Raw genomic sequence first — 57,671 nt, 5'->3', positions numbered from 1 at the left:
GAGAAATTAAGGTTACTTTTGCACTCATTTTTTAATAAACTATTTTTATGAATCATTACGAAACTGTTTTCATCTTGAATCCCGTTTTATCTGATGACCAGGTAAAGGAAACAGTAAAGAAATTTGAAGATTTTCTTGTTTCAAACGGTGCCAAGATGATTTCTAAAGAAGATTGGGGGCTAAAAAAATTAGCTTACGCGATCCAGAACAAAAAGAGTGGTTTTTATCACTTATTTGAATTTACGGTACCAGGAGAGGTTATCGCAAACTTTGAACTTGAGTTTAGACGTGACGAGCGTGTAATGCGTTTCTTAACAGTAAAGCTTGACAAATATGCGATCGAGTGGGCTGAAAAACGTAGAAAAAGAAACAAAGAAAAAGCGTAATTATGGCATCATCTATAGAGCAACAAGCAAAAGCTAAAAAAGATGGGGAAATCAGATATTTAACTCCGTTAAATATTGAGACCTCTAAGACAAAAAAATACTGTCGTTTTAAGCGTTCAGGTATTAAGTATGTAGATTATAAAGATGCAGATTGGTTAGCGTCTTTTGTAAACGAGCAAGGTAAATTGTTACCACGTCGTCTTACCGGTACTTCTTTAAAATACCAGCGTAAGGTAAGTGTGGCTGTTAAACGTGCGCGTCACTTAGCACTTATGCCATACGTAACAGATTTATATAAATAAAAACTAGATAAGAGATGGAAGTTATACTTAAGAAAGACGTCGATAATCTAGGATTTGTTGACGATTTAGTAACTGTTAAGAATGGTTACGGAAGAAATTATTTAATTCCTCAAGGGTATGCAGTGCTTGCAACTCCTTCTGCTAAAAAAGTTTTAGCTGAAAACTTAAAGCAGCGCGCATACAAAGAGAAGAAAATTGTTGATGCTGCTCAGGCACAAGCTGCTAAACTAGAAGGTTTAGAAGTTAAACTTACTGCAAAAGCAGGTGAGGCTGATAAACTTTTTGGTTCTATCACTGATGCAGATCTTTCTGAAGCTTTAGCTAAAGAAGGTGTGGAGATCGACAAAAAATACATCACTATCGCTGGTGGTAACATCAAGCGTTTAGGTCAGTACGAGGCAAGTCTTCGTTTTCACCGTGATGTAGTGAAGAATTTCACTTTTGACGTTGTTGCAGAGGCTTAAGCCTTTCTCAATAAAATTTAAAGCTTCCGTAATTTTGCGGAAGCTTTTTTTATTGGCATTGCCAAGGGTTCAATCCTTTTTTGGCCTGCCTTGAAACTGAAAAATTCGTTTCTAAATAATACCTTTTCGGGTTTGCCCAGAGGTAGTTTACTTCTAAAAACTCAAAATATGAAGTACATAAGACTTTCAAAAGAGCAATTAGATGAAATGCACCAGGAATTTATAAACTTTCTGGCGTCACAGTCGATCACTGCTGAAGAGTGGGATACGATCAAGAAAAATCAGCCGGAAACCGCTGAGCAAGAGCTTGATGTATTTAGCGATTTGATCTGGGAAGGTGTTTTGAGCAAGGTGGAATATCTTGAGCACTTTTCGCCACAGCACATGTTTTTGTTTAAAGTAGGAGCACTTAAAATAAGTATGATCTCTATTGAAGTTGAAAACAAAAGCATAGATATCACAACGCCTCAAGGGTATAAATGGCTGCAGGATAACTTTATGAAAGATGAAGTGAATCTATACAGCTCTAGTAAACTCTTATCAGATGATCGAAACAACGATATTTTTGTGCTCATTAGACAAGGAGCAAATATCACTAAAGGAGAATTATACCGCTGGTTTGAGAAATTTGTCGAAGTAGAGTAGTTATTCCAGAGACGACCTTAAATGGCATTTTGTAAAAAAAACTGAAGCTAAAACTTCAGGTTTTTTTATGGTTTACAGTTACTCGTATCTCAAGGATTCAACCGGATCAAGTTTTGCTGCTTTTAATGCAGGGAAAAGTCCGGCGATAACTGCGACGAGCAGGGTTACTGCGGTTGCTGCCAGCATCGCCATCCACGGTGTGGTAAAATTAAAATTAGCCACAGTTGAAATTAAGATTCCTATACCAATACCGAGAATTATACCCAGAATTCCTCCAAATTGACCTATCATAATAGTTTCCATTAAAAATTGACCGGCAATGATTGATTTTTTGGCGCCTAGTGCTTTTCGTACTCCAATTTCGCGCGTGCGTTCAGTTACCGAAACTAGCATAATATTCATCAGAGCAATAGACGAACCTAAGATCGTGATCAAACTGATGACCCAGGCGGCAAGCGAGAGATATCCGCTGATTTCAGCGATTTGATTCAGTAAATCATCGCTCCGGCTGATACCAAAGTTGTTTTCTTCTACAGGAGCAAGTTTTCTCAGGTTTCTAAAGGTAATGATCGCTTCATCAAGAGCGCCTTCAAACATTTCTTTATCATCTACTTTTACACTTAAAGCGTAGTTAATATTAGCTTGTGTAAATAGCGATCGCGCGACCTGAATTGGGATGATCACGCGTAAATCCTGATTATTACCAAAGGTTGAACCTTTTTCTTCCAGAACACCGATCACCTTAAATTTAGCGCCGCGAATACTTATCGTTTGACCTATAGGATTTACATTTTTAAGCAGACCGTTTTTAAAATCACTTCCAAGAACACACACATTATTGTTATTCTTAATGTCAAAAAGTGTAAAGTTTCGGCCTAGATCCAGTTCGAGTCCGGCATTGTCCAAAAAGTTTTCATTAGCACCTAAAACGGTAACTTCAGGATCTGTATCCAAATTTTCATATTTAACTTCCGCAGAAGAAGTTCCGGTAAAAGAAACCGAAACTTGCGTGAACGGGTAGGTGTAGCGGTCTTCAAAATCACGCACTTCCGTATAGCGTATCACCGGATTTACTTTCTGTTTTTCACCACTACCTTGACTACGCGTGGTACGGTCGTAGCGTTGAATGTTAAAAGTATTGGCTCCCATCGAAGAAAAATCACTACTAATTGTGTTTTCAAGAGCTTTTACGAGACTTAAAATGGCTACAAGGGCAGTAATACCAATTGCTATAATTACTACTGTAAGAATCGTTCTTAGTAATTGGCTGCGAATAGAATCGTATGCGATACGAATATTTTCTCTAAAGAGTGAGAACATAAATTTACCGGTTTGAACCAATAGGTCTACTATTGTTTAAAATTGTTACTGTTTTATAAAATTAAGCCGTACAAACCCTCAATTTTTAAGATATTTGCAGGCGCTGAAACGCGTTCAGCAATTTAATTTTACAAGCGTATACAATAATACACACAATGGCTCAAAAACCCAGTATCCCTAAAGGAACCCGCGATTTTTCACCTGAAGAAGTTTTAAGACGCAATTATATCATCAATACGTTGCGTACCAATTTTGAGCTTTTTGGTTTTCAACCTATTGAAACGCCATCCTTTGAAAATAGCAGTACGCTGATGGGGAAGTATGGTGATGAAGGAGATCGCCTTATTTTTAAGATTTTGAATAGTGGGGATTATTTGAACAAGGTAGATGATGCCGTGTATACAGCAAAAGATAGTACAAAATTAACCGCTGAAATTTCAGAAAAAGCCTTACGCTACGATCTTACCGTGCCTTTTGCGCGTTATGTGGTACAGCATCAAAACGAGATCGAATTTCCTTTCAAGCGTTATCAGATTCAACCGGTCTGGCGTGCAGATCGTCCTCAAAAGGGAAGGTTTAGAGAGTTTTTTCAGTGTGATGCTGATGCTGTGGGATCTGATTCGCTATTGCAGGAAGTGGCTTTTGTACAGTTGTATGATGCGGTTTTCACCGATTTAGGACTGAAGGGAACCACGGTTAAAATGAATAACCGCAAAATTCTTTCGGGGCTCGCTGAAGCGATAGGTGCAGCTGATAAGCTGATCGATTTTACGGTGGCGCTAGATAAACTCGACAAAATAGGTGAGGAGGGCGTTGTCAAAGAGATGTTGGCTAAAGGAATTTCTGAAGAAGCCATTACTCGGGTTAAACCCATTTTTAACGTAAGCGGAAATTTTGCTGAAAAACTCAATCTGCTAAAAGATTTGCTAGCAGATTCTGAAGTTGGTAAAGAAGGTATCGAAGAGTTGGCGTACATTAATGAGAAGATCGCAGCGCTCGGACTTGCAACAGTAACTCTCGATCTCGATGTGACTTTAGCACGCGGACTCAATTATTACACGGGAGCGATTTTTGAAGTTGCTGCACCCGAAGGTGTAAAAATGGGAAGCATTGGAGGCGGTGGCCGTTATGACGATCTCACCGGAATTTTTGGACTGAAAAATATGAGCGGAGTTGGGATCTCTTTTGGTTTGGATCGTATTTATTTGGTGCTTGAAGAACTTGGTCTTTTTCCGGAGCAAGCGATTAAAGGAACCAAATTACTGTTCATCAACTTTGGAGAAGCAGAATCGTTGTATTGTCTAAAAGCGGTTAAATCTTTGCGTGAAGCGGGAATTACTTCAGAATTATATCCTGATGCTGCTAAGATGAAAAAGCAAATGTCGCACGCAGACAAACGCAATATTCAATTTGTGGTTTTAGCAGGAACACAAGAAATGGAAGAAGGAGTTTATACTCTTAAAAATATGAAAACAGGCGATCAGACCCGAGTAGATCTCAACGAATTGATCAAAGCGCTTGCTTAAATATAAAGGCTAACCATAAAAAAATCCCGAAGACTTTCGGGATTTTTTTATGGACTTTCCAAAAGGTCTAATGTCTTATGGTTGTTTATTTTTAATCAGTTTGTTTGTTAAGACTGCTCGATGGTCTTTGATTTGTAATCAAACAAGCCTTGTTCTTTAATCTGTTGCGCAATACCTTTTGGAAGCATTGCTTCCCAGCCTTCTTCATTATTTGCGATCATTTTAAGAACCTGACGCGAAAATACATTCAGAATATCAGGATTATAATCTTCGATATCTACAACACGACCATTGTACTTAAAGAATTTGTACAACTCTTTCATTCGCGGATGTACTTTTAGATTTTCGCTTGTAAAGAATTCACCTGTTTCCGGATCGCGCATCGGATACAGATACACACGCAAATCTTTAAAGAAAAGTTTACCAAAGGCTTCTAGAATACCTCCACTCAAATGGCGGTAGTATGACTCGTCAAAAATATCAATCAAGTTGTTTACACCCATCGCAAGACCCATACGCTCTTTAGTATAGCGTGAGAAGTACTCCACTAAACGATAATATTCTTGGAAATTTGAAATCATTACCGTGTGGCCCAGATTACATAATAATCGGGCTCTTGCCATAAAATCTTCTTCATCGATCTCACCTTCCGCCCGAAGGTTAGAAAGGGTGATTTCAAAAATCACTTCAGTATTGTCTTCTTTTACGCGATTTTCGTTTAAAAAGATTTCAAGCGATTTGCGATACATGTCGGTATTGACCTTGGTCACAGGTCTAAAACTTCCGCGAAGCGCAAGAATGTTTTTCTTGTAAAGAATTTTTGCAGCAAGAATATTGTTTCCGTCAGCACCAAACATTACAGCGTCTGTAAAACCGTTTTTAACCAACTGCAAACTCATAAGACGGTTATCTACTTTAGAGAAAACCGGTCCTGAGAAGTTGATCATATCAATCTCGATCTGATCTTTATCAATATGGTCATATAAGTAGCGCAGGAGTTTTTTAGGTGAATCGTATTTGTAATAAGCGCCATAAATTAAGTTTACGCCTAGCGTACCTAAGGTAAGCTGCTGTAAACGTGCGTCAGTTTCGTGAAAACGTACGTGTAGAATAATCTCGTTAAATTCTGCCTGAGGTTCTACCTGATATTTTATACCTACCCAACCATGACCTTTATATTTTTTTGCAAAATCAATAGTCGCTACAGTGTTGGCATACGTAAAATAGATTTTATTAGGATGCTTCTCGCGAGAGATTCTGTTTTCTAACAGGTTGGTTTCATGCGCAAGCATCTTTTTTAGTCGGGCCTCAGTTACATAGCGATGATCTTGCTCTACACCATATACTGCATCACTAAAATCTTTGTCATAAGCAGACATCGCCTTCGCAATGGTACCGCTCGCGCCACCGGCTCTAAAAAAATGTCTTACGGTTTCTTGTCCTGCACCAATCTCGGCAAATGTACCGTAGATGTTTTCGTTGAGATTTATTCGCAGGGCTTTATTGGTTATCGACGGGATATTTTCAAACTCTTTATCACCTTGAATCGTGATCGGCATAGCGCTTATTTTTAGGGTGAGTATTGGTGGTTTCCTTTGCGGGTTAAAGGTAACAAAATGGTAGGGCTTACAAAAAATTAAGTGTAGTTTTGTGCTAAATTTCACAGGTTTGAGAATCACCTTTTTAGGCACAGGCACATCACAAGGAATCCCCATTATTGGGAGCACACACCCGGTTTGTAAGAGCAAAGACCCCCGAGACAAACGTTTGCGTGTGTCACTTTTAATAGAATTTGAAGGCGCAAATTATGTGATAGATTGCGGTCCAGATTTTAGACAACAAATGTTGACCCATAATGTAAATCATCTTGAAGCATTGCTGTTTACTCATGAGCACGCAGATCATACTGCGGGCCTTGATGATATCAGACCCTTTTTTTTCAGACAAGGAGATATACCGGTTTATGCGCATCAGCGGGTAATTGGCGAACTCAAAAAGCGATTTGAATATATTTTTAAGACCGAGAACAGATATCCCGGTGCACCTGCTGTAGCACTATTTGAGGTTATCAACAATCAGCCATTCATCATAAATAATTTACAGGTTGAGCCTATTAATGTGATGCACGGTAAACTTCAGGTTTTTGGCTATCGTTTTGGCTCTTTTGCGTATCTCACTGATGTCAAAACCATTGCAGCTGAAGAAAAACAAAAACTACGTGATCTTGATGTTTTGGTGGTAAATGCTTTGCGAGAGGAACCGCATTATTCGCATTTTAATCTAGAGGAAGCGCTTGCTTTTGTAGCCGAGATCAAACCAAAACAAACTTATTTTACACATATTAGTCATTTGCTGGGCTTTCACGCAGAGGTTGAAAAACAACTGCCTGACAATGTACATCTGGCTTATGACGGACTTCAATTAGAACTATAAGCTATGCGCAGAAACATTTTTATGTATTTGTTTTTATTTACTGCTCTTTGGGTGGTATTTCAATACGTGAATTCTACTAAAGTGTATGAGTCTCAAGAAAAGCATATCGCCAAATTAGAACAACAACTGGCTGAGGCTGATTCTTTGCAAGCGGTACGTGAGGATGGTGGTGAGCGTTATTTTAAATTGAAAGGAAACGAGCAAGCTTATGATTATTTTGAACGCTTTGGTGTTGCCGTGGATGATCTCGAAGCCAAGATCGAAAGCGCAATCATCAGCAAAAATACCACCGAAGGAAACGCGTTAATTCCGTATGAGAATGCCACTGGAATTTTTCAGATTAATAAGGTAGAGGTGCTTAACCACAAATGGGTGATCGCCGATTTCAGCGATGGAAAACGCTGGGGCGAACTCATTCTTCTTTATTCCATTGATAAAGAAGGTAACATAACTTTTGAAACACTGCAGAGCGTAATTTATCCTTAGTGTTGCAATAACCAATCTTTAAGGTCAAAAAAGTTTTGCGGAGCGACACCATGTCCTACAGGATATTCTTTCAAGTTAGATTCAATACCTAAAGTTGCTAAGTAAGGAGCGATCTTGCGCGCAGCTTCAACCGGAATAACCTGATCTACTGTACCGTGTGAACTGAATACAGAAAGGTGCTTATAGGCGCTTAAATCTGATTTTGGCGATATAATCGCTTCGTTGACATATCCGCTCAAGCCAATTACATTTTTGATCTTTTCAGGATAAGTAAGTGCTACAGCATAACTCAAAATACAACCCTGGCTGAAGCCCAAAAGCGTCACATTTTCAGCATCAAGGTTATAAGCATCGATAGTTTCGTCAATAAAAGTTTTGATCAATTCGCGCGAAGAAATAGCCTCTTCATCGTCAGACCATTTTCCGTCTGTAGCATCCCAGTAAATGGTGTACCACGCATTACCAAAAGGTTGCATTGCCATCGGTGCTTTTGCAGAGATCACAAAATATTCTTCAGGCAATTCTGGAGCAAAAGAAAATAGATCTTGCTCATTGCTTCCGTAGCCGTGTAACAGCAATAATAACGGAGGTTTTTCCGAAGTTTTTTTAGGTCTTTGTATAAGATGTTCTAATGAAAGTTGCGCCATATTATTCTATAAATCTAAACCACTTTTGATAGTATTTGCCCAGCAGTGGTACCGGTACGATATTTCCTTGTATAGCATTTACAAAGCCATAACCCCAGAGGATAAATATGAAAATATAAAAACCGAAGGATGCCGGCCAGCTATTCAAGAACGAAACTAAAAAGCCTAAAGCAAAGAAGGTTAGGAAAATCCCAAATGCTTGACGTATATGAAATCGCGCAAACGGATTTTTAGGTTCCATGTTCATAAAAATAGCGATGATCGCGCCTAGCATGGTCAAGTATGCGACTATCGCTGAAGTTTTACCGTTTTTAATGTCTTCTGTTGTCATTTAAGAAGCTATAAATTGGTTATTTGATATAATTCCGTAAACTTTTCCTTTTAATTTAGCTCCTAAGAATGCTGTGTTTTTAGACTTAGAAAGAATATGCTCTTTAACAAACACCGTAGTTCCTTTAGTCGTAAATAAACTGAGATTTGCCGGTTGACCAATTTCAATTTTTGATTTTACTTGGGTAAAGCGTTCTTGAGCCGCGGTAAGTAATTTTACCGCTCTTTTTTCAGAAACTAATGTGAGTAAAGCGCCCCAGGTAGCTTCTTGAGCAATGGTGCCAAATTTAGCGTGATCAAACTCCAGTTTTTTCAATTCAATATCAAGCGGGTTATGATCACTGGTGACCATATCAATCGTACCGTCCTTAATTCCGGCAATGAGTGCTTGCCGATCAGTTTCTGTACGTAATGGCGGAAGCACTTTATAGCGGGTGTCAAATTCATTAAGCATTGCTTCCGTATAAAATAAATTTACAATAGCAACGCTACAGGTTACGTCAAGGCCTTTTGCTTTAGCTTCTTTAATCAGAGCAACACTTTGAGCGGTAGAAATGGTTGGGATGTGCAATTTACCGCCGGTGTATTCTAAAATATATAAGTCACGCGCCACCTGTATGTGTTCGGCTAAAGAAGGAATACCTTTTAAACCAAGGCTAATAGCTGTTTCTCCTTCATTAGCAACACCTTTTATAATCAAATCATCTTCTTGCGGAAAAGACAAAACTAATCCATCAAATCCCTGAGCATATTGCAGCGCGATCTTGATAAGATTAGGATTGCTTATCGCGTGCTGGTAATCACCAAACGCCACGGCTCCTGCTTGTTGCATGTCATAGAGTTCGGCGAGATCAACCCCGGCAGCATTTTTTGTGAGTGCGCCAATAGGATGCAAATTAACTGCATTGCCGGCTGCCTTATTTTTTAGGAACGCCACCGAAGCATTGTTGTCAATGACTGGTGCGCTGTTGGCGTTTACGGCTATAGCAGTAAAGCCGCTCTTTCCGGCAACTTTTAATGCATTGATTATAGTTTCTCGTTCTTCAAAGCCCGGCTCACCAACGCTAACGCTGCTGTCAAACCAACCGGGAGAAACGCTTAAATTTTCAAACTGAAGCTCTTCTTCGTTATTTTTTGGGGTTAGATCGGTACCTATTTCAGTGATGATCCCGTTTTCAATTCTTAGATCTACTTGTTTTCCGTGATGTTCATTACTCTCATCCAGGAGGGTTGCCTTGGTGATACGTGCGTTCATTTAAACTTTTTTAGAAGAAGCATTTCGGCTAGAAATGCGAGCAGTGCAAAAATAACAAACCATTTGTAAAGTAAATTAAGATTTGTGTCTTGTTCTAGCTTATTAAATAGGTCTGGGATGTTGGTTTCAAAATCTATATTTTCAGCAGTTATGGCTTCAAGCGGCCTTAAATTGCTTTCTGCTCTATCAAAATTATACGCGACCATTGCCAGCGTATCTTGCTTGTATTTTACTGCGTAGAGTCCGTCGTTTTTAATTCCTTCTTGGGTGTCTATACTTACTTTGTCGCCTCGTTTTTGCTGAAGCGGAATAAACGCCTGCTCTTGCTGTTCTAGGGTGAGCACTACATCATCAGGCAAGGGTGTGGTTATGTCAAAAGTGGTTTTACTGCCAATGGAATAATAAATCTGAGGAAGCTTTAAAGCTTCGGTAGCAATTTTATCAAAAGTAGGAACGATAAGTTGACCATTGATGAAGTTGCTATTGGTACTCGATAAACTCCCTGTAAAGAGATACAGCCGATTGTTTTCAGCCAAAAACGGGGCATTATTTTCTAAACTTAAAATCGCGTCTGTGGTAGCTATTGGGAAATAGGCTTCTACCTGATGGGTCTGTAAATTAGAAGACCTTTTTGTAAAAACATTTTGGTATAAAGGATGGTCATAATTGATCGTTGTGATGCGTTGTGGAGCTTCAATTTTTGATTGAAAACCAGCGAACCCGTAAGCGTTTAGGAGGTTGTTGTAGTTCGTCGCAGCGGCATTCATGTTAGGGATAAGCAACAGGGTTCCGCCGTTTTGGGTATGTTTTTTTAAAGCATTGATCAGTGCTGTCGTAATGCGTTGCGGTTCATTTAGGATAATTAAATCCTGATCGTCGAGTATGCTGTATTCTAGTTGATCTTCGGCAACATTGGTATAGGAAAACTGTGGTTCTTGATACAACCTACTCAGAAAAGTATCTTCCGCATTTGAAACGGCGAGCACCTTTAGCGGTTCTGTCGTGTTAATGCTGAAATAAAAATCATTATCAAACTTTAAATCCGGAGTTGTAATACTCAGCCTTCCTTGAATAGCAGCCCCGGAAGTCAATTGAAACTCAATTTTTGAATGCTTTGAACTTTCAAAATTTGCAGAACCTTTGGCGATCAGTTTTTCTTTATCAAATAATGAAACCGGTACGTCTTGGTCGATCGGGGTGGTGCTTGCTAAAAAAACATCTAGCGAATACGCTGCGCTAACGCTATTGAGGTGCAGACTGTCTATACTTATATTTTCTAGACTAGTAGGCTCTAACAGTATGCGATGCTCTGTTTTGTTCAAAGAATCTAATTGAGAACTCCATCCTGTATCTTGAAAATCAGAAATAAGAATGCGTTGTCTAGAGCTTTCATCTTTGGTTGAAAACACGTTATTCAGCCGCATTCGCAGGCTTTGAACATCAATGGTTTTCTGAGTAAAATCTAAGTCTAAGAGTTCGTTACGATCGGTCACAGGATCAAAATCACGCAATACGTCATCCCAAGTGACCAGTGTATAGCGCTCATCTTTATGCAGAGCAGCAAGAAGTTCTTGTTTAGCCTCGGTAAGTAAGTTGCCTTTTTTACCAGTAGCTTGCATACTGAAAGAATTATCAATAAAAATTACTGTTTCTTGAGGTTGTAACGCGCGCTGAGAATTTGGAATAAAGGGTTCGGCGAAAGCAAAGATTAAAAAAGTAAGCGCGAGTAAACGCGTGCAGAGCACCAACCATTTCTTTAAGGTACTGCTTTTACGGGTGTTTTGAATTACGGTTTCAAGAAAAGCGACGTTAGAAAAAGGTGTTTTTTTGTAACGTCTAAGCTGGAATAAATGAATGAGAATAGGAATAAGTAGCAGAAAAAGCGCGTAAAGAATTTCAGGATTTTTAAACTGCATACAAGTTTACATTTCTCAGTAAACGAAAATACTGGTTTTAGAAATTATTACACCTTATTGAAGCGTTTTATTCTCTTAATTTTTTAATGCGGAAGTGTCATTCTCAGGACCTGCGATTTGTGTTGGGATATCTTGTTTTCTAGCAGAAAAGCTAAACGTACTTCCTTCACCTTCCACCGAAGCTACACTGATGCGCCCGCCTAAGTTGGCGACTAGTTTCTTTACGGTAGATAAGCCAATCCCATTGCCACGGTTTCCGTTTTTGTCTTTAGAAGCTACGATGGAAAAGAGTTCAAAAATTTTATCGATTTTATCCTGCGGAATTCCAATCCCATTATCAATAACTTCAAATCGATAAAAATCACTGTCTTCGGTAAATGTGACTGTGATCTCAGGTTCTTCTTTATCATTGTATTTGATGCTGTTGCCTAAAAGATTTATAAAAATCTGATGCAAAGCAGCACGATTACAGGAGATGATATGATTGGCTTCCGGGAGATGAATAACGGTTTTATAATCGTGGTTGAGCATATCTTCAACTTCCTCAAGAAGATCGTGAATGTCAAACGAGTCTCGCTGATCTATAGTTAAATTATCACTCTCATAATGTTGCAAAATTCCGCTAATATATTCGCTTAGCGAAAAGGAAGAACTTTTAAGGTAGTTAAGATAATCGAGCCCTTTTTCATCTAAAAGCTCTTTGTATTTTGCCTTAAGAATATCTGTAGTGGTGATAATATTCGCTAGCGGCATTTTCATATCGTGAGAAACTACTCCGGCAAATTCTTTAAGAAGACTATTTTTTTTGAGAAGGTTTTTTTGAAGCGCCTTATTCTCAATATTCTGGCGGCGGAGTTCAAAAAGATTGACGACTTGACTGGCCAAAGCGATCAATGTACTCACCTGATGCTCGTTGAGCGTACGGGGCTCGTGATCAAATACACAAAGAGTTCCTAAAGCGTGCCCGCCTTTATCCACTAGCGGAACGCCCGCATAAAAAATGGCTTTCATGGGGCCAGTAACCAGCGGATTGTCTTTAAATCGGTCATCTTCGCGCGCGTCAGGAATGATAAAAATGGGATCGTGCGTTTGAATTGCGTGCGTACAAAATGAAATTTCACGAGGAGACTCGTTAAACGGAACTCCGTAATGCGATTTTAAAAAATTACGATTGTAATCAAGCATAGTGATCAATGCAATGGGAGTGCCGCAGATATAGGAGGCGATCTGTGTGATATTGTCGTAACTCTTCTCAGGCAGCGTACCCACCAGTTTGTAAGAGTCTACAGCCTTTTGTCGTTTCTTTTCGTCTATTTTCACTATACTCATTGCTTATAAATATAAGCATTTAACTTAATTGAAAGTCCGTGTTAGGCACTTACTTTTTGAATCGTAAAGTCAAATGTAGCTCCTTCCCCTTCGGTACTGCTCACACTTATAATTCCACCTAAAGAATGCACAAGATTACGCACCGTAGAAAGGCCAATTCCGTTACCTTTTTTTCCTTTATTATCAGTTTCTGAAGCAATACTGAATAAGTCAAAAATAGAATCTAACTTATCTGCTGCAATGCCCTTACCGTTGTCACTTATTTGTATGTAATAATAAGCGTGATCCTCAACACTGTTGATGGTTATGATACCGGTTTCTTTGTCGTTGTACTTTAAACTGTTAGTGATGAGATTCAGAAGAATTTGTTGTACTGCAGATTTGCTGCTGTTCAGTTCAATTCCAGATTCGGGTAAATTGATAATGTAGTCTTCACTTATTTTAAGCAAATCGATAATCTCTTCCAGCAGATGATGTAGATCAAATTTTTCTAAGTTTTTAACCTGAAGCTCTTCACTCTCATAATACGATAGCAAATTGTCAATATAATCACTAAGCGAAAATGAGGACTGTTTTAAATAGGACAAGTAATCTATGCCTTGCGCATCAAGTTTAGGAGCGTATTTAGCCCGAAGAATATCAGTCGTGACGATCATATTAGCTAAAGGCATTTTCATGTCGTGCGAAACCGTTCCGGCAAACTTTTTTAATTGCTCATTTTTCTTTGTCAATAATTGTTCAACCTCTTGCAGTTGCAAATTGCTACGTCTAAGCTCAAAAAGGTTTTCAACTTGCAAGGCGAGATCTTTAAGAGCGCTTATTTGTGCTTCGGAAAGATTTCTAGGCTTATGATCAATAATGCATAACGTACCTATAGGATTTCCTGTTTTTGATAAGAGCGGTACACCGGCGTAAAAGATCACGGGATAATCTGAGGTTAATAAAGGGTTTCCTTTAAAACGCTCGTCTAAGCGAGAATCAGGAATAATGGTGATCTCGCGAGGCTGAAGAATTGCGTGAGCACAAAATGAAATATCTCTAGCGGTGTCACAAAGATCCCAACCTATTTTTGCTTTAAACCATTGTTTGTCCGCATCAATTAACGAAACCAAAGCAATAGGCACTTCACAGATCGCAGCAGCCAAACGCGTTATCGTGTCGTAATTAGGATCAGGTTCGGTATGTAACAACGCCAACTGCCTCAACTCTGAAAGGCGAATTTGTTCATTAGCGGGTAGTGCTGGTTTCTGCATAAGTTGGTGGGTATTGTGCTCTTTAGCAACGGTCTAAAATACACTATTCTGATGAAAAAATCCAATCAGGAATATTGTTTATAAAAATAATTATAGTGTTCTAAAATAAATCTTTTTCAAAAGCGCTAAGTCCGAATAAGGCGAAATCATATTTTACAGGATCAATAGGGTCTAAGCGTCTTAATTGTTTGTCGAGTTCTGCCAAAGCGATCGCGTCGTTTTGCTTTCGTTTTAATAATCCTAATTGGCGCGCAACCCGCCCGGAATGTACATCTAAGGGGCACGAAAGAAATGCAGGAGACAAACTTGACCAAATGCCAAAATCTACACCTGCGGTGTTAGGCCTTACCATCCAGCGCAGAAACATATTGATGCGTTTTGCGGCAGATTTTTTTAATGGATCGCTCACGTGCTTTAGCGTACGGGGCTCGTGTTCAATTTCAAAAAAATGTTTTTTAAAGTGATGAATTGCAGTTTGCAGTTCGTTATTCATAACATAACCACTAAAAATAGCTTCAAGACCCAAATGATTGGTGTAAATATGTTGTAGACCTTTAATAAAAGTAATCAAGTCGTTTCCATTAAAGGTGCGGTGTACAAAGTGCTGTAAACGCTCAAGATCCTGCTCGGTATGGTTCAATACAAAATCATACGGACTGTTGTCTAACAATTCAACAAGGCTATTACCATTTTTAATTATGCTTTTACGGTTACCCCAGGCAATCGTCGCCACAAGAAAGCCTATGATCTCTATATCTTCTTTTTTACTGAATTGATGCGGAATCTGTATTGGGTCTGTACCAATAAATTTGGGACTCTCGTAGAGTGCAGCTTTTTCGTCTAAAAATTCTTTGAGTTCGCTTTTCTTGAGTCTAAGAGATGATTTTGCCATCTACCATAGTAAGTTTGCGATCAGCCATTGCGGCAAGATCTTCGTTATGCGTTACGATTACAAAAGTTTGATTATAAGTGTCGCGCAGCTTAAAAAAGAGTTGGTGCAAATTTTCAGCAGATTCACTATCTAAATTACCAGAAGGTTCATCGGCGAGAATGAGTGCAGGCTCGTTTATTAAAGAACGCGCAACAGCCACTCGTTGTTGTTCACCTCCGGAGAGTGCTCCGGGCTTATGATGAATGCGATGGCTGAGACCTAGAAAACTTAGTAATTCTTTTGCTTTAGCTTCTGCCTCCTCTTTACTTTTCTTTGCGATAAAAGCCGGAATACACACGTTTTCTAAAGCAGTGAATTCAGGTAGTAATTGATGAAACTGAAAAATAAACCCAATATTTAGATTACGGAATTTACTCAGCTCTTTTTCGTTAAGGTTAGCAATTTGCGTATCATTAATTTGGAGTGAAGTGTTTGCCTTTTTATCTGCACGGTCTAAGGTTCCTAAAATTTGAAGCAAGGTGGTTTTTCCGGCACCACTGGCACCAACTACTGAGACTACCTCACCATTTTCAATTAAAAGATCTACGCCTTTTAAGACCTGAACATCACCGTAAGATTTGTATATATTTTCAGCTTTTATCATAATGTGTGAACTTGTGAGCTACGTAAGCCGGTGTTGAGGTTTACGACTACTTGCTTGCTTAAAATTATATCTCGTTTTTGACTTTAAGCAACAAGATTCAAAGATACTACAGTATAAAAGATCTGCATCTTTGCACTTAAAATTAGTTTTTGTTTAATGATTTGAGCAAATGTATTAACAAAAGGTTAAACAGGGCTTGAGTTAAAAAGGAGATTCTAAATTTGTTATGCTATGAAAGAAAATTTGATGAAAGCTACTTTCGCTAACGGTTGCTTTTGGTGCACCGAAGCGGTTTTTCAACGCTTTAAAGGAATTTATAATGTAAAAAGTGGTTATACCGGTGGGACGATTAAAAATCCGCCGTATCGTGAAGTATGTCAGGGCAGAACCGGCCACGCTGAAGGAATTCAGTTTGATTATGATCCAGAGATCATCAGCTATCAAGAATTGCTAGAAGTGTTTTTTACCACACACGACCCTACCACTTTAAATAGACAAGGTAATGACGTAGGAACACAGTACCGAAGCGCGATTTTCTATCATAATGAAGAACAGCGTCAACAAGCAGAGGATTATATTGCGTATCTTGACGAGCAAGCTGTTTTTGATGCAAAAATTGTAACCGAAGTTACCCCGGCAAAACCTTTTTATATCGCAGAAGAAGAGCATCACTCTTTTTACAACAAGCATACAGAACAAGGGTATTGTCAATTTATAATCAATCCTAAAGTCAATAAAATAAAGAAGCTATACCAAGATAAATTACAAGAGGTGTATCTTTAAATAAAACAAGCATTTATGGCTCCCTATAGAAAATTTGAAGAATATAATATCAGTGTGCAAGATGATGTCAAAGATAGATACAAAGCGATCATTTCAGATCTTGGAGAAGACGTAAACCGAGAGGGCATTGTTAAAACTCCTGAACGTGCGGCCAAAGCCATGATGTATTTAACCAGCGGTTATGATATGGACGCTAGTGAAATTTTAAAAGGAGCTATGTTTAAGGAGGATTATAACGAAATGGTCATCGTAAAAAACATTGAGTTGTATTCCCTTTGTGAGCACCATTTGTTACCCTTCTTTGGAAAAGCTCATATAGCTTATATTCCTAACGGTCATATTGTGGGCCTGAGTAAATTACCACGCGTAGTAGATGTATTCTCAAGAAGGTTGCAAGTTCAGGAGCGTCTTACGCACGATATTTTAGAATGTATAAATACCACCTTGAAGCCTCAGGGTGTTGCCGTGGTTATCGAAGCTTCGCACATGTGTATGATGATGCGCGGGGTGCAGAAGCAAAATTCAACCACGACAACATCAGGATTTAGAGGTCAATTTGAGCATAATGAAACACGCAATGAGTTTTTAAAACTCATAGGTTCAGATCTTAGTTAGTTTGGCAGGTTATTTGCTCTATTGAAATTGATTACCAGAGATTTGACAACTGCGTTTAGGGTCAAATATTTTAACCCAATTTAAAATTGATACTATGAGAACTTTAAATTATAATTTGCTTTTCAAGGGTTTGTTTTTTGATGCGATAGGAATGCTTACCATGGCAATACCGGTAGTTGGGCCTTTTTTAGATTTAGCTTGGGCTCCGGTTGCTGCAAAACAAATGACTAAAATGTATCCCGGTAGAAACGGGAAATTCGCATCCATTTTAGTATTTATTGAGGAGCTATTACCTTTTACAGATATAATTCCATCATTTACATTGATGTGGATTTACACGTATCTTTTAAGTTCAGAACCTAAAAGAAATTTAAAAACGATACCTATTAAAGTGAATCGATAAATAAAAAGAGCGACGTAACAACGTCGCTTTTTTTTATGCGGATGAGTTGCACTAAGATGCTTCCTCAATTTTTTCTTCCATCCATTTCACAGCTTCCTCCAGGTCGTCAAAAATTCCAAACGGATTGTGATAAAATTTACCTTCGATCTTGGCTATATCTTTACTTAGTTTTGAAAAAGGTACGATTGCAAAAGCTTTCAGAGATTCAACGGTGTTTAGCTGCGTATATATTAAAGGATTGATGCTGTAACTATGTTTCCTTACCGAAATATAACCAAAAGGCTTCCCGTCAAAGTGCTTTAAGCAAGCTTCTAGAAATGCTTTACGCTCTTTATCATCAAAATTTACACTAGGGTTTACATAACCCATAGCGATGTTCTTAGTGAATTCAATTACACCAATACCTAAATCAAGACGTTTTTCGATTTTCAAAATATATTCTCCTAATATTCAATAACTAAGCTATAAAAAAAGCCGCGTATGAGCGGCTTTTGAGAGTTAATGTTTCGACAATTTTTAGGACTGCGCAGAATTTTCAGTTTTTTCTATTGAAATGCTCAGTTCTTCTTTGCCATCTTCAAGATCCATAAAAATGCGATCTCCTTCACTAATATTTGAAGTGATGATTTCTTCAGCTAAAGCATCCTCAATGTACTTCTGAATTGCACGCTTTAAAGGTCGGGCACCATACTCCTTGTCAAAACCTTTATCGCTAATGAAGTCTTTAGCTTTGTCACTTAATTTTAAGTGATAGCCAAGCGTTTCAATTCGCGCATACAGTTTCTTCAATTCGATATCAATGATCTGGTGAATTTCTTTACGATCAAGAGCATTGAAAACAATTACGTCATCCACACGATTTAAAAATTCTGGAGCAAAAGCCTTCTTTAATGCTTGTTGTATAATGCCTTTTGCATTTTCTTCGGCTTGTTCCTTACGGGCAGCGGTACCAAAACCTACGCCTTGTCCAAAGTCTTTTAGCTTACGTGCTCCAATATTTGAAGTCATGATGATCACCGTGTTTCTAAAGTCGATCTTGCGACCTAGAGAATCTGTGATATAGCCATCATCAAGCACTTGAAGCAACATATTAAATACGTCAGGATGCGCTTTTTCGATCTCATCAAGAAGAATTACTGAATACGGTTTTCTTCGCACTTTCTCAGTCAACTGACCGCCTTCTTCATAACCTACGTATCCCGGAGGTGCACCAATTAAGCGAGAAACAGCGAACTTCTCCATATACTCACTCATATCGATGCGTACTAAAGAATCTTCATTATCAAATAATTCTGTAGCAAGAATCTTAGCTAATTGTGTTTTACCCACACCTGTTTGACCAAGGAAGATAAAAGAACCAATTGGCTTCTGCGGATCTTTCAAACCTGCGCGGTTACGCTGTATTGCTTTTGCAACTTTGGCTACCGCATCATCTTGACCAATAACTTTAGATTTTATTGATTTTGGTAATTCGGCCAACTTGTTACTTTCGGTTTTAGCGATACGATTTACCGGGATTCCAGACATCATAGAAACCACATCAGCAACATTATCTTCAGTTACTGTTTCTCGATGTTGCTTAGAATCTTCTTCCCAGTTTTGCTGAGCAACGGCAAGTTCTTTTTCAAGATTTTTTTCATCATCTCGCAGCTTTGCAGCTTCTTCATATTTCTGTTTTTTAACCACAGAATTTTTGCGCTCACGTACTTCTTCTAACTGACGCTCCAGATCAAGAATCTTTTTAGGAACATCAATATTCACAATATGCACACGTGATCCTGCTTCGTCTAAAGCATCAATAGCTTTGTCCGGCAGAAAACGATCAGTCATATATCTATTGGTAAGCGTAACACAAGCTTTTATCGCTTCGGGTGTGTAAATTACATTATGATGATCCTCGTATTTATCCTTAATGTTATTTAGGATTTCAACAGTCTCATCAATATTTGTAGGCTCTACGATCACTTTCTGAAAACGACGCTCTAAAGCACCATCTTTCTCGATATACTGGCGATATTCATCAAGAGTAGTTGCACCGATGCATTGAATTTCTCCACGTGCAAGAGCCGGTTTAAACATATTACTCGCGTCTAAAGATCCTGTTGCGCCACCGGCACCAACAATGGTATGGATCTCATCGATGAACAGAATAATATCAGAATTTTTTTCTAATTCATTCATTACGGCTTTCATACGCTCTTCAAACTGACCGCGGTATTTAGTACCTGCAACTAAGCTTGCAAGATCTAATGTAACCACGCGCTTATCAAAAAGTATACGAGAAACCTTACGTTTTACAATACGTAGCGCAAGCCCTTCAGCAATTGCTGATTTACCCACACCAGGCTCACCAATAAGCAGCGGATTGTTTTTCTTACGTCTACTCAAAATTTGAGAAACACGTTCTATTTCTTTTTCTCGACCCACTACCGGATCGAGTTTATCTTCTTCAGCCATTGCGGTAAGATCACGACCGAAGTTATCTAAAACAGGTGTTTTAGATTTTTTGTTTGATTTATTTCCGGGAGCATTAAATGGATTTTCCTTAGAAGATTCTGCTGTGCTGTCATCTTCACTGAAAGATTCATTTTTAATAGGCTCTATATAATCGTCGTCGCTTGTCATCATAAGTTTAAATTGATCTTTTACGTTGTCATAATCCACTTTGAGTTTGTTAAGCAACTTGGTTGTAGGATCATTCTCGTTGCGTAAAACACAAAGTAAAAGATGCGCCGTGTTAATAGAAGAACTCTGAAAAAGTTTAGCTTCTAAAAAAGTTGTTTTTAAAGCACGCTCTGCCTGTCTGGTAAGATGTAGATTTTTCTTCTCATTGCTGGCTAAGCCAGAACCCGGATTCGCCGGACTAAGAATTTCAACTTTGCGCCTTAAGTGGCTTAAGTCTACATCTAACGCCTGTAAAATCTCGATGGCTTTGCCGCTTCCGTCACGTAATAAACCTAACATTAAATGTTCGGTTCCTATAAAATCGTGTCCTAAACGCAAAGCTTCTTCTTTACTATAGGCTATAACATCTTTAACTCGAGGGGAAAAATTATCATCCATAAACGCTCCAATCTTTTCTTAGGTTTTTGGTAATAATAGGTCAAAAACCGTTCCGTTGATTACTTTGTAAGTAAATTGACAAAATTACTTTCAAAGACACAATGGAAGTTAAGCATACTTATCAAAAACCAAAACTAATTTTTGTTAATAAAAAGCAGGATGGGATGCGGCGCCAAACGGCGAAAACAGACAAGAAAACCGTATATTGCCCCATACTGTTTAAACCACAATTAAAGATAAATATATATGGCTGAAGGAGAGAAGTTAATTCCTATCAACATTGAAGATGAAATGAAATCAGCCTACATTGATTACTCAATGTCGGTCATCGTGTCACGTGCATTACCTGATGTACGCGACGGTTTAAAACCTGTACATAGACGTGTTTTATTTGGAATGCACGAGCTGGGTGTTCGTTCAAATACCTCTCATAAAAAATCAGCGAGAATCGTTGGGGAAGTTTTAGGTAAATACCACCCGCACGGGGATTCTTCGGTTTACGATACTATGGTGCGTATGGCTCAGGAATGGAGCTTGCGTTATATGCTGGTTGATGGTCAAGGTAACTTTGGGTCTGTAGATGGTGACAGCCCTGCAGCAATGCGTTATACCGAAGCACGCATGCGCAAGATTTCTGAAGAAATGCTTGCAGATATTGATAAAGATACGGTTGATCATACCTTAAATTTTGACGATACTTTAAAAGAACCTACCGTTTTACCTACGCGTATTCCGGGGCTTTTAGTAAATGGAGCATCCGGTATTGCTGTAGGTATGGCTACAAATATGCCTCCGCACAACCTTACCGAAGTTGTTAATGGTACTGTTGCATACATCGAGAATAACGATATCGAGATAGACGAGTTGATGCAGCACATTACAGCACCAGATTTTCCTACAGGAGGAACGATCTATGGCTATGATGGGGTGCGCGAAGCTTTTAAAACGGGCCGTGGCCGTGTGGTATTAAGAGCTAAAGCGATCATCGAAGAAGTTAAAGGGAGAGAGTGTATCATCGTTAGCGAGATTCCGTATCAGGTAAATAAAGCTGATATGATCAAGAAAACCGCTGATCTTGTCAACGAGAAGAAAATCGACGGAATCGCTTCTATACGTGATGAGTCTGACCGTAAGGGAATGCGTATTGTATACGTTTTGAAGCGTGATGCAATTCCTAACATCGTTTTAAACACTTTATATAAGTATACCGCGCTACAATCATCGTTTAGCGTAAACAATATCGCATTGGTTAACGGAAGACCAGAAATGCTGAATCTTAAAGATATGATTCATCATTTTGTGGAGCACCGTCACGAGGTAGTGGTTCGCCGTACCCAGTACGAATTAAAAAAGGCTGAAGACCGCGCGCATATTTTAGAAGGATTAATAATCGCATCAGATAATATAGATGAAGTTATTGCCCTGATTCGTGCTAGTAGTAACGCCGAAGAAGCTCGTGAAAAATTAATTGAGCGTTTTGAGCTTACTGAAATTCAGGCGCGTGCCATCGTAGAAATGCGATTAAGACAGCTTACTGGTCTGGAGCAGGATAAACTACGTGAAGAATATGAGGAGCTCTTAAAAACCATTGAAGACTTAAAAGACATTCTAGCCCGCAAAGAGCGCAGAATGGATATTATTAAGGAAGAGCTTGAGGAGATTAAAGCCAAGTATGGTGATGAACGCCGTACTGATATTGATATTGCTGGTGGTGATGTTAGTATCACAGACCTTATTCCTGATGAAAAAGTAGTACTTACTATTTCTCACGCTGGTTATGTTAAGCGAACTTCTCTAATGGAATATAAAACCCAAAATAGAGGAGGAGTAGGTCAAAAAGGTTCTACCACGCGTAATGAGGATTTCTTAGAGCATCTGTTTGTAGGAACTAATCATCAGTATTTGATTTTCTTTACTGAAAAAGGCAAATGTTTCTGGGTGCGCGTTTTTGAAATTCCAGAAGGAAGCAAAACCTCAAAAGGACGTGCAATTCAAAACCTGATCAATATTGAGCCGGATGATAAAGTGAAAGCCTTTATCTGTACTAATGATTTGAAAGATGAAGAATACATCAACAGTCATTATGTCATTATGGCAACTAAAAAAGGACAGGTTAAGAAAACTTCATTAGAGCAATACTCGAGACCACGTACTAACGGGATTAATGCAATCACTATTAAAGATGGAGACGAATTGCTTGCTGCAAAATTAACTACAGGAGACAGCCAGGTGATGCTTGCGGTTAAATCTGGTAAAGCCATTCGCTTTGAAGAAGAGAAAACCAGACCTATGGGTAGAAATGCTTCAGGTGTGCGTGGCATAACTCTTGCAGATGATAATGATGAAGTGATAGGAATGGTTGCTGTAAATGATCCTGAGTCTAATGTTCTCGTAGTTTCTGAGAATGGTTATGGTAAGCGATCACTGGTAGAAGACTACCGTGTCACCAACCGTGGTGGAAAGGGAGTAAAGACTATTTCTATTACAGAAAAAACCGGAAATCTCGTTGCTATCAATAACGTTACCGATGAAGATGATCTAATGATCATCAATAAATCTGGAATTGCCATCAGAATGGAAGTTTCAGAATTAAGAGTGATGGGCCGTGCAACTCAGGGAGTGCGCCTTATCAACCTTAAAAAAGGTGATACGATTGCAGCAGTGACCAAGGTTAAGAAAGATGAGGATGATATTGAAGATGAAGAGTTAGATGGAGTGGAAGGAGCAACAGATACATCTGAGTCTACCGAAGAACCAACAAATAATAAACCTTCTTCTGATGAAGAAGAATAAATAAAGTCGAATATAAATTGAACAAATAATGAAAACTAAATCTTTATTGCTAGCAGCATTATCTTTTACTGCTGTAACCTTTGCGCAGAAAAAGGAAATCAGATCTGCAGAGAAGACTGTAGATGATGAGAACTATGCTCAAGCGCAAACTGAAATCGCCGCCGTTGAAAGTATGATGGGGGAGATGGATGAAAAAGAAAAAGAATATTACTATTTTGTAAAAGGTCGTGCGTTTTTAGGTGGTGAAAAAAATACCAATGCAGACGAACTTTTAAAAGCTATGGAAGCTTTTGCTAAGGTTTCAGAATTCAACGACGGTGACAAGTACGGTGATGAAGCAACCCAGTACAAGCAAACAGCTATGAACGCTATTATCTCTTCAGCGGTAGATGATCAGAATGCTCAGAAATATGATGCAGCTGCAAGCAAGCTTTATAAATTATATACCTTAACTCCTAAAGATACTTCTTATCTATATTTTGCAGCATCTAACGCTGTAAATGGTCAGGATTATGATACTGCATTAGATTATTACGGTCAGTTAAAAGAATTAGGGTACACTGGTATCGAAACGAAGTACACCGCTAAAAATAAAGAAAGCGGTCAAGTTGAAAGTTTTCCTGATAAACAACAGCGTGACCTTTTTGTGAAGTCTGGTTCTCACGAAGATCCTAAGACTGAAGTTACCGAGTCTCGCTCTGGTGAAATTGCAAAAAATATCGCTTTGATTTACATCCAAGAAGGAAAGAATGAAGAAGCTCTTTCTGCAATTAAAGATGCTTTAGCTGAAAATCCAGATGACGATGCGTTAATTCGTTCTGCGGCTGATGTGTATTTAAAAATGGGAATGACAGATGAGTACGAGGCAGCATTACAAAAAGTAATTGCCAAAGATCCTAACAATCCAGGATTGTACTTTAACCTTGGTGTTGGAGCTGCAGATGCAGGAAACACTGAGAAAGCTTTGGGTTATTACAAAAAGGCATTAGAGATCGATCCTAATTACGCCGGTGCAAACCTTAACATCGCAGCGTTAATGCTTAGCCAAGATAAAGATATCATTGAGCAAATGAATTCTTTAGGAAACACTAAAGCTGATAACGATAAGTATGAAGTGCTTAAAGAAGAGCGTTTAAAGCTTTACAGAGATGCTGTTCCTTACTTAGAGAAAGCTACTTCTGGTGAGAATCCTAATATCGAAGCTGTGCGCACATTGTATAATATTCACGTTCAGTTAGGAAACACTGCTGAAGCAGATGAGTACAAAGCAAAACTTGATGCAATGCAAGGATAAACCTTACTAAGGTCATATAAATTAAAAAGTCCGATTCAATTTTGAATCGGACTTTTTTTATGCCGTTGATTTAATCTTTAGAAATCAACTAAAGAAAATACGAACTATTCGGTTCTGTCGTATTTTTCCATATAGCGTTTCCAGAGTTCTGTTTGATGAGATTCTAAACTGATGCTTCTTCCGTTAATAAAGGCGTGTGTAAGGTTGTTCCCTTTCATTTCTAAAGCATTTCCGGTGCTTACAAATAAGGTAGCATCTTTACCACTTTCTAAAGTTCCTAGCTGGTCACCAAGACCTAAGATCTCAGCACTGTTTTTTGTGATTAACTGAAGCGCGTCTTCAAAGCTTAATCCGTGTGCAGTGGTTTGTCCCGCATAAAATGGGATGTTACGGGCTTGCCAGTATTCACCACTATTACCTAAAGCTACTTTAACGCCGGCATCAACAAGGGTTTTAGCCATTTTAAAAGAGATATTGTAATCATCGTCTTCGGCTTCCGGTAAGCTGTGTACACGAGCTAGAATTACAGGCACTTCGGCTTTAGCGATAGCATCGGCTATTTTATAAGCGCGATACGCACCTACTAGAACCAATTTTTCAATACTCATGTCTTCTTTGAACTTCAACACGTCAAGAATTTCTTTTTCTGAATCTACGTGTACATACAGATTTTGACTTCCGTCTAAAACACCTTGCATCGCTGCAAAAGGTAGATTCTTAATGGAAGAATCTCCAGCTTCATAAGCTTTTGACTGACCGATAAAATCTTTGATCTGTGTAATTTCTGAAGCATAGTTTTTATCTGGACTGTAACCAGCATCTTCACCCATCCACCAGCGGCCGCGTCTAAAACTGCTAGGCCAATTAAGGTGAATACCGTCACCGCGTTTAATGGCGGCATCTTCCCAATTCCAAGCGTCTAATTGCACCACTGAAGATTCTCCGGAGATGGTTCCGCCTTGCGGTACGGTTTGAGCAATTAAGACACCATTTGGACGCATACTTTCTACAACCTTAGATTCAGCATTATAAGCGATGATCGCTTCAATATGCGGATTGTATTCGCCTATCTCATCCTGATCTTCGGTTGCACGTACCGCTGATATTTCAACAAGTCCTAATGTAGTGTCAGGTGCGATAAAACCGGGGTACACGTGCTGCCCATCAATTTTAATGATTTCACCTTTTAAGGGTCTTTTAGTAGTTGTCGCATCGTAAACGCCTACGATCTTTCCATCGGTTATAAAAATCAAGCTGTTTTCAATAACCTCTCCGTTTCCTATGTGAGCTACACCACCGGTAAGGGTGATGTCACCTTTTTGAACGGGAGCAGGGGTCTGCTGTGCTTGCAGCGTAAAGACTGCAAAAAAGAGTAATAAATATAATTTTTTAATGGTCTTCATATCTAGTAAAGAGTTTCTAAAGTGTCACAATCTAAACGCTGTTTTTCTTCTTTCTTAGCAGGTTGCGTTTTGAGTCCTTTGTTTTTTGCGCTAAGCATCATCGTGGTCAGCTTGTTCTTTTTAGCTTCTACTTTTTCTTTAAGTTCTTTATCTTTTTCGATGTCAAAATATACTGCGCCTTCAACCAAGGTTTTTTCAGCTACTGCACTTACAGACATCGGGTAGGTAGACCAAAGTACTAAATCAGCGTCTTTACCAACTTTAATGCTTCCGGTGCGATCGTCAATATGAAGCATTTTAGCCGGATTAAGCGTTACAAATTTCCACGCTTCTTCTTCCGGAACACCGCCGTATTTCATGGTCTTTGCAGCTTCCTGATTTAATCTGCGGCTCATTTCGGCATCATCACTGTTGATTCCTGTAAGAACTCCTTGGCTCCACATAATTGCAGCATTGTATGGGATAGCATCATTTACCTCGTACTTATACGCCCACCAGTCACTAAAGGTAGAGCCGGCAACACCGTGTTCTGCCATTTTATCTGCGACCTTGTAGCCTTCAAGAATGTGAGTGAACGTGTTTACATTAAAATCAAAGCTGTCAGCAACTTTCATCAACATATTGATCTCGCTTTGTACATAAGAATGCGAAGTGATGTGACGCTCTTCGTTTAAAACATCCATTAAAGTTTCCATTTCATAATCGGTGCGGTAAGGTTCGCCACTGTTTTTCTTAGCTTCGTATTCCTTAGCACGTTGAAAATAATCAGTAAACATTTGCTGTACTCCCATTCGCGTTTGTGGAAATCTGCTATAGCTGCCCCAGTTAGATTGTTTTACGTTTTCCCCTAAAGCAAACTTGATGAATTTGGTGTTCTCAAGAACCATCTCATCAATACTGGAGCCCCATTTTAGTTTCATAACGGCAGACTGACCACCAATTGGGTTTGCTGAACCGTGTAATAACTGAATTGTAGTCACACCACCGGCAAGATCTCTGTAGATGTCCAGATCATCAGGATTAACTGCATCGCGCATACGCACTTCTGCAGAAGAGTTTTGACCAGATTCATTGATAGAGAAGGCTGCGATATGCGAGTGTTCATCTACAATTCCGCTGGTGAGGTGTTTCCCTGTAGCATCAATAACCTTGGCGCCACCAGCACTTAAATCTTTTCCTATTTTATCGATTTTTCCGTTTTTGACAAGAACGTCAGTTTCTTCTAAAATTCCGTCTTCCTCGTTTGTCCAAACCGTGGCATTTTTAAACAAGATCGTTTCGGCTTGAGGTTGCTCATCATAACCGTAAGCCACATTAGGATAGGTAAGCGGCATAACTTCTGGAGTTATTTCCTCTTTATCCTCTTCTTTTTCTTCTTCCTCCTCGGTTGAAGCTTTTTTAGAAATGCTAAAGGTGCTTTCGGATCCATCAGGTAATATTGCTTTACCATTCCACGGAGTGGTGTTACTAGCCTGAGCAATTATGCGGGTATATTCTTTTTTATCTGCATCACCAGTGAATGTAATGTTTAACCAACCGTCAGTGTATGCAATTTTTGATCCCAGCTTAGTCTCGCCATCTTTTGCAGTAACCGAAGGCTTTTCGGTAGATTTTGAGATCGTTAGATCATAAGATTTTCCTCCGGTAGTTAACGTGTAACTTCCGTCAATATCAATAACCGAAGCATCTTTGATGATGTTTTGAGCGCCTTGCACCCAGTTTTCGTACAAGATGGTTTCTTTGTCGAAGATAGGACCTGAAGTAATTAAGAAGTTTGCCCAGGCATTCTGGTTAAGCGTTCCTAATTCTTCTGATTTTCCTAAAAGTTGTGCAGGAATCGTAGTAAGTGCGGCTAGTGCGGTTTCTTCCTCTAAACCGTATTTAAATGCTTTTCTTAACATAGGGAAAAGCATATCTGGAGATTTTAGATCGTTTGTCGTAATAGCAAAAGTTAAGCCTGCTTCCTGAAGTTTTGCAGGATTTGTAGGTTCCTGATTCCACTCAAGCATTTGGCTTAAGCTTACAAAACTGGCTTGATAGGGATCTTCAACATCATATGCATCTTGAAAATTTACAGGAATAATATACTGTGCGCCGGTAGCTTTGATCTCATCAATACGTTTGTATTCGTCACCGCCACCAACAATGATAAATGGTACGCCGGTTTCTTGAGATAAACTGGCGATGCGCAGATCATCATAAAGGCCGTCACCATAAAAGATTTGGGGCAAATCCATATTAGCGTTTAAAGCTTCAAGTGACAGGTCGCGCGTATCAATATTACCGGCTTCATACCAGTCAGCATCCTCAAACATCTGACGAATCAGCGCTGTAGAACCCATAATAGAAGACGGGTACGACTGTTGTGAAAGATTACTCTTTTCAAATGAAAAGAACTGAGCAGAGCGTGTATCCAGTAAACGTTCTGCAGTATTGCCGTCAGAATTCAAGGCTACGAGAATACCGTTTCCTCGTGCAAGGCCGTCTGCCATATGTGTACTTACCGTACCAAAACCGGCTTCAACCAAAGCTTTAGCAGCTTTGTTGTCGTACTCAAATTCGTTGAGCGCATTGGTTTCGGCTCTCACGTGGTCATTCCAATAATAACCGGCGCGTGTCGCTTCGTACTGCGGACTGCGCCCACCAAAGGAACGTTCTGGAATTTTTACACCAAAACTTGAATAGGTTTCTACAAATGAAGGGTAAATGTGCTTTCCTTCTAAATCAATTACCACGGCATTTTTTGGTGCGTTTACTGATTTTCCTGCTGAAACAATTTTACCATCTTTGATCAGCAGACTTCCGCTTGAAATCGTTTTACCTGGAGAGGGATGTAAAGTGGCATTTTTAAAGAGTGTGTAGTTTGTGTTGATGGATTTTACACCATCGTTTACCGGAAAATATTCCTGCCCTGAAACCATACAGAACACAAATAATAACCATCCGGTGAAGAATAGTTTTTTGTTCATAATTTAACTTAATTTAAGAGTCTTCCCTAAATTATAAGTTATTCTATGGCTTTAAGACTTTTTAAGAGTAATTAGGAAATTTTTAACGCTTATGGAAGCTGCGGCCTTGACTTGAAATAATTCACTAAGAGCGCGACCACGTAGCTATAGCTCTGCATTCCTGCAGGTTGATTGTTGGCTTTAAGAAATCCGCCGTAAAATTTCGCTAAAAGCGGTTCTAACGGATTTTGGTAAGCGATCCAAAAGTCACGAGATTGCCTGTAATTCGCAAGGATACCAGGTCTGATTTTGTTGGTAAGCAATTCACCTGCGGCAGGGTTACGGGCATAAACGTCGTTGAGACAATAGCGTAACGCAAAAATATATCCCGAATATTTAAAATAAGGATCAGGATTATTAGTCGTTGCCATAACGGCAATGAAATTAGCTTCATTTTCCTTTGCAAAGCCCAACTGATGCGCTTCTTCATGACAACTTACTAAAGGCCAGCGATGCGCGGGAAGCAATCCATTAACCTGACTTTCTAAAGTGATGGGATTGAGGTATCCGCCAAAACCCATATAACTTAAGGGGTATCGATACAGCGAATTCTTAATGCTTTTGGGATGGTATTCCAGTTCTGGGAAATTGTCTTCTACAATAGCATAACCGTCAGGCGTTTTATCAAAAATTTCTTCTAGGTTTTGCTGAAACTCCACAGGAAGACTGTCGGTAGGCTGAAGGGTTTCGTGTAAAGCATTCGCTTCTTTTATGAGTCTTTGGGTAAGGCTAATGAGCTCTTCTGTGGTGTACTCATTTTCAATATTCAATGCTTTATGTAGCGGAAGTCGGTAATAATTAAATCCCCATAAAAAATGAAAAGCGAAGTAAATTAGATTGGCAAAAAGTAATGCTTTAGTACAGAATATGCCAAGAGTTTTAAACCGGTTTTTAATGAGTTTTACCAGAGCGATGATCGCGTAAATAATGATCGCAGTATACATTACATCGCCAAAAGAAAACGGAATCCATCCAAAGAGATACCTAAAAAGCACCGAAATATATTCAAAAAGACCTGTGCTGTAATAGCGTTCTACAGCCTCAGGATATGTAGCAATCCATTTAATTCCAAAAAATTGAAGGAGTAAAACGGCAGCATATAAAAGGAGCTTTTTAACATTCATAGGTTAATAGGCTTGAGATTCTGCGACTACTTCTTCATTTGTAATGCTCAAATGCTTGGGTAATTTGTTGTCTTTAGGTAATACCGCCAGATACCTGTCAAAGTTAGAAGTGTAAACCAATTTGAACTGTGGTTTTACTTTGATGTCCAGTTTGGCAATGATCTCATTAATAAATTCTTGATGGTGAATGAGATCATTACTTCCTAAATGAAAAATACCAAACCGACTTCTATTTATGATGAAATGAATTTGTTGTGCCAGCTTACGATCTGTGGTCGTATTCATAATTAGATGCGGAAAAACTTCAATTTGCTCTTGAAGCAAAATAGCATTTTTAATAGCCCGCACGCGTGGCGAATTCATCCCGAAAACCATCGGTAATCTAATAATGGCGTATTGTTCTTCCGGCAGGTAATTCAGAAAAAAATTCTCGCAGCGTATTTTAAGTTTTCCATATTTACTTTCTGATAAGGTTTTATCATACTCATAACTTGGGTAGTTCACAAAAGCATCAAAAACATTGGCCGAAGAAAGATAGATTACATAAATACCGGTACGCTGCGCATAATCGCAAAGATCTTCGTGTGCTTCTACTTGTCCTTCAAAATCACCCCGCAACGCCGAGATCACGACAGTTGGGCGTACCTGATTCAAGACTTCGTAAATGCTGTCTTGAGCAACATCAAAATGAATAAAATGCTGATTGTCTGAGTAGATTCGGCCGGTGTGATAGGTGCCATAGGTGTCGTAATACCTGTGTAATTCTTTATACAAGGCACCGCCCAGGAAGCCACTGGCTCCCAAAATCAATATTTTGTGTGTATTTTGAATGAGCGTTCACGTTTTAATTAAGGTCGCTGTGTGTATCGTAGCGACCTCATTAGTGTTTTATGCTTTATAAAAAGGTAGTTTTACAACCTTTGCCGGAATGCTTTTATTGCGCACCTTGATAAAAATTTCGGTATCAGGTTTAGCATTTGAAGTTTTGACGTAACCTAAACCAATACCTTTCGATAGGGAAGGAGACATCGTTCCTGAAGTTACCACGCCAATTACATTATCATCTGCATCTACGATCTCATAATCTTTACGAGGAATACCGCGCGTTGTAAGTTCAAAGCCAACGAGCTTGCGCTCAGGACCGTTTTCTTTTTGGGCTTTTAAGGCTTCAGCATTGACAAAATCTTTGGTAAATTTTGTGATCCATCCTAAACCTGCTTCAATAGGCGAAGTGGTATCATCAATGTCGTTTCCATAAAGGCAATAGCCCATTTCCAGACGCAAAGTATCACGAGCCGCAAGACCAATAGGCTTGATGCCAAAATCTTTTCCGGCTTCAAAAACCTTAGCCCAAAGCTGTTCTGCGTGATCGTTGTGGCAATAGATCTCAAATCCACCGCTGCCGGTATATCCTGTTGCGCTGATGATCACGTGATCGATACCCGCAAATGGAGCTACTTCAAAATTGTAGAATTTGATAGCAGAAAGATCAGTCTCGGTAAGCGATTGCATGGCTTCAATTGCTTTTGGTCCTTGAATTGCTAGAAGCGAATAGTCATCAGAAATATTCTTCAGTTCAACACCAAATTCGTTGTGACTGCTGATCCATTCCCAATCTTTTTCAATATTTGAAGCGTTTACCACGAGCAAATACTCGTTTTCGCGAATGCGATAAACAATAAGATCATCTACAATCCCTCCTTCGTTATTTGGTAAGCAATTGTACTGCGCACCACCAACTTTAATTTTAGAGATATCGTTGCTGCATACTTTTTGAAGCAGTTCAAGAGCTCGCTCGCCAATGGCAAGAAATTCACCCATATGTGAAACGTCAAAAACGCCCACGCCGTTGCGTACGGTCTCGTGTTCGGCATTTACGCCTTCGTAAGAAACCGGCATATTATAACCCGCAAACGGAACCATTTTAGCTCCTAAACTTTCATGTATTTTGGTAAGTGCAGTAGATTTCATCTGTAAATTTTAAGAGCACAAATGTATCAAAACTACACTGAAAAGCGCAGCACCTAGCTTAACAAAAACGACTTAAATTCGTCGTAATTTTTAATAGCGATCGCGTCTTTTTCTTTGTCCATAACCGCTTTGATCTGCTCAGGAATTTCAATTTCTGCATCAATCACAGGATTCACAACCGGTAAAAACTTAACTGGATGTGCGGTTTCTAAGAAAATACCATAAGCATCAGGATGGTCTTTTAGGTAATGTTTCAAGCCTAAATAACCAACTGCGCCATGAGGATCTGCGATGTAACCGGTTTCGGCATAAATCTTTTGCATCGCAGCCTTGGTTTCCTCGTCAGAGTATGAAAAAGAGGATAATTTCTGCGAAAGGGCTTCCAGATCGTTGTTGAATAACTTCTGAATTCTAATAAAGTTTGAAGGATCGCCTACATCCATCGCGTTACTGATCGTTGCAACCGAAGGTTTTGGCTTGTATTCTCCTGTTTTTAAATATTCAGGAACGATATCATTACTGTTTACCGAAGCTACAAAATGCTTTACCGGCATTCCTAATTTATGGGCAACCATTCCCGCACAAATATTCCCAAAGTTTCCGCTCGGTACAGAAAAAACCAATTCTTTACCTTTTGATTTTGCTTGTTTATATGCAAAAAGAAAATAGAATAATTGCGGCAACCAGCGCGCAATATTTATAGAGTTGGCCGAAGTAAGTTTGCGTTGAGAAGTGATTTCTTCATCTAAAAATGCTGTTTTTACCATGGCTTGGCAATCGTCAAAAACGCCATCAACTTCCAGTGCTGTAATATTAGCGCCCAAAGTAGTTAACTGTTTTTCTTGAATATCGCTCACTTTACCGGTTGGATAAAGAATCACAACATCAACACCTTCCACATTTAGAAAACCACGAGCAACAGCACCGCCGGTATCGCCACTGGTAGCTACCAAAACCGTCACCGGTTCTTGGGTTTCTTTTTGAGCTGAAAAATAGCCCAGACAGCGTGCCATAAATCGAGCGCCTACATCTTTAAACGCCATTGTAGGGCCGTGAAAAAGTTCTAGCGTACCAATATTTTCTTCAACTTCTACAACAGGGAAATCGAAAGAAAGCACATCTGCAATGATATCTTTTAAGGCTTCGTCAGGAATAACCCCATCAACAAATTGGCGGATTGCAGTAAATGCGATTTCGTTATTTGACAGGTTTTCTATGTTATCAAAAAATGATTGCGGAAGCGGTGTGATCGACTCTGGGAAATATAACCCTTTATCTGGTGCAATTCCACGTACAACAGCTTCCTCTAAACCTACTTCTGGTGCTTTACCATTTAAACTATAAAAGTTCATTTTTCTATAAATATTGAATGTGTATTCGTGCCAATTATACAATTTCAACAACTAGGAAATATTCCAAATCGCACGAAATAAACTGTTTAATTCTTTTCTAAAATTCTGTTTCCGTGCTTTGATACGGGAGACACATAGCTATCACTACGCATATTTTTCTCTTTCAATGCTTTTCTTAACGCAAATTCAACTGCACCAGCATTTTGCAATCCTTTACTTAGTGTAAACATCGAAGGTCCGGAGCCACTAATTCCAAAAGCAATTCCGCCATTTTTTAATGCAGTCTCTCGGTAAAAATCAAAATCAGGAATCAGATTTTTACGGTATGGTTCTACCAAAACATCGGTGGCGCTAGAAGCGATCAAGTCGTAATCTTTAGTATAAAGACCGGCAATTAATCCGGCCAGATTTCCGGTTTGTTTGATTGCATTTTTGAGCGAAACTTCTTTAGGTAAAATCTCCCGAGCTTCTTTTGTTTTGATCGTTATATGGGGATGAATAATCGTCACATACAATTCTTCAGGAACCGGTACGGAAACAATTTTTAAAGGTTCGTAACCGGTTATTAATGTAAACCCACCGTAAAGACACGGCGCAACATTATCAGCATGTTCATTTCCGCTGGCTACCGCTTCCCCTTTCATACCAAATTCAGTAAGTTCTAAATTAGATAAGGGTTCATCCAGAAATTGATTGATTCCAAAAACAATTCCTGAGGCACTTGCTGCGCTGCTTCCCACACCGCTGCCAAGTCTTATTTTTTTATGAATTTCTACTTCAAAACCATAATCAAGATCCAAAGCTTCAACCATAGCTAAGCCGGCAACGCCTACTACATTTTCTTTGGCTTCAAAGGGTAACTCGGCTCCGGTGATCTCTGTGATCTTGATTCCTTTTTCAGGAACTTTACGAATTACCATTTCGTCACCCAGACCATCCAGAGCAAAACCCAAAACATCAAAACCGCAATTTACGTTTGCGACAGTCGCCGGTGAAAAGACACGTATTTCTTTCATTTTTTCGGCTTAAAAAGTGGCTGTTCTTATAATGTCTGCAAACAATCCTGAAGCGGTTACGTCACCACCGGCACCAGCACCTTTGATCTGCATAGGTTGAGTAGGGTAGCGGTCTGTAAAGAACAACACGATGTTATCTGAACCTTCAAGATTGTAAAATGGATGACCTTCAGGAATTTCTTGAAGTCCTACGCTTGCTTTGCCGTTATCAAGTTGTGCAACATACTTTAAACGGCAGTTTTTAGCTTCGGTTTGAGCGACTAGCTTTTCGAAATGTGCTGCGTCTTCTTTTAAAGTTTCAAAGAAGTGCGGAACGTCAGAACTGTTCAAGTTGTTTTCCGTTAAGAATGGTTCATTCTCAATATCTTCCAGATTGATTTTGAGTCCGCTTTCACGTGCCAGGATCAAAATCTTACGCGCAACATCTACACCGCTCAAGTCAATACGCGGATCAGGCTCAGTAAATCCTTCGGCTTTTGCGGCTTGCACCACATCGTGGAAACTATCGCCGGATTTAAAATTGTTAAACACAAAATTCAAACTTCCCGATAATACCGCCTGAATGCGATTTACACGATCTCCTGAAGCAATAAGGTTGTTTAAGGTGTCGATTATAGGCAGTCCTGCACCTACGTTAGTTTCAAACAATAAGGGTGCATTATAGGCTTTACTTAAGCGTTTCAGCTCGCTATAATTTTTGAAATCAGAAGCAGCAGCGATCTTGTTACAGGCTACTACAGCAACACTTTGTTTTAAGTATTTCCCGTACATATCGGCTACATCAGCGTTAGCGGTGATATCCACAAAGATGCTGTTTCGTTGATTAAGCTCAACCACGTGATCTAGAAAGCCATCTAGTGTCGCAGGTTCTCCTGCGTCTAAAAGTGCGCTCCAGTTTTGCAAGTCGATCCCGCTTTCATCCACAAGCATTTTGCGAGAATTGCTCAATCCCAGCACACGCATATTGATGTTAAGCTGTTTCTTTAGGTACTCTTGCTGTTGTTGAATTTGGTTCAGCAGTTTTTCACCTACATTTCCAACTCCCGTTATGAATAAGTTCAATTGCTTGCGTTGCGCTTCAAAGAAACGCTCATGAAGGCTGTTTAAGGCCTTTTTAACGTCTTTTTGAGCGATCACTGCAGAAATATTCTTCTCACTCGCTCCTTGAGCAATAGCACGAATGTTTACGTTGTTTTTACCAAGCGTACTGAACATTTTACCGCTGATGCCCTGATGGCTTTTCATTTGATCGCCAACAAGTGCAATAATACTCAAACCGATCTCGATCGTTAACGGATCGATTTTGTTCAGAGAAATTTCATATTCAAATTCTTCGTCAATAGCATTTTTAGCTTTGCCGGCATCGTCTTCCATAACCCCTAAACAAATGCTGTGTTCGCTAGAAGCTTGCGTGATCAAGATGATGTTGATTCCCTGATTGCTTAAGGTTTCAAACAAACGCTTACTGATACCAGGAATTCCGACCATTCCGCCTCCTTCAAGAGTAAGCAAAGCCACATTACTGATATTGCTTAAGCCCTTGATAGGATTGGTGCTTTGTCCGTTTTGGTTGTGAATAAGCGTTCCGGGTTCTTCGGGTTGCAAGGTATTTTTAATGCGTATGGGGATGTTTTTACTCATCACCGGTACGATCGTAGGCGGATATAAAACCTTAGCTCCAAAATGTGAAAGCTCCATTGCTTCGTGATACGAAATACTTTCAATAGGTTTTGCTTGCTTTACCATTTTGGGGTTAGCGGTGTACATTCCGCTTACGTCGGTATAGATCTCCACTTGGTCCACATCAAGCGCTGCTGCAACGATCGCAGCGGTAAAATCAGAACCACCACGACCTAAAGTTGTAGTATCACCGTTTGCTGTACTGGCAATAAAACCGGGTAGCACGGTGATCTTTTGTTTGGCCTTAGTAAAATAATATTCAATTTGACTGTTGGTCACTTTATAATTTACTCCGGCTTTGGTGTGTTTATCGTTGGTGGTGATCAAGTCCCGGCTGTCTTTTCGCACAGCATCTAAACCTTGCGCATACATCGCACGCGCAATGATCGAAGAAGATAAAATTTCGCCGTAGGCTAATAATTTATCAACGGTCTTTGGAGAAAGTTCATTGATCAAGTAAATGCCTTGTAAAAGCGACTCTAGGCTTTTGAGTAAATTTTTAATCTCGTCTAAGGCCTCATCGCTATCAGGAATAAGCGTTCGTGTAAATTCAATATGCTTGGCTTCGATGTCTTTAAAGGCAGTGTTGTAATCGTCCTTATTGCTGGCATCGGTTCCGGCTTGCATAAGTAAGTCGGTAATTCCGCCTAGCGCAGAAACTACAACGGCTATATGTTGATCTTGAGCACCGTTTTTTACGATGTTGATGACTTGATTTATGTTTGCGACGCTTCCTACTGAAGTACCGCCAAATTTTAAAACACGCATGGCTTTAGTGTTTGAAATGAGTTTTTATAAAAATAAGTTGCTTGTCGTGTAAACACGAGATGTACCGAAGTTATATGTTAAAAGAATACCCCAAAGGGGTAATAATAATGAAAGCAATCGCAAGACCTGTGGTCGCGATAGTAGAAGTGGTAATAGTGTTAATTGCTTTCATTTTCTGCTTAACTGTTGCTTTCAAAAGTATTATTTTTACCCATAATCACAAGCCAGATTATTGATTTTTGAGGATAATTCAAGGAAAACTTTTTTTATCAAGAAATCACTAATTAAATAGAAATCAAAGGCTTTTCCTTACGAATATTCTAAACCCGAAATTATTCCCGATGAAAATATTAAGCAAAGAGCAAGTTTATCAAGCAGATAAAGCAACTGAGAATGCCGAGAACATTCCTTCTTATAATCTGATGGAGCGTGCCGGCGGTTATGCATTTGAGTTTATGCACCAGCGGCTGCAAGGCCAACCGGTGCCGGTCAAAATCTTTTGCGGAATAGGAAATAATGGAGGTGATGGTCTGGTGATTGCAAGATATTTTGTTGAGCATCAGTATCCGGTAGATGTGTATGTGGTGAATTACAGCGACAACCGAAGCAAAGATTTTTTATTGGCATTAGAAGAGCTCAAAAAAGTAACCCGAAAATGGCCTCAAGTATTAAAATCAGAAGACGACTTGCCTCAGATAAACAGAGAAGACCTTGTGGTGGATTGCATTTTTGGTATAGGTATTAATCGGCCCGCACCTAAATGGGTGCAGCAGCTGTTTGTGAATATTAACCAAAGTGGAGCTTATACGGTGGCCATTGATGTGCCATCTGGGATGGGCGTTGATGTTTATATCAAGGATTCTGAAGTGATTAAGCCTACTATCGTCTTGTCTTTTCAGACGCCTAAGCTTGCGTTTTTTCTTCCGCAAAGCGGAAAATACATCAACAATTGGACGGTGCTAGATATCGGTTTAGATCGAAATTTTATGAATTCGGTGCAGACACAAGCCCAGTTGATAGATAAAGCCGAAGCGCAACAAATGTATAAACCGCGTACTAAATTTAGTCATAAGGGCACTTACGGTCACGCATTACTTATCACCGGGAGTTATGGTAAAACGGGTGCTGCGGTGTTGAGTTGTAAAGGCGCTTTGAGCTCAGGAGCAGGTCTCGTGACTGCTTACACTACACAGCACGGCTTGCCTATTTTACAATCAAGTTTGCCTGAGGCAATGGTTTTGGCTGACAGATATAACGGGAAATACCTGGAAGAAATTCAATTTGATCTTGCTCCTACGGTTATAGGAGTTGGTCCCGGGTTAGGGACTGAAAAGATTACTCAGCAAGCTTTAAAAACATTTTTAAAAGCAAATAAAATCCCTCTTGTTGTTGATGCTGACGCCTTAAATATATTATCAGAAAATCAAGAATTTTTAGAGTTTTTACCGAAGTATAGCGTACTTACACCGCACCCCAAAGAGCTAGAGCGCTTAATAGGTACGTGGGAAGATGATTTTGAAAAGTTGAAAAAAGCCGAAGCATTCAGCAAAAAATACAATTGCGTTTTAGTGCTAAAAGATGCGCATACCATAACCGTTTTTGATGGAAAGTACTACGTAAATAACACTGGAAATCCCGGACTCGCAACCGGTGGAAGTGGTGATGTTCTAACGGGAATTATAACAGGATTGATGGCTCAGGGCTATGATGCTTTAACTGCGGCAATTTTTGGAGTTTATTTACATGGGAAGGCAGCCGATATTGCGATCAACCACACCGCTTATGAGGGCTTGACCGCAAGTATGATTACAGAATTTTTAGGTCAGGCGTATCTTGATCTTTTTGCTCAGCCTGAGCAAAAGCAGTAGTTGTGCAGTGAAAAGTGAAATTCTTGGAAGACTCTTTTCTAGACTTAATTTTTAAATAAAAAGCCTAATCCCATTCTGGAAAGCATCTTTTTTTCAAAGGCATAGAAAAAAGAATACATACCAAAAATCCAGGCAACGATAAGCAGTAAAACCTGATACAGCGGAAAAATAATGATAATACGTAGCGGCCAGTAAATCCATCCGGAGATCGAATCGCTTCCTAGTCCTAAGGCTTGCATAACCGGGCTAGAGATGCGGCCGGCGGTAGACCCTGTAATGGCAAAAACAATGAATGCAGCAATAAACTGCCAACGGTATTGTAAAATCCAGCGATTTTTGAGTTTTTTAAAGCAATACAAGCTAAGTTTTATTATAAGATACGTAAGCACCAAAGTGAGTATCACCAAATAAACCGTCTGTAAGGCTCCGGGTTCAAGAAAGAAATCCAATCTTCGGGCGATTAGAATTCCGCAGGCTAATGAAAGAATAATGCCTAAAATAGGATAAATAAGTTGCCAGTTCTGGGTGATTTCCCAGTGTTCCTTGAATTTTTTCACGCGTCAAATATACTATTTAGAACTAAGATAAATAGGAAAAACTTAAATACGTGTTGGTACACTGAAACGCTGGTTATACTTACGGCAGAAGTACACAAAGTAATAATAAAGTTTATAATTTACCTCATAGCCATAATCTACAGAGCTGTTATAATCTATTTGTTGTGGGTATAAATTGTTATTGTATCTAAAAGGCTGCAATACGCGCTGGTTGTATTCAGGAACAATAAACCGATTTTTATTTTCCAGATAATTTTGAGAATAATAGCCTTCCGGTCGCGCGATAGAATTCAAAAAGGCATTGTAACCGGGTTCAATAATGATGATCTCATATTCGAGGCTGTCGTTTGCAATGCGTACCGTATCGTTTGAAGTGCTCAGTGGATCGCTTGTTTCAAGCTTTTTTTCTCCCTGAGAAGATGCGCAGCCACAAATGACAACAAGCGCTATAACAACGTAAATTAAATTTTTCATACCAGCTTTTCTTTTAAAGCTACAAAACTCCTGCTAAATATTGACGTTTAATTTTGATGTGAACTGAAATATACTTTTCTCAACGCGTGTTTTATAGATCTCATCCAACTCCTATTTTTCGGCATAAAAAAAGCCGCTTATTCAGAGCGGCTCCTTAATTGATTTAAGCTGAAACTATTTACCGAAAAGTCCGCCTAGCATTCCGCCAAGGCCACCTTTTTTCTTATTTGAACCTAAAACCATATCTGCTACATCGTCTAGAACGCTGCCGTCACCATCTGAGTCTATAAGAGATTCAATCAGGCTTTGGTTTTCTTTAGGTTGTCCGCCTAACATGCTGCCTAAAATACCTGTAAGACCATCCTGATCTTGAATATTGTTTTCTTTAGTCTGTTTCCCAATAATGCCGAGTAGGATAGGAGCAGCGATCTTCAGAATCTGGGCTACCGTACCGGCATCAAGACCTGTTTTTGTACTCAAAGCATTTTCGACCATGGGTTGTTTTCCGCCCAAGACGTGGCCCAAAATACCTGCACCATCCTGAATTACATTTTGATCTACGCTTCCGCCGCCAAGAATACTTCCTAAATTATCAAGGATACTCCCGTCGTGTTTTCCGCTTAAAGCACCCATAAGTCCGGATGCGCCTTCTTGCGAAGAAGCATTCTTTTTCATCGCGCCTAAAAGTAAGGGCATCGCCATACTCAGCACATCTGCGGTTTTGCTTTCTGATGCTCCGGTTTGAGCACTGGCACCGCTTATCAATTGTTTTCCTAAGTCGCTATTTAATAAATCTAGTAAGCCTGACATTGTAAATGAGTTTTTGTTAATACTTTAAATTTAGTTACATGTTTTGAATTCTTTAACTTTTTTCCATAAAAAAAGCCGAATAACTATTCGGCTTTGATAGGCTATGTGTCTGAACGACTATGCTTTTAAGATCGAAGAAATCTGTTCGGCAAGTTCAACACCTATACGATCCTGAGCTTCATTAGTCGCTGCCCCAATGTGCGGAGACAATGAAATTTTAGGATGCATTAAAATTTTGATTTCCGGCTTTGGCTCGCTCTCAAAAACGTCAAGAGCGGCGAAGGCAAGTTTACCAGAATCTAGCGCTTCAATAAGAGCTAATTCATCAATTACTCCGCCACGAGCAGCATTTACCAATGCAGCACCGTCTTTCATTTTTTCAATTTCGGCTTTGCCAATTACATATTCCTTTTGAGCAGGAACGTGTAGGGTGATAAAATCAGCTTCAGCAAGAACATCTTCTTTGGCTTTGCTTTCAAATTTAAATGCAACCTCCTGACCATCGAAAAAGTCTAATTTCACTTCAGCTTTTTCCATATATGGGTCAGAATAGATCACTTTCATTCCGGCGCCAAGTGCAACTTTAGCAGTAGCTTGCCCGATTCGGCCAAAACCGATAACACCTAAGGTTTTTCCGCGCAGCTCAACACCTTTTGCGTATGCTTTTTTAAGTGCACCAAATTTTTCCTCGCCCTCTAACGGCATATTGCGGTTAGCATCAAAAAGGAAACGCACACCACCATATAAATGAGCAAAAACCAATTCTGCAACCGAAGCAGAAGAAGCAGCCGGAGTGTTGATCACGCTAAGACCTTTGTCTTTTGCATATTGAACATCAATATTATCCATACCTACACCGCCACGACCAATTAATTTAAGGTCTGGGCACGCATCGATTAAATCTTGACGAACTTTAGTTGCGCTGCGTACAAGTAGCGCATCAACTTTATTTTCATTTATGTAATTGATAAGTTGCTCTTGCGCAACTTTTGTGGTAATTACTTCAAAACCGGCGGCTTTAAGAGCATCTACTCCGCTTTGAGAAATACCATCATTTGCTAAAACTTTCATGTTTTAAAAATTTATATTATTTGGATTGGTTTGGTTAAGCTTTGCGCTCTAATTCGCTCATTACATCAACCAGAACACCAACGCTGTTTAGCGGTAACGCATTGTACATAGAAGCACGATAACCACCAACGCTTCGGTGACCGTTAAGACCATTAATACCTGCTTCTTTAAGCATCGTATCAAAGGTTTCTTTAAGATTGTCTTCTGTTAGATTAAAAGTAGCGTTCATTAGAGAGCGGTCTTCTTTTGCTGCATACCCTTTAAATAATGGGTTAAGGTCTATTTCAGAATATAAAAGCGTAGCCTTTTTCTCGTTTTCTTCAGCAGCAGCACTGATACCGCCTTTAGCCTTCATAGAACGAAGTGTAAGCATCGAAACATAAACCGCAAAAACCGGTGGCGTGTTAAACATACTTCCTTTAGATACGTGCGTAGCATAGCTAAGCATACTAGGAATCTGGCGTGTTACTTTACCTAAAATATCTTCCTTCACAACAACAAGCGTAGTACCTGCAGGACCCATATTTTTCTGAGCTCCCGCATATATAAGATCAAACTTTGAAAAATCGATCTCACGAGAGAAAATATCACTACTCATATCAGCCACTAGCGGTACATCTGTAGTAGGAATATCTTTGATCTGAGTTCCAAAGATGGTATTGTTGGTTGTAAGATGTAGATAATCTAGATCTTTAGGAACATCAAAACCTTTAGGGATGTAATTGTAATTCTTGTCTTTTGAGCTTGCAACCTCAACGACTTCGCCAAAGATCTTAGCTTCTTTGATCGCTTTATCACTCCACGTTCCTGTATTGATGTAACCTGCTTTGTTCTCGAGTAAGTTGTATGCGGTCATTACAAACTGCATACTTGCACCACCTTGTAGAAAAAGAGCTTTATATCCTTTTCCTTCAAGCCCCAAAAGTTCAAGAGCAAGCTCACGTGCTTCTTCCATCACATCAACAAAATCCTTACTTCTATGGGAGATTTCTAAAATAGAAAGATCGAGGTTATTAAAATTTAAAACGGCTTCAGAGGCTTGTTTAAAAACTTCCTGTGGAAGAATACAAGGCCCGGCACTGAAATTATGTTTTTTCATTAGATTGAATATTTGGTCTCTTTTTTGAATTTTATTCAGTTGGAAAATTACGGCTTTTCAAACAGAATGCATAAGATTCCACCTTTTATATGTGCAAGTCTTTGCGTGCTTAAAAAGACATGCAAAGATGCTTAAAACACTTGCAAAGCGGTTTGATAAATCAATAAATAATCGATGAATTTCTCTTATAATTTTAATAAAAATGCAACGGTATCAACACCGTCTGCATAATCATAAAGTTTTGGATTTTGTGCCTGTCCAAAAGCGACATCCTCATCACTAAAATCGTCTGCCACTATACACTGAATTTGATCAGCTTTAGATTGCAACTCGGCCTTTAAAGTTTCAACGTCAGTATAACGCTCGTAAAAGACCACAGAGATCGGGGATGAGAAATTTGTGTCTTCTTTTAATACCATAAAGCCATTGTCTAAAACAGGAAATAAGCTCATTAAATACACCGCTTTATTATAGTCGTAGTTGTTGGCATATTTATGATGATTGATCACATCTTGCTGTTTAAACATTGCTTGAAAAAACGTGTCAAAATCATAGTTTTGAGGTACGTAGAGCTTAGCCACACTACGACATCCCATTCCAAAATAACCAAATATGTCGTCCCCTAAAGCTTCGAGTTGTTGCGGGGTTTCATTACCGGTTAATACAGCGACAGCATTTCGATTTTTGCGTATAATGCTGGGTTTGTTTTTAAAATAGTATTCAAAATATCGCGCGGTATTGTTGCTTCCGGTAGCGATCACCGCGTCAAATTGTGGAAGTTTCTCTTTGGTAAATGTAATTTTTGAATCAAAACCAGGCTCGATAATGATAAGTACTCTCGCCAGAAATGGCATCAGAAGTTGATCGTCGCTAGATAGTTTTGCGACTAGATGGTGCCCGGTGATCAGCACGCTCAAAAAATCGTGAAATCCAACCAGCGGTAAGTTGCCTGCCATAATCACCGCAACCCTTTTTTCTGAAGAAGAAGTGATAGCATAGGCATCGAGCCATGTTGTCAAATTATCTTTCTGTAGCGCTGCAGACCAGCTTGATAATGCTTGGGTTATATGCTCTGGAGTAAACCACGCGTTATGTCTGTTTGCGGTTTGTATGACCTGCTGTAATTCTTCTTTTAAGTGTTCAAAATCATTTAACGTAGCCTCGCATTTAGTAGCATCTGACAAAAAATTCTTTAAAAATAGACTGAGGTTTGAGAATGCGGTAATTCTTTGGTTTAAATCCATAAATGGTTTGGTGAAGTAAGGACCACGCCTTAATTTTGCAACTTAAATTTGTAACGAAAACCTTAAGTTGATTGTAAGGTTTCTCATTAATTTCTACTAATTTAGTAGGGTTTAAAAAATAGAGCCTACCTTTGGCAAAATTAAGGATTAGAAAACGATTATACTATGGCAATTATAATAACTGATGAATGCATTAACTGTGGGGCTTGTGAACCGGAATGCCCAAACACAGCGATTTATGAAGGAGCAGATGACTGGCGCTATTCTGACGGAACTGATCTTGAAGGTAAAATTGTATTGCCTAACGGAAGAGAGGTTGATGCAGATGAGACTCAAGAGCCTATAAGTGATGAGGTGTATTACATTGCGCCTGATAAGTGTACAGAATGTATGGGCTTTCACGAGGAGCCACAATGTGCTGCGGTTTGCCCGGTAGATTGCTGTGTGCCTGATGAAGATCACGTAGAAACCGAAGAAGAACTTTTAGGCAAGCAAGCCTTTATGCACCACAATTAAGCAAAAACTTTTTATAGAATTTAAAATGTCTGGTGTCACTACCAGACTTTTTTTTGCGCTTAAATAAAACTTATTGGTGTGCTATAATGCTGAGGTATAGTTTTTTACTGGTATATGTATTCATGATAATTCAAAGCGCTAATCTCTTGCAAAACAAACAAATTTGATTATAAACTAAAGGTGTAAAGTTTTAGATAAGCTTCCTATATTTGCGCCTCAAAATTCTGAACCATGAAAGCAGGTATTGTAGGATTACCTAACGTAGGTAAATCAACTCTTTTTAATTGTTTATCTAATGCTAAAGCGCAAAGTGCAAACTTTCCGTTTTGTACCATTGAGCCTAACGTTGGGGTGGTGAATGTGCCGGACCCGCGTTTATCTAAGTTAGAGGAATTAGTAAAACCCGAGCGCGTGGTGCCTGCGACCGTTGATATTGTAGATATTGCAGGTCTTGTAAAAGGAGCAAGCAAGGGTGAAGGTTTAGGAAATCAGTTTTTAGGAAATATTAGAGAAACCGATGCAATTCTACATGTTTTGCGTTGTTTTGATAATGATAACATTGTGCACGTTGATGGGAGTGTAAACCCTATTCGCGATAAAGAGACCATAGATATAGAGCTTCAGCTTAAAGATCTGGAAACCGTAGACAAGAAACTTGAGAAAGTTAAAAAAGCAGCGCGTACCGGAAATAAAGAAGCTCAAAAGGAAGAGTCAGTGCTTGCGCAGATTAAAGATGCACTAGAGCAAGGAAAGTCAGTACGAGCAGTAGTTTTTTCTGAAGAAGATTACGCAGAGTTTGTAAAACCACTTCAGTTTATTACAGACAAACCTGTGATGTATGTGTGTAATGTAGATGAAAATTCAGCAGTAAGTGGTAATAAATATGTAGATCAAGTTCGTGAAGCCGTTAAAGAAGAAAATGCAGAAGTGCTTGTGCTTGCCGTAGGTACCGAAGCAGATATTAACGAACTAGACGACTATGAAGAGCGTCAGATGTTTTTACAAGATATCGGTCTTGAGGAGCCGGGTTCTTCAAAACTAATTCGTACCGCTTATAAACTGCTTAATCAGCAAACCTATTTTACTGCCGGTAAAAAAGAAGTGCGTGCGTGGACTACTAAAATTGGTTCAACAGCACCTCAAGCAGCCGGAGTAATTCATACCGATTTTGAAAAAGGCTTTATTAGAGCTGAAGTAATCGCTTATGAAGATTATGTTTCCTATGGAAGTGAAACTAAAGTAAAGGAAGCCGGTAAAATGGGTGTAGAAGGTAAAAACTACATTGTAAAGGATGGTGATATAATGCACTTCCTATTTAATGTATAAATCATTTTTCCGATTACTATTGGAGTAGGCAGGTTACAAAATCTATAAATCGAAAAATCCCTTTGGTAACATTCTCAAAGGGATTTTTTATTAGATATTTATTTTCGTCCTTACTGGCGGTATCTTGATCTATTCGCTATAATTAAACCAACTCTCTTTCTAACAACTGAATATTACTTTGAATACGCTCTTTTACCAAATTCATCATTCGTTTGTTCAATGCCGAAGAATTCTGAATATACTTCTGATATTCTTCTACAGTGAATTGACCGATCACCATACCTTTTAGGCTGTTTCTGAACTTGATGTCCTTTTGAATGGCATTCTCTATGTATTGCATTCTTCGGTCTATATTCAGCGTGTAAAAAACATTTTTGTGCTTTTTAATATAGTTGCGAAAAGCTTCAAGCAGGAGCTCATTTTGAAGTTTGACCACAGGGCGCAAAGTTCCGTTTTGAAATTGCTCATCTGCACTCATCGTGTCATCAACTCGGGCGGATAAAATTTCTGGTCTAAGTGCTAGTAATTGGGAATCTCTAGAATTCATAGCGTGAAGTTTTCTAAAATTACACATATTAAAGAAGCTTGTGTAATGCGCTTTAAAGAGTTGTAAACGACTTATAAACAATTAGGGTTAAAGTGCTCTTAATCGACCATATTATTTGTTCAGCATTCTTTAATTTTAGGAAAATACTGACAAAAAATCATGATAACGTCCATAAATCCTTATAACCAAGAGGTTATATCTGAAGTAAAAGAATTAACTAAAGCCGAACTTGTTGAACATATAGAAATTGCGCACGAGCGTTTTCTTTCTTGGCGAAAAACTACCTTTGAAGAGCGCGCTGCTTTAATGCAGGCGGCTGCAGCTGATCTTAATGAACACAAAGAAGCTTACGCTAAAACCATTTCTTTAGAAATGGGAAAACCTATTAAACAAGCCATTGCTGAGGTTGAAAAATGCGCGTGGGTTTGTGAGTATTATGCAGAAAATGCACCTAAGCATCTCGCGCCTAAAAGCATTGAGGCCGATGCGGTGGAGAGCTATGTAAGCTATGAGCCCTTAGGCGTCGTGCTTGCGGTAATGCCTTGGAATTACCCTTTTTGGCAAGTCTTTAGGTTTGCCGCTCCGGCTTTAATGGCAGGAAATATAGGTATTTTAAAGCACGCGAGTAATGTGATGGGGAGCGCTCAAAACATTCAGAAAGTTTTTGAACGTGCCGGTTTTCCTAAGGGTTGTTTTACTAATCTTCCTATTGCTAGCGCTAAAGTAGAAAGCATCATAAAGAATCCAAAGGTTAAAGCAGTGACTTTAACCGGAAGTAAACCTGCAGGAAGCGCTGTGGCATCAGTTGCAGGAAGCGAAATTAAAAAATCGGTTTTAGAATTAGGAGGAAGTAACGCTCTTGTGGTTTTTGAAGATTGTAATATAGAAGAAGCGGTAAAAACTGCAGTTCAGGCGCGTTTTCAAAATACGGGGCAAAGCTGTATTGCAGGAAAGCGTTTGCTTTTGCATAAAAATATCGCCGAAGAATTCACCCAAAAATTTGTAGAAGAAGTGCGAAAGCTTAAAAGCGGTGATCCTGCAGATGAAGAAACTTTTATAGGAGTAATGGCGCGGGAAGATCTTGCCGAAGAATTACACGAGCAGTTAACTAAAAGTGTAAAACAAGGAGCGGTAATATTAGTAGGAGGAAAGCGTGATGGTGCGTATTTTGAGCCTACCGTGGTCACTGATGTTACTCCATCAATGCCAATTTTTAAGGAGGAAACTTTTGGTCCTGTGATCGGGATTACAACATTTAAAAATGAAGACGAAGCGGTTTATCTAGTAAATTCTTCAAACTTTGGATTAGGGGTTTCTATTTTTACTGAAGACTTTGAAAAAGCTAAAAAACTGATTACACTTTTTGATGACGGAGCTGTTTTTGTAAACGAATTAGTTAAAAGTGATCCCAGATTGCCTTTTGGTGGAACCAAAATCTCGGGTTACGGTAGGGAACTTTCTGAAGATGGTATCAAGGAGTTTGTAAATAAAAAGACGGTGTATTTCAACAGCTATTCATAAGCTATAAATACAATTTCTGTTTAATTGACTAATTTTCTAAAAAATCCAACTTTTAAACCAACCTTATAATGCCTAAAGTAACGATTAGACGCGTCACCAAAAGTGATACAGATTTTATATTAAACCTTCTACCGAGTCTAATGGATCCGGAATTACCCCATTGGCGCGATCCAGAAGTAATGCTTGATATTGATCAACGTATTTTAAAAGCTGAAATAGAGGAGGGTAATAAAGACAACGCTATTTTTATTGCTGAAGATGCTCAGGATCATCAGAGGTTGGGATTTATCTTTTTAGAAATAGGCACGGACTATTATCACAGAGAACCACATGGCCATATTGCTGATATTATTGTAGCACCTGAAGCTCGCGGCAGAGGCATTGGTAAAATGCTGATGCAAAAAGCAGAAGAATGGACTAAAGATTGTGGCTACAGTCTATTAACGTTGAATGTCTTTGATGATAATAAAAAGGCCAGAAAGCTTTATCAATCTTTAGGTTTTACTCCGGATCTAACCAAATACGGTAAAATATTATAGTTAACTACCTCAGGGCAAGCCTGTGGAGTATAGGATGGAAACAAATTTTCAATTTTGAGGTAAGCCTAAGATTATTAAACCCTTTGGCGGCGCCAAAAAAAGCGACCTGACCGGGTCGCTTTTCTATTTACTCAACTTGAAGCTTATCATTAAGAGCTCTTCAGTTTTTTCATAAAATCTATGATGTGCGGTCTCAAATCTTCAAACAAAGGGTGCTTCTTGTTGCGAAGCATAACTTCAGTAAATAATTTAAGTCCGAGTGCGAATTCTGTAGATTCTTCAGCGGTAGCAAAAAGCTGTTTTGTTTTAACACGCTCAATAATTTCAAAAAGTTCATCGTGGTTTGAGAATTCCAATTCAAGAGCAGTATCAACGCGCTTTTCTTCTTTTAATACACCAAGTTGTTCTAAACTTAGTTTGTAAAGATTTCCTTTTTTAGTTGGGGTTGCCATTAATTTTTAGTTTTACCATTTTTGATGAACAAGCGGTTTTATTTTTTCAGTATACACCGCATTCATTTTTTCAATTTCTTCTGAAGTTAGATCAGGTCGCTCATAAAGTGAAAGATTCGACATCAAATGCTCAACCTTTGAAGCTCCGGGAATAATAGTGCTTACTTGTGGATGTTGTAAGATCCATTGAAGCGCTACAGGAGCAAGATTTTCAACCTTAGGGAAAATGCTTTTCAATTCATCTACGGCTTGAAGGCCGATTTCAAAATCAATACCGCTAAAGGTTTCTCCTTTATCAAAGGCTTCTCCGTTTCGGTTAAAGTTTCGGTGATCTTCTTTGTCAAATGAGGAGTTTTGATCAAACTTACCTGTGAGTAGTCCGCTGGCCAAAGGAACCCTTACGATAATACCAATATCATTTTTTTCCGCTTCGCGAAAGAATAATCCCGCAGGGCGCTGTCTAAATACATTAAAGATGATCTGTACGGTAGTGACATTATCATATTGCATCGCTTTCAAACCTTCTTCTACTTTTTCTACGCTTACACCAAGATTAGCGATTTTTCCTTCTTGCTTAAGGTCTTCAAAAAGTCTGAAAATTTCCGGACGGTAAAATGTATCTGTCGGTGGACAATGCAACTGAATCAAATCTAGACGTTCTAAACCTGTGTTTTTCAGACTATCTTCAACGTACTTGCGCAAAGCTTTTACAGTATAGCCTGCATCAACGTGAGGAGTGATTTGTCTACCGCATTTGGTAGCGACATAAACCTCTTCAGATCTGCTGCGTACCACGCGGCCCACCGCGGCTTCGCTCAGTCCATTTTCATAAACATCAGCAGTGTCAATAAAATTGATGCCTTGATCTATTGCCGTATTAATTATATGCTCAGCTTTGTTGTCGTCAAAACCAGAGCCCCATTTACCGCCCACTTGCCAAGTGCCAAGCGAGATTTCAGAAATTTTAAGGTTGGTTTTGCCTAATCTGCGAAACTTCATTAAAAAGTGCTTTTAAAATTTTCACTAAAAATACAAAAGCAATAAAGTTTCGATAATGGAAACATCTTAAACCCTTGCCAAAATATGGTATTTTTAAAAATGACTTCAAACCCGATATTTTAGGACGGTTTCTAGGGCTGCCCCAATTAGAATAAATAGCTTTACCATATGAAAACAGCAGCAATTCTCGTACGTTCTATTAGTGTCATTAACTATAGTTGATGCGGAACGTGCTATTCTAAATAGAGACCTTCCGTTAATCTGGAAGGTTTTTTTTTGGAATCTAATTGAATTTTAAAACTTGAACGTAGTAGTATTTTTAGTTTAAATAGCTGTTAATCAAATAATTGAAAACTATTTAAGATTTTTTGGTATATCCGAAGGTTTTTAAGAAAAGAACTGATAAAAAACAGGAATAACTAATTTCGAATTAGAATTATAACAATGGAATTAAATAAATACAGTAAGACTGTAACTCAAGACCCTACGTTGCCTGCTGCTCAGGCGATGCTTCACGCAATTGGTTTGACCGATGACGATTTAAAAAAGCCTTTAATTGGTATTGCAAGTACCGGTTATGAGGGGAATCCGTGTAATATGCATTTGAATGCTTTGGCAACACACGTTAAACAAGGAGCTGCTAATGCAGACTTGGTAGGGCTTATATTCAATACGATCGGGGTAAGTGATGGTATTTCTAACGGAACTCCGGGAATGCGCTTCTCGCTACCCTCACGTGATATTATTGCTGACTCAATGGAAACTGTTGTACAGGCAATGAGCTATGATGGTCTTGTGACGGTTGTAGGTTGTGATAAAAATATGCCGGGAGCTTTAATTGCGCAATTGCGTTTAAATCGCCCTTCAATCTTAGTTTATGGAGGAACCATAGCTTCCGGATGCCATAACGGAAAAAAACTAGATATCATTTCTGCATTTGAGGCTTATGGTCAAAAAGTAGCAGGAACCATTGATGATAATGAGTTTAAAGAAGTGGTGCATAAAGCGTGTCCGGGTGCCGGGGCTTGTGGTGGAATGTACACCGCAAATACCATGGCTTCTGCTATTGAGGCGTTAGGGATGTCGTTACCTTTTAACTCGTCAAATCCAGCAGTTACAGATGCAAATATCAAAGAGCAGGAATGTGTAAAAGCAGGTGAGGCCTTAAAGTACTTATTAGAACACGACATTAAACCTTCAGATATTGTAACGAAGCAATCGCTTGAGAATGCGATTCGTTTAGTAACTGTTTTAGGAGGTTCTACCAATGCGGTGTTACACTTCTTAGCTATCGCTAAAGCAGCGCAGGTAGATTTTACACTTGAAGATTTTCAGCGAATCAGTGATAACACACCGTTGTTAGCAGACCTTAAGCCTTCAGGTAAATATTCTATGGAAGATTTACACGGTGTTGGTGGTATTCCGGGTGTATTAAAATATATGCTGGATAATGATATGCTTCACGGGGATTGCTTAACCGTTACCGGAAAGTCTTTAGCTGAAAACCTAAAAGATGTTCCAAATCTTATAGACGGTCAGGATATCATCAGACCTTTAGACAAGCCAATAAAAGATAGTGGTCACATCCGTATTTTATTCGGGAACTTGGCTACTGAAGGTGCTGTTGCTAAGATCACCGGTAAAGAAGGACTTTCGTTTACAGGAACTGCGAATGTGTTCAACAGCGAACTTGAAGTTAACGACGGAATTAAATCTGGTAAAGTCAAAAAAGGAGACGTGGTGATCATTCGTTATGAAGGACCTAAAGGTGGTCCCGGAATGCCGGAAATGCTTAAGCCAACATCTTCAATTATGGGTGCCGGTTTAGGTAAAGACGTGGCTTTGATTACTGACGGAAGATTCTCTGGGGGATCGCACGGTTTTGTGGTAGGGCACGTTTCTCCTGAAGCACAAGTGGGCGGAAATATCGCACTTGTTGAAAATGGAGATATCATTTCTATCGATGCTGTAAAGAATACCATCAACATCGATATTACCGATGAAGAATTGGCAAAACGAAGAGAAAAATGGACGGCTCCGGAACTTAGATTCCAACGCGGAGCGTTATATAAATATGCGAAAACAGTCTCGTCAGCTTCTAAAGGTTGTGTGACAGACGAAATGTAGAAGGGTATGGATAATACACAAACAATCAAATTGCAAGACACTGCAGTAGAAGCTACGCAGCGTTTAACGGGAAAAGAAGCTATCATAAAATGCTTGCTTGCCGAAGGTGTAGATACACTTTATGGTTATCCCGGAGGGGCGATTATGCCCGTTTATGACGAGTTGTATAAATATCAAGACAAGCTTCATCACGTCTTGACCCGTCACGAGCAAGGCGCTACGCACGCCGCTCAAGGGTATGCACGTGTAAGCGGAAGAGTAGGCGTCGCAATTGCAACATCGGGACCTGGGGCAACTAACCTTATTACCGGGATCGCTGATGCGCAAATAGACTCTACACCGATGGTTTGTATTACCGGTCAGGTAGCTTCACATTTATTAGGTAGTGATGCGTTTCAGGAGACTGATATTATTGGTATCTCTACACCTGTTACAAAATGGAATTATCAGATCACAAAGGCTTCTGAAATACCGGAGGTGATGGCTAAAGCTTTTTACATCGCAAAAAGTGGCCGTCCGGGACCTGTGCTTATCGATATTACAAAAGATGCGCAGTTTGAAGAGTTTGATTTTGCATATAAAAAATGTACTGCGGTTCGTAGTTACAAGCCGGTACCAAAACTAAATCCTGAGGCTTTACAAGCAGCAGCTGAAGAGATCAATAATGCTAAAAAGCCTATGATCGTTTGGGGGCAAGGTGTTATTTTGGGTAAAGCAGAAGAAGAGTTTAAGGCGGTTGTGGAAAAATCTGGAGTTCCTGCAGCCTGGACGATACTTGGAGTTTCGGCGATTCCTACAGATCACCCTTTAAATGTGGGTATGGTAGGGATGCACGGAAATTATGCGCCTAACTTATTGACTAACGAGTGTGATGTGTTGATCGCTATCGGAATGCGTTTTGATGATCGTGTTACCGGTGATTTAAATACCTATGCAAAGCAGGCCAAAGTGATTCATTTTGAAATTGATCCTGCTGAGGTGAATAAAAACGTAACTGCTGATATTGCTGTTCTCGGAAACAGTAAAGAAACGCTGGCGGCTTTACTTCCACTTCTAGAAGAGAAAAAACATACCGAATGGCTCAACCGTTTTAAAGAACTGTATCAGGTAGAGTTTGATAAAATTATTAAAGACGATATCACTCCTGAGAAAGAAGGTTTGACGATGGGCGAAGTCCTTGAAGGAATCAATAAGGTTTCAAAAGGAGATGCCGTGATCGTTTCAGACGTTGGTCAACATCAAATGATCGCTTGTCGTTATGCTAAATTTAACCAGTCAAAAAGCAATGTGACTTCGGGTGGTTTAGGAACGATGGGATTTGCACTTCCTGCAGCAATTGGAGCAAAAATGGGAGCGCCTGAGCGTCCTGTCGTTGCGATCATTGGTGATGGTGGTTATCAGATGACCATTCAAGAATTGGGAACCATTTTTCAGACTAAAGTTCCTGTAAAGATCGTGGTGTTGAATAATGATTTCCTCGGAATGGTGCGCCAATGGCAGCAGTTGTTCTTTGACCGTCGCTATGCATCAACCGAATTGATCAACCCTGATTTTGTAGCAATTGCCAAAGGGTATTACATAGATGCAAAACGCGTTTCAAAACGTGAAGACCTTGCAGGAGCTATTGAAGAAATGTTAGCTTCAGATGGGCCATATTTCCTTGAGGTTACTGTAGAAAAAGAAGATAATGTATTCCCGATGATCCCAACAGGAGCATCAGTTTCAGATATTAGACTTGAGTAGTTATGAGCGAGATAAAAACATATACCGTTTCTATATATACCGAAAATAACATCGGTTTGCTTAACCGTATTTCGGCGATATTTCAGCGTAGAAAAATAAATATCGAGAGTTTAAATACTTCGATTTCAGAAATAGAAGGCGTGTCTCGATTTACTATCGTGATCAACCTTACTGAAGAACGTATGAAAAAGATCATCGGTCAGCTTGAAAAGCAGGTAGAGGTGATCAAAGCCTTCTATCATACCGATGAGGAGACGATTTTCTTGGAGACTTGTCTGTTTAAAATCAAATCAGACTTGCTATTTGAAGAGCGCCAAATTCAAAATATCATAAAAGAAAGTAGCGCGCGTATTGTGACGGTGAACAAAGAGTTTTTTGTTCTGGAGAAAGCCGGTCGTCGTAGTGAGATCGAACTTTTATACCGCGAATTAAGCGCTTTTGGAATTATGCAATTTGTACGTTCCGGAAGAATTTCGGTAACTAAAGACGAAATGAAAATCTCTAAAATGCTGGCAGAATTTGCCGAGTAAACAGCCCAAAAGGTAAAAGCCTTTTAGCGGCGCTAATAAAATTAACTAATCAATATCATTAAAAATAAATCAAAATGTCAAATTACTTTAATACACTATCCCTAAGAGAACAGTTGGCACAACTTGCCAAATGCCGCTTTATGGAATCTGAAGAATTTTCAAATGGGGTAGAAGCTTTACGCGGAAAAAAAGTAGTCATCGTAGGTTGTGGTGCGCAAGGGTTAAACCAAGGGTTAAATATGCGTGACAGCGGCTTAGATATTTCTTATGCGTTGCGCGAAGGTGCGATTAAAGAGAAAAGAGCTTCGTATAAAAATGCTGTAGATAACGGGTTTACCGTAGGAACCTATGACGAACTCATCCCAACTGCAGATTTGGTTTGTAACCTTACTCCAGACAAGCAGCATACATCTGTTGTAAATACGATTATGCCTTTGATGAAAGAAGGCGCTACTTTGGCGTATAGTCACGGTTTCAATATTGTAGAAGAGGGAATGCAAGTGCGTAAAGACTTAACTGTTATTATGTGCGCGCCTAAATGTCCGGGTTCTGAAGTACGTGAGGAATACAAGCGTGGTTTTGGTGTACCTACTTTGATTGCGGTGCACCCTGAAAATGATCCTGAAGGAAAAGGTCTTGATCAGGCAAAAGCTTATGCTGTAGCAACCGGAGGTCACAGAGCGGGTGTTCTTGAATCTTCTTTCGTTGCTGAAGTAAAAAGTGATTTGATGGGGGAGCAAACCATTCTTTGTGGAATGTTGCAGACCGGTTCTATTCTTTGCTTTGACAAAATGGTTGAAAAAGGAATCGATGCAGGTTATGCTTCAAAATTGATTCAGTATGGTTGGGAAACTATTACCGAAGCGTTGAAGCACGGTGGAATCACCAATATGATGGATCGTTTGAACAATCCTTCTAAAATCAAAGCGTTTGAGCTGGCTGAAGAAATTAAAGATATCACACGTCCATTATTCCACAAACATATGGATGATATCATCTCTGGTCATTTCTCAAAAACAATGATGGAAGACTGGGCTAATGATGATGCGAATCTTCTTAAATGGAGAGCAGCCACCGGAGAAACTGCTTTTGAAAAAACACCTGCCGGAAGCCAAGAAATCAGCGAGCAAGAATTCTTTGATCACGGGGTATTGATGGTAGCGATGGTAAAAGCCGGGGTAGAACTTGCTTTTGAAACCATGACCGAAGCCGGAATCATTGAAGAATCTGCGTACTACGAGTCACTTCACGAAACGCCACTTATCGCAAATACGATTGCTCGTAAGAAATTATTTGAAATGAACCGTGTGATTTCTGACACTGCAGAATACGGTTGTTATTTATTTGATCACGCATGTAAACCAATGCTTACTGAGTTTATGAAAGGTATTGATACCGATGTGATTGGTAAAGCATATGCAACAGACAATAGTGTTGATAACAAAACACTTATTGCTGTAAACGATGCTATTCGTGAACACGAAGTTGAAGCGGTTGGAGCTTGGTTACGTGAGTCAATGACTGCTATGAAAGATATTAAGACAGTAGCTTCTGGAGAGGCTGTGACAGCTTAAAAATTTTCTAAACTCAATTAAAATAAGCCTGTCACAATGCATTTTGAGACAGGCTTACTTAATCCTAATACTTTTATTTTGGGCGATTTAAAAACCACATTTTTTCCTGATCTAGAGCAGATAAAGGAAGCAGCAAAAACTCTGGAGGGTGTTGCTGCGTTGACTCCTTTAATGCCGAGTTTAAATTATTCGCGCAAGTTTGACGCCAATGTTATGTTGAAGCGTGAAGATTTGCAACAGGTGAGGTCCTATAAAATCCGAGGAGCATTCAATAAGATCAATTCGCTTAGCGATGAAGAGCGCGCCAAAGGAATTGTTTGTGCCAGTGCAGGAAATCACGCGCAAGGCGTGGCTTTTGCTTGTGCCAAGCTGAAGATCAACGGTACTATTTTTATGCCGTCACCTACGCCTAAGCAAAAGATCGAGCAGGTAGAAATGTTTGGTGGCGAATATGCCAAAATTGTGCTTACGGGAGACACCTTTGACGATGCATACAAAGCTTCAAAAATTGAATGCGATGCGCTTGGTAAAATCTTTGTACATCCTTTTGATGATGAAAAGATCATTGAAGGCCAAGCAACCGTTGGTTTAGAAATTATTGAACAGAGTAAAGATGAGATAGACTATGTTTTTGTTCCTGTAGGTGGTGGTGGTTTAGCTTCCGGCTTGAGTACGGTATTTCATTTGCTTTCGCCCAATACTAAAGTAATAGGAGTAGAGCCCGAAGGTGCTCCTTCAATGAGCACTTCGATCTTTAATAAAGAAAATACGACACTATCGCTGATCGAAAAGTTTGTTGACGGTGCTGCTGTACAGCGCGTAGGAGATCGCACATTTGCTATCTGTAAAGAATATTTGGAGAAAATGGTAACTGTTCCTGAAGGGAAGGTTTGCCAGACTATACTTGATCTTTATAACAAAGAAGCGATTGTAGTTGAACCTGCTGGGGCTTTAACCTTATCGGTGCTAGATCAGTTTGCTGATGAGATCAAGGGTAAAAATGTAGTGTGTATTGTAAGCGGAAGCAACAACGATATTACCCGTACTGCGGAAATTAAAGAACGTGCTCTTTTGTATCGAGGGTTAAAACACTATTTCATCATAAGATTCCCGCAGCGAGCCGGTGCATTGCGTGAGTTCTTAAATGAAATCCTAGGTCCGGAAGACGACATTACCTTTTTTGAATATAAGAAGAAAACATCTCGTGAAGATGGCCCTGCAGTAGTAGGTATTGAGCTGAAAGACCGCAAGGATCTTGACCCGTTAATAGCCCGAATGAAGAGTAGAAATTTCTTCGGAGAATATCTCAATGATAAACCAGACTTATTTGAATTCCTGATTTAAAGATTTAATAATCTACCCCTTAGCTCTTTAAATTGTATATTTTCAAAATAGCAGTCTTAAAGTCAATTCATTTTGTCAAAATCTAATCAACCTATGAAACAATTACCTACAGATATTCCAGATCAGTTTAAAGTTGACTCTATTGAGCAGCGCACCTATCTAATTGACGGGAAAATGCATAATTGGAATGGTGAAACAGCAGATGTTTTTTCAAGCATTCATACAGAAAA

Annotated in this window: 52 protein-coding genes (1 of these 52 cut by a window edge); 23 read left to right on the top strand and 29 right to left on the bottom strand. The window is 39.3% G+C overall.

The genetic code is table 11. The features are described from left to right. The first annotated feature begins 47 nt into the window (after positions 1-47). From rpsF to BUA96_RS01240, 4 genes are all read left to right on the top strand, one after another. A complete protein-coding gene (rpsF, locus tag BUA96_RS01255) occupies positions 48-386 on the top strand; it encodes a 30S ribosomal protein S6 (protein ID WP_009780628.1) in 339 nt (112 codons plus the stop codon). 2 nt (positions 387-388) lie between these two features. After that, positions 389-688, top strand: coding sequence for a 30S ribosomal protein S18 (gene rpsR / locus BUA96_RS01250; protein WP_009780627.1), 300 nt, complete (start codon positions 389-391; stop codon positions 686-688). A 14-nt stretch (positions 689-702) separates the two neighbouring features. Beyond that, on the top strand, positions 703-1,152 hold the full coding sequence (gene rplI, locus BUA96_RS01245; protein WP_072979514.1) for a 50S ribosomal protein L9: 450 nt from the start codon (positions 703-705) through the stop codon (positions 1,150-1,152). Positions 1,153-1,320: 168 nt separating this feature from the next. Continuing rightward, complete coding sequence (locus BUA96_RS01240) at positions 1,321-1,797, top strand: DUF6495 family protein (RefSeq protein WP_072979512.1); 477 nt, start codon at positions 1,321-1,323, stop codon at positions 1,795-1,797. Positions 1,798-1,875: 78 nt separating this feature from the next. Here the strand turns inward: BUA96_RS01240 and BUA96_RS01235 are convergent, their stop codons facing one another. Further along, positions 1,876-3,117, bottom strand: coding sequence for an ABC transporter permease (locus tag BUA96_RS01235; protein WP_072980429.1), 1,242 nt, complete (start codon positions 3,115-3,117; stop codon positions 1,876-1,878). Positions 3,118-3,272: 155 nt separating this feature from the next. On the opposite strand from BUA96_RS01235, the gene hisS reads away from it, so the two are divergent. Beyond that, complete coding sequence (gene hisS, locus BUA96_RS01230) at positions 3,273-4,643, top strand: histidine--tRNA ligase (RefSeq protein ID WP_072979510.1); 1,371 nt, start codon at positions 3,273-3,275, stop codon at positions 4,641-4,643. A gap of 107 nt (positions 4,644-4,750) precedes the next feature. Here the strand turns inward: hisS and BUA96_RS01225 are convergent, their stop codons facing one another. Further along, on the bottom strand, positions 4,751-6,202 hold the full coding sequence (locus BUA96_RS01225) for a nicotinate-nucleotide adenylyltransferase (RefSeq protein WP_072979508.1): 1,452 nt from the start codon (positions 6,200-6,202) through the stop codon (positions 4,751-4,753). Positions 6,203-6,311: 109 nt separating this feature from the next. Here BUA96_RS01225 and BUA96_RS01220 point away from each other — a divergent pair, with 109 nt between their 5' ends. Both BUA96_RS01220 and BUA96_RS01215 read left to right on the top strand, forming a co-directional pair. Next, entirely contained in the window at positions 6,312-7,076 is a 765-nt protein-coding gene (locus tag BUA96_RS01220; RefSeq protein ID WP_072979506.1) for an MBL fold metallo-hydrolase, read from the top strand. A 3-nt stretch (positions 7,077-7,079) separates the two neighbouring features. Further along, complete coding sequence (locus BUA96_RS01215) at positions 7,080-7,562, top strand: hypothetical protein (protein ID WP_072979504.1); 483 nt, start codon at positions 7,080-7,082, stop codon at positions 7,560-7,562. Here BUA96_RS01215 and BUA96_RS01210 read toward each other — a convergent pair. From BUA96_RS01210 to BUA96_RS01175, 8 genes are all read right to left on the bottom strand, one after another. Then, positions 7,559-8,209: an alpha/beta hydrolase gene (locus BUA96_RS01210; protein WP_072979502.1), complete on the bottom strand. Its 651-nt coding sequence runs from the start codon at positions 8,207-8,209 to the stop codon at positions 7,559-7,561. The genes BUA96_RS01215 and BUA96_RS01210 overlap by 4 nt on opposite strands. A 1-nt stretch (position 8,210) precedes the next feature. Next, positions 8,211-8,540 carry a DUF4870 domain-containing protein gene (locus BUA96_RS01205; protein ID WP_072979500.1) on the bottom strand — a complete coding sequence of 110 codons (330 nt, stop codon included), beginning with the start codon at positions 8,538-8,540 and terminating at the stop codon, positions 8,211-8,213. Next, positions 8,541-9,794: a dihydroorotase gene (locus tag BUA96_RS01200; RefSeq protein ID WP_072979498.1), complete on the bottom strand. Its 1,254-nt coding sequence runs from the start codon at positions 9,792-9,794 to the stop codon at positions 8,541-8,543. Further along, a complete protein-coding gene (locus BUA96_RS01195; RefSeq protein ID WP_072979495.1) occupies positions 9,791-11,710 on the bottom strand; it encodes a BatA domain-containing protein in 1,920 nt (639 codons plus the stop codon). The genes BUA96_RS01200 and BUA96_RS01195 overlap by 4 nt, the downstream gene beginning before the upstream one ends. A gap of 75 nt (positions 11,711-11,785) precedes the next feature. After that, the gene (locus BUA96_RS01190; protein WP_072979493.1) at positions 11,786-13,039 is read right to left on the bottom strand and encodes a sensor histidine kinase; all 1,254 of its coding nucleotides are present in this window, start codon (positions 13,037-13,039) and stop codon (positions 11,786-11,788) included. Positions 13,040-13,080: 41 nt separating this feature from the next. Beyond that, on the bottom strand, positions 13,081-14,292 hold the full coding sequence (locus BUA96_RS01185) for a sensor histidine kinase (RefSeq protein WP_072979491.1): 1,212 nt from the start codon (positions 14,290-14,292) through the stop codon (positions 13,081-13,083). Between the two features lie 100 nt (positions 14,293-14,392). Continuing rightward, a complete protein-coding gene (locus BUA96_RS01180) occupies positions 14,393-15,184 on the bottom strand; it encodes a TIGR02757 family protein (RefSeq protein WP_072979489.1) in 792 nt (263 codons plus the stop codon). After that, positions 15,165-15,827: an ABC transporter ATP-binding protein gene (locus tag BUA96_RS01175; RefSeq protein WP_072979487.1), complete on the bottom strand. Its 663-nt coding sequence runs from the start codon at positions 15,825-15,827 to the stop codon at positions 15,165-15,167. Before BUA96_RS01175 ends, BUA96_RS01180 begins: the two co-directional genes overlap by 20 nt. Positions 15,828-16,058: 231 nt before the next feature. On the opposite strand from BUA96_RS01175, the gene msrA reads away from it, so the two are divergent. From msrA to BUA96_RS01160, 3 genes are all read left to right on the top strand, one after another. Then, the gene (gene msrA, locus BUA96_RS01170; protein ID WP_072979485.1) at positions 16,059-16,610 is read left to right on the top strand and encodes a peptide-methionine (S)-S-oxide reductase MsrA; all 552 of its coding nucleotides are present in this window, start codon (positions 16,059-16,061) and stop codon (positions 16,608-16,610) included. Between the two features lie 15 nt (positions 16,611-16,625). Beyond that, entirely contained in the window at positions 16,626-17,225 is a 600-nt protein-coding gene (gene folE, locus BUA96_RS01165; protein WP_072979482.1) for a GTP cyclohydrolase I FolE, read from the top strand. A 94-nt stretch (positions 17,226-17,319) separates the two neighbouring features. After that, positions 17,320-17,628: a hypothetical protein gene (locus BUA96_RS01160; protein ID WP_072979480.1), complete on the top strand. Its 309-nt coding sequence runs from the start codon at positions 17,320-17,322 to the stop codon at positions 17,626-17,628. Between the two features lie 51 nt (positions 17,629-17,679). On the opposite strand, the gene BUA96_RS01155 is transcribed toward BUA96_RS01160, so the two are convergent. Together BUA96_RS01155 and BUA96_RS01150 are read right to left on the bottom strand one after the other, a co-directional pair. Further along, complete coding sequence (locus BUA96_RS01155) at positions 17,680-18,060, bottom strand: hypothetical protein (RefSeq protein ID WP_072979478.1); 381 nt, start codon at positions 18,058-18,060, stop codon at positions 17,680-17,682. 84 nt (positions 18,061-18,144) lie between these two features. Then, positions 18,145-20,691, bottom strand: coding sequence for an ATP-dependent Clp protease ATP-binding subunit (locus BUA96_RS01150; RefSeq protein ID WP_072979476.1), 2,547 nt, complete (start codon positions 20,689-20,691; stop codon positions 18,145-18,147). Between the two features lie 246 nt (positions 20,692-20,937). Here BUA96_RS01150 and gyrA point away from each other — a divergent pair, with 246 nt between their 5' ends. Further along, the gene (gene gyrA, locus BUA96_RS01145) at positions 20,938-23,484 is read left to right on the top strand and encodes a DNA gyrase subunit A (RefSeq protein ID WP_072979475.1); all 2,547 of its coding nucleotides are present in this window, start codon (positions 20,938-20,940) and stop codon (positions 23,482-23,484) included. A gap of 28 nt (positions 23,485-23,512) precedes the next feature. Then, entirely contained in the window at positions 23,513-24,778 is a 1,266-nt protein-coding gene (locus BUA96_RS01140; RefSeq protein ID WP_072979474.1) for a tetratricopeptide repeat protein, read from the top strand. A 104-nt stretch (positions 24,779-24,882) separates the two neighbouring features. Here the strand turns inward: BUA96_RS01140 and BUA96_RS01135 are convergent, their stop codons facing one another. The 8 genes from BUA96_RS01135 to thrA all read right to left on the bottom strand — a co-directional run bounded on the left by BUA96_RS01135 (position 24,883) and on the right by thrA (position 37,100). Next, positions 24,883-26,181, bottom strand: coding sequence for an amidohydrolase family protein (locus tag BUA96_RS01135; protein ID WP_072979472.1), 1,299 nt, complete (start codon positions 26,179-26,181; stop codon positions 24,883-24,885). 2 nt (positions 26,182-26,183) lie between these two features. Continuing rightward, positions 26,184-29,150 carry an amidohydrolase family protein gene (locus BUA96_RS01130; RefSeq protein WP_072979470.1) on the bottom strand — a complete coding sequence of 989 codons (2,967 nt, stop codon included), beginning with the start codon at positions 29,148-29,150 and terminating at the stop codon, positions 26,184-26,186. A gap of 89 nt (positions 29,151-29,239) precedes the next feature. Then, positions 29,240-30,313 (bottom strand): DUF3810 domain-containing protein, encoded by a 1,074-nt coding sequence (locus BUA96_RS01125; protein ID WP_072979468.1) that lies wholly within the window; start codon positions 30,311-30,313, stop codon positions 29,240-29,242. 3 nt (positions 30,314-30,316) lie between these two features. After that, positions 30,317-31,123: a sugar nucleotide-binding protein gene (locus tag BUA96_RS01120; protein ID WP_084673015.1), complete on the bottom strand. Its 807-nt coding sequence runs from the start codon at positions 31,121-31,123 to the stop codon at positions 30,317-30,319. Between the two features lie 78 nt (positions 31,124-31,201). Beyond that, on the bottom strand, positions 31,202-32,284 hold the full coding sequence (gene gcvT / locus BUA96_RS01115) for a glycine cleavage system aminomethyltransferase GcvT (RefSeq protein ID WP_072979464.1): 1,083 nt from the start codon (positions 32,282-32,284) through the stop codon (positions 31,202-31,204). 53 nt (positions 32,285-32,337) lie between these two features. Next, positions 32,338-33,636, bottom strand: coding sequence for a threonine synthase (gene thrC / locus BUA96_RS01110; RefSeq protein WP_072979462.1), 1,299 nt, complete (start codon positions 33,634-33,636; stop codon positions 32,338-32,340). Positions 33,637-33,722: 86 nt separating this feature from the next. Further along, positions 33,723-34,652 carry a homoserine kinase gene (locus BUA96_RS01105; RefSeq protein ID WP_072979460.1) on the bottom strand — a complete coding sequence of 310 codons (930 nt, stop codon included), beginning with the start codon at positions 34,650-34,652 and terminating at the stop codon, positions 33,723-33,725. Between the two features lie 9 nt (positions 34,653-34,661). Continuing rightward, positions 34,662-37,100, bottom strand: a complete 2,439-nt coding sequence (gene thrA / locus BUA96_RS01100; protein WP_072979458.1) for a bifunctional aspartate kinase/homoserine dehydrogenase I — start codon at positions 37,098-37,100, stop codon at positions 34,662-34,664. A gap of 341 nt (positions 37,101-37,441) precedes the next feature. On the opposite strand from thrA, the gene BUA96_RS01095 reads away from it, so the two are divergent. After that, positions 37,442-38,968 carry a bifunctional ADP-dependent NAD(P)H-hydrate dehydratase/NAD(P)H-hydrate epimerase gene (locus tag BUA96_RS01095; protein WP_072979456.1) on the top strand — a complete coding sequence of 509 codons (1,527 nt, stop codon included), beginning with the start codon at positions 37,442-37,444 and terminating at the stop codon, positions 38,966-38,968. Between the two features lie 44 nt (positions 38,969-39,012). On the opposite strand, the gene BUA96_RS01090 is transcribed toward BUA96_RS01095, so the two are convergent. The 6 genes from BUA96_RS01090 to BUA96_RS01065 form a co-directional block, all read right to left on the bottom strand. After that, positions 39,013-39,525, bottom strand: coding sequence for a DUF6787 family protein (locus tag BUA96_RS01090; RefSeq protein ID WP_072979454.1), 513 nt, complete (start codon positions 39,523-39,525; stop codon positions 39,013-39,015). Positions 39,526-39,567: 42 nt separating this feature from the next. After that, positions 39,568-39,999: a DUF6146 family protein gene (locus BUA96_RS01085; RefSeq protein ID WP_072979452.1), complete on the bottom strand. Its 432-nt coding sequence runs from the start codon at positions 39,997-39,999 to the stop codon at positions 39,568-39,570. 174 nt (positions 40,000-40,173) lie between these two features. Then, the gene (locus BUA96_RS01080) at positions 40,174-40,809 is read right to left on the bottom strand and encodes a DUF937 domain-containing protein (RefSeq protein ID WP_072979450.1); all 636 of its coding nucleotides are present in this window, start codon (positions 40,807-40,809) and stop codon (positions 40,174-40,176) included. A 117-nt stretch (positions 40,810-40,926) separates the two neighbouring features. After that, positions 40,927-41,880 carry a D-2-hydroxyacid dehydrogenase gene (locus tag BUA96_RS01075; RefSeq protein ID WP_072979448.1) on the bottom strand — a complete coding sequence of 318 codons (954 nt, stop codon included), beginning with the start codon at positions 41,878-41,880 and terminating at the stop codon, positions 40,927-40,929. Between the two features lie 34 nt (positions 41,881-41,914). Then, complete coding sequence (gene serC, locus BUA96_RS01070) at positions 41,915-42,979, bottom strand: 3-phosphoserine/phosphohydroxythreonine transaminase (protein ID WP_072979446.1); 1,065 nt, start codon at positions 42,977-42,979, stop codon at positions 41,915-41,917. Between the two features lie 185 nt (positions 42,980-43,164). Further along, positions 43,165-44,223, bottom strand: a complete 1,059-nt coding sequence (locus BUA96_RS01065; protein ID WP_072979444.1) for an acyl-CoA reductase — start codon at positions 44,221-44,223, stop codon at positions 43,165-43,167. A 165-nt stretch (positions 44,224-44,388) separates the two neighbouring features. On the opposite strand from BUA96_RS01065, the gene BUA96_RS01060 reads away from it, so the two are divergent. Both BUA96_RS01060 and ychF read left to right on the top strand, forming a co-directional pair. Beyond that, positions 44,389-44,739, top strand: coding sequence for a 4Fe-4S dicluster domain-containing protein (locus BUA96_RS01060; RefSeq protein ID WP_072979442.1), 351 nt, complete (start codon positions 44,389-44,391; stop codon positions 44,737-44,739). Between the two features lie 231 nt (positions 44,740-44,970). Beyond that, entirely contained in the window at positions 44,971-46,065 is a 1,095-nt protein-coding gene (gene ychF, locus BUA96_RS01055) for a redox-regulated ATPase YchF (protein ID WP_072979440.1), read from the top strand. A 142-nt stretch (positions 46,066-46,207) separates the two neighbouring features. Here the strand turns inward: ychF and BUA96_RS01050 are convergent, their stop codons facing one another. Continuing rightward, positions 46,208-46,612: a glyoxalase gene (locus BUA96_RS01050; protein ID WP_072980427.1), complete on the bottom strand. Its 405-nt coding sequence runs from the start codon at positions 46,610-46,612 to the stop codon at positions 46,208-46,210. A 159-nt stretch (positions 46,613-46,771) separates the two neighbouring features. Here BUA96_RS01050 and BUA96_RS01045 point away from each other — a divergent pair, with 159 nt between their 5' ends. After that, positions 46,772-48,133, top strand: a complete 1,362-nt coding sequence (locus BUA96_RS01045; protein ID WP_072979438.1) for an NAD-dependent succinate-semialdehyde dehydrogenase — start codon at positions 46,772-46,774, stop codon at positions 48,131-48,133. A gap of 68 nt (positions 48,134-48,201) precedes the next feature. Continuing rightward, entirely contained in the window at positions 48,202-48,672 is a 471-nt protein-coding gene (locus BUA96_RS01040) for a GNAT family N-acetyltransferase (protein ID WP_072979436.1), read from the top strand. A 149-nt stretch (positions 48,673-48,821) separates the two neighbouring features. Here the strand turns inward: BUA96_RS01040 and BUA96_RS01035 are convergent, their stop codons facing one another. After that, the gene (locus tag BUA96_RS01035) at positions 48,822-49,124 is read right to left on the bottom strand and encodes a DUF3861 domain-containing protein (RefSeq protein WP_072979434.1); all 303 of its coding nucleotides are present in this window, start codon (positions 49,122-49,124) and stop codon (positions 48,822-48,824) included. A 12-nt stretch (positions 49,125-49,136) separates the two neighbouring features. Next, positions 49,137-50,123 carry an aldo/keto reductase gene (locus BUA96_RS01030; RefSeq protein WP_072979432.1) on the bottom strand — a complete coding sequence of 329 codons (987 nt, stop codon included), beginning with the start codon at positions 50,121-50,123 and terminating at the stop codon, positions 49,137-49,139. A gap of 444 nt (positions 50,124-50,567) precedes the next feature. Here BUA96_RS01030 and ilvD point away from each other — a divergent pair, with 444 nt between their 5' ends. The 6 genes from ilvD to BUA96_RS01000 all read left to right on the top strand — a co-directional run. Further along, complete coding sequence (gene ilvD, locus BUA96_RS01025) at positions 50,568-52,250, top strand: dihydroxy-acid dehydratase (RefSeq protein ID WP_072979430.1); 1,683 nt, start codon at positions 50,568-50,570, stop codon at positions 52,248-52,250. Positions 52,251-52,256: 6 nt separating this feature from the next. After that, complete coding sequence (gene ilvB, locus BUA96_RS01020) at positions 52,257-53,993, top strand: biosynthetic-type acetolactate synthase large subunit (protein WP_072979428.1); 1,737 nt, start codon at positions 52,257-52,259, stop codon at positions 53,991-53,993. Positions 53,994-53,995: 2 nt separating this feature from the next. Then, the gene (ilvN, locus tag BUA96_RS01015) at positions 53,996-54,523 is read left to right on the top strand and encodes an acetolactate synthase small subunit (RefSeq protein ID WP_072979426.1); all 528 of its coding nucleotides are present in this window, start codon (positions 53,996-53,998) and stop codon (positions 54,521-54,523) included. Positions 54,524-54,597: 74 nt separating this feature from the next. Next, the gene (gene ilvC / locus BUA96_RS01010) at positions 54,598-56,097 is read left to right on the top strand and encodes a ketol-acid reductoisomerase (RefSeq protein WP_072979424.1); all 1,500 of its coding nucleotides are present in this window, start codon (positions 54,598-54,600) and stop codon (positions 56,095-56,097) included. A gap of 36 nt (positions 56,098-56,133) precedes the next feature. After that, a complete protein-coding gene (gene ilvA, locus BUA96_RS01005; protein ID WP_072979422.1) occupies positions 56,134-57,441 on the top strand; it encodes a threonine ammonia-lyase IlvA in 1,308 nt (435 codons plus the stop codon). Positions 57,442-57,534: 93 nt separating this feature from the next. Beyond that, on the top strand, positions 57,535-57,671 hold the 5' portion of the coding sequence (locus BUA96_RS01000; protein WP_072979420.1) for an NADP-dependent glyceraldehyde-3-phosphate dehydrogenase. It continues 1,459 nt past the right edge of the window; the window shows 137 of its 1,596 coding nt (coding positions 1-137); it begins with the start codon at positions 57,535-57,537; its stop codon lies beyond the right edge, outside the window.

Origin of the sequence: Leeuwenhoekiella palythoae, from assembly GCF_900130045.1 — a bacterium.
In the GTDB taxonomy this organism is placed as follows: Bacteria; Bacteroidota; Bacteroidia; order Flavobacteriales; family Flavobacteriaceae; genus Leeuwenhoekiella; species Leeuwenhoekiella palythoae.
The sequence above is the reverse complement of the archived record's forward strand: the minus strand, read 5'-3'. Positions and strand labels throughout refer to the sequence as shown.

Coding starts and splice junctions, on each gene's coding strand:
- BUA96_RS01215 (WP_072979504.1), top strand. CDS start 7,080: ATGCGCAGAAACATTTTTATGTATTTGTTTTTATTTACTGCTCTTTGG.
- BUA96_RS01235 (WP_072980429.1), bottom strand. CDS start 3,117: ATGTTCTCACTCTTTAGAGAAAATATTCGTATCGCATACGATTCTATT.
- BUA96_RS01225 (WP_072979508.1), bottom strand. CDS start 6,202: ATGCCGATCACGATTCAAGGTGATAAAGAGTTTGAAAATATCCCGTCG.
- BUA96_RS01140 (WP_072979474.1), top strand. CDS start 23,513: ATGAAAACTAAATCTTTATTGCTAGCAGCATTATCTTTTACTGCTGTA.
- BUA96_RS01125 (WP_072979468.1), bottom strand. CDS start 30,313: ATGAATGTTAAAAAGCTCCTTTTATATGCTGCCGTTTTACTCCTTCAA.
- BUA96_RS01240 (WP_072979512.1), top strand. CDS start 1,321: ATGAAGTACATAAGACTTTCAAAAGAGCAATTAGATGAAATGCACCAG.
- msrA (WP_072979485.1), top strand. CDS start 16,059: ATGAAAGAAAATTTGATGAAAGCTACTTTCGCTAACGGTTGCTTTTGG.
- BUA96_RS01050 (WP_072980427.1), bottom strand. CDS start 46,612: ATGAATTCTAGAGATTCCCAATTACTAGCACTTAGACCAGAAATTTTA.
- BUA96_RS01095 (WP_072979456.1), top strand. CDS start 37,442: ATGAAAATATTAAGCAAAGAGCAAGTTTATCAAGCAGATAAAGCAACT.
- folE (WP_072979482.1), top strand. CDS start 16,626: ATGGCTCCCTATAGAAAATTTGAAGAATATAATATCAGTGTGCAAGAT.
- ilvA (WP_072979422.1), top strand. CDS start 56,134: ATGCATTTTGAGACAGGCTTACTTAATCCTAATACTTTTATTTTGGGC.
- BUA96_RS01065 (WP_072979444.1), bottom strand. CDS start 44,223: ATGGATTTAAACCAAAGAATTACCGCATTCTCAAACCTCAGTCTATTT.
- BUA96_RS01185 (WP_072979491.1), bottom strand. CDS start 14,292: ATGCAGAAACCAGCACTACCCGCTAATGAACAAATTCGCCTTTCAGAG.
- BUA96_RS01045 (WP_072979438.1), top strand. CDS start 46,772: ATGATAACGTCCATAAATCCTTATAACCAAGAGGTTATATCTGAAGTA.
- BUA96_RS01135 (WP_072979472.1), bottom strand. CDS start 26,181: ATGAAGACCATTAAAAAATTATATTTATTACTCTTTTTTGCAGTCTTT.
- BUA96_RS01105 (WP_072979460.1), bottom strand. CDS start 34,652: ATGAAAGAAATACGTGTCTTTTCACCGGCGACTGTCGCAAACGTAAAT.
- BUA96_RS01035 (WP_072979434.1), bottom strand. CDS start 49,124: ATGGCAACCCCAACTAAAAAAGGAAATCTTTACAAACTAAGTTTAGAA.
- BUA96_RS01160 (WP_072979480.1), top strand. CDS start 17,320: ATGAGAACTTTAAATTATAATTTGCTTTTCAAGGGTTTGTTTTTTGAT.
- BUA96_RS01180 (WP_072979489.1), bottom strand. CDS start 15,184: ATGGCAAAATCATCTCTTAGACTCAAGAAAAGCGAACTCAAAGAATTT.
- ilvD (WP_072979430.1), top strand. CDS start 50,568: ATGGAATTAAATAAATACAGTAAGACTGTAACTCAAGACCCTACGTTG.
- BUA96_RS01150 (WP_072979476.1), bottom strand. CDS start 20,691: ATGGATGATAATTTTTCCCCTCGAGTTAAAGATGTTATAGCCTATAGT.
- thrA (WP_072979458.1), bottom strand. CDS start 37,100: ATGCGTGTTTTAAAATTTGGCGGTACTTCAGTAGGAAGCGTCGCAAAC.
- BUA96_RS01075 (WP_072979448.1), bottom strand. CDS start 41,880: ATGAAAGTTTTAGCAAATGATGGTATTTCTCAAAGCGGAGTAGATGCT.
- ilvB (WP_072979428.1), top strand. CDS start 52,257: ATGGATAATACACAAACAATCAAATTGCAAGACACTGCAGTAGAAGCT.
- BUA96_RS01205 (WP_072979500.1), bottom strand. CDS start 8,540: ATGACAACAGAAGACATTAAAAACGGTAAAACTTCAGCGATAGTCGCA.
- gcvT (WP_072979464.1), bottom strand. CDS start 32,284: ATGAAATCTACTGCACTTACCAAAATACATGAAAGTTTAGGAGCTAAA.
- thrC (WP_072979462.1), bottom strand. CDS start 33,636: ATGAACTTTTATAGTTTAAATGGTAAAGCACCAGAAGTAGGTTTAGAG.
- BUA96_RS01040 (WP_072979436.1), top strand. CDS start 48,202: ATGCCTAAAGTAACGATTAGACGCGTCACCAAAAGTGATACAGATTTT.
- BUA96_RS01210 (WP_072979502.1), bottom strand. CDS start 8,209: ATGGCGCAACTTTCATTAGAACATCTTATACAAAGACCTAAAAAAACT.
- rpsF (WP_009780628.1), top strand. CDS start 48: ATGAATCATTACGAAACTGTTTTCATCTTGAATCCCGTTTTATCTGAT.
- rpsR (WP_009780627.1), top strand. CDS start 389: ATGGCATCATCTATAGAGCAACAAGCAAAAGCTAAAAAAGATGGGGAA.
- ilvN (WP_072979426.1), top strand. CDS start 53,996: ATGAGCGAGATAAAAACATATACCGTTTCTATATATACCGAAAATAAC.
- BUA96_RS01085 (WP_072979452.1), bottom strand. CDS start 39,999: ATGAAAAATTTAATTTACGTTGTTATAGCGCTTGTTGTCATTTGTGGC.
- ilvC (WP_072979424.1), top strand. CDS start 54,598: ATGTCAAATTACTTTAATACACTATCCCTAAGAGAACAGTTGGCACAA.
- serC (WP_072979446.1), bottom strand. CDS start 42,979: ATGAAAAAACATAATTTCAGTGCCGGGCCTTGTATTCTTCCACAGGAA.
- BUA96_RS01060 (WP_072979442.1), top strand. CDS start 44,389: ATGGCAATTATAATAACTGATGAATGCATTAACTGTGGGGCTTGTGAA.
- BUA96_RS01080 (WP_072979450.1), bottom strand. CDS start 40,809: ATGTCAGGCTTACTAGATTTATTAAATAGCGACTTAGGAAAACAATTG.
- ychF (WP_072979440.1), top strand. CDS start 44,971: ATGAAAGCAGGTATTGTAGGATTACCTAACGTAGGTAAATCAACTCTT.
- gyrA (WP_072979475.1), top strand. CDS start 20,938: ATGGCTGAAGGAGAGAAGTTAATTCCTATCAACATTGAAGATGAAATG.
- BUA96_RS01175 (WP_072979487.1), bottom strand. CDS start 15,827: ATGATAAAAGCTGAAAATATATACAAATCTTACGGTGATGTTCAGGTC.
- BUA96_RS01195 (WP_072979495.1), bottom strand. CDS start 11,710: ATGCAGTTTAAAAATCCTGAAATTCTTTACGCGCTTTTTCTGCTACTT.
- BUA96_RS01130 (WP_072979470.1), bottom strand. CDS start 29,150: ATGAACAAAAAACTATTCTTCACCGGATGGTTATTATTTGTGTTCTGT.
- rplI (WP_072979514.1), top strand. CDS start 703: ATGGAAGTTATACTTAAGAAAGACGTCGATAATCTAGGATTTGTTGAC.
- hisS (WP_072979510.1), top strand. CDS start 3,273: ATGGCTCAAAAACCCAGTATCCCTAAAGGAACCCGCGATTTTTCACCT.
- BUA96_RS01030 (WP_072979432.1), bottom strand. CDS start 50,123: ATGAAGTTTCGCAGATTAGGCAAAACCAACCTTAAAATTTCTGAAATC.
- BUA96_RS01190 (WP_072979493.1), bottom strand. CDS start 13,039: ATGAGTATAGTGAAAATAGACGAAAAGAAACGACAAAAGGCTGTAGAC.
- BUA96_RS01200 (WP_072979498.1), bottom strand. CDS start 9,794: ATGAACGCACGTATCACCAAGGCAACCCTCCTGGATGAGAGTAATGAA.